Below are 55,812 nucleotides of genomic sequence, written 5' to 3'. Positions count from 1 at the left end.
GGATCTGACCGACAACGTCAACTCGATGGCGGGCAACCTGACTTCGCAGGTGCGCGGCATCGCCCGGATCGTGACGGCGGTGGCGGGGGGCGATCTTAAGCGCAAGCTCGTCCTGGAGGCCAAAGGCGAAATCGAGACGCTGGCAGAGACGATCAACGAGATGATCGACACGCTCGCCACCTTTGCCGATCAAGTCACCACTGTGGCGCGCGAGGTGGGCATCGAAGGAAAACTGGGCGGCCAGGCGCGCGTGCCCGGCGCCTCGGGCACCTGGCGCGATCTGACCGACAACGTCAACGAACTGGCGGCCAACCTCACCACCCAGGTGCGCGCCATCGCCGAGGTGGCCACGGCGGTGACCAAGGGCGATCTCACCCGCTCGATCGCCGTCGAAGCCCAGGGCGAGGTGGCGATCCTCAAGGACAACATCAACCAGATGATCGCCAATCTGCGCGAGACCACCCAGAAGAACACCGAGCAGGACTGGCTGAAGACCAACCTGGCCAAGTTTACCCGCGTGCTGCAGGGGCAACGCGACCTCGAAGCGGTCTCCCGGCTCATCCTCTCGGAGTTGGCGCCGCTGGTCAGCGCCCAGCACGGGGTGTTTTATCTGATGGACAGCGCCGAGAACCGGCCCTGCCTCAAGCTCTTGAGCACTTACGCCTACCGCGAGCGCAAGCGTCTGGCCAACTGGTTTTTCCTGGGCGAGGGGCTGGTGGGCCAGTGCGCCCTCGAAAAAGAGCGCATCTTGCTCACCGACGTGCCGGGCGATTACATCAAGATCAGCTCCGGCCTCGGCGAGGCGGCACCCTTCAACATCGTCGTGCTGCCGGTGCTCTTTGAAGGGCAGGTGACGGCGGTGATCGAACTGGCTTCGTTCCGCTCCTTTAGCGAAATTCACCTCACCTTTCTCGATCAGCTCACCGAGAGCATCGCGATCGTGCTCAACACGATCGCCGCCAGCATGCGCACCGAACAATTGCTCAAGCAGTCGCAGTCGCTCGCCGAAGAACTGCAAAGCCAGCAGACCGAACTCACCGACACCAACAAGCGCCTGGAGCAGCAGGCCAACTCGCTGCAGGCCTCCGAAGAGCGCCTCAAAAGCCAGCAAGAAGAACTGCAGCAGACCAACGAGCAGCTGCAGGAAAAGGCGCGCTTGCTGTCAATACAAAACAAAGAAGTCGAGCGCAAGAACCGCGAGATCGAACAGGCTCGCCAGTCGGTCGAAGAAAAAGCGCGGCAGTTGGCCCTCACCTCCAAGTACAAGTCCGAGTTTCTGGCCAACATGTCCCACGAGCTGCGCACGCCGCTCAACAGCCTGCTCATCCTGGCGCGGTTGCTCTCGGACAACGCCGAGGGCAACCTTTCGGAGAAGCAGGTGGAGTATGGCCGCACAATCCACTCGGCGGGTGCCGACTTATTGGGGCTGATCAACGACATCCTCGATCTGGCCAAGATCGAGTCGGGAACGATGTCGGTCGAAATCGAGCAGATGCACTTTGGGGACCTGCGCAGCCAGATGGAGCGCATCTTCCGGCAGGTGGCCAACGACCGGGGGCTCGAATTTGCCGTCGAGTGCGCCGCCAATCTGCCCAGGGCGATGCTCACCGATCCCAAGCGCCTGCAGCAGGTGCTCAAGAACCTCTTGTCCAACGCCTTCAAGTTCACGGCCCTCGGCTCGGTCACCCTGCGCGTCGAGATGGCTACGGGCGGCTGGGATCCTGCAAGCGAATCGCTCAATCGCGCGAGCGGCGTGGTGGCCTTCTCGGTGATCGACACCGGCATCGGCATTGCCCCGGACAAACAGCGGGTGATCTTCGAGGCTTTCCAGCAGGCCGACGGCAGCACCAGCCGCAAGTACGGCGGCACCGGGCTCGGGCTTTCGATCAGCCGCGAGATCGCTCGGCTGCTGGGGGGTGAAATCCAGCTGGAGAGCGAACCGGGTCGCGGCAGCACCTTTACGCTCTTTTTGCCCCTCGACGCCCCGCTACCCGGCTATTCCGCGGGCGACTGGGCGCTGTTTTCCCTTCCCGAACCGGTCGGCGCTACCCGCGAGCGGACACCCGCCGCGGCCATGGAGGGGGGATGGCGCTCGCGGGCCGAGTTGAACGACGATCGCGACAACCTTGAGCCGGAGGACCGGGTGCTGCTCATCATCGAGGACGACGCGAACTTTGCGCGCATCCTAGGCGATCTGGCCCGCACCCACGGTTTCAAGGCGGTGGTCGCCCTCGGCAGCGAGACGGGGCTGGCCGCCGTCCGCGACTTGCAGCCCCACGCTGTCTTGCTCGACATCCACCTGCCCGGGATGGACGGCTGGACGGTGCTCGACCGGCTCAAGCACGATCCTGAGACCCGCCACATCCCGGTGCATCTGTTGTCGGTGGACGATGCCGGACAGCGCGGCCTGCAATCCGGGGCGGTCGCCTGTTTGAAAAAACCGGTGGACAGCGAGCAGATGGCAGCCATCTTTGCCCGCATGCATGCCTTTGCCGACCGCAAGGTGAAGAATCTGCTGGTAATCGAGGACGACGAGGCGCAGCGCACGAGCATCGTCGAGCTGATCGGCGGCGGCGATGTGCGTTCGCAGGCGGTCGCCACCGCCCAGGAGGCGCTCGCCCTGTTGCAAAGCGAACCGTTCGACTGCGTGGTGCTCGATTTGGGGCTGCCCGACGCGGACGGCCAGGCGCTGCTCGGGCAAATCAAGGGCTCTGCCGACCCCTGGAACCTGCCCGTCATCGTCTACACCGGCAGAGATCTTACCCCCCAGCAGGAGCGCGACCTCAAGCGTCGGGTCGAAGCGGTGATCGTCAAGGGCGAACGCTCCGCCGAACGCTTGCTCGACGAGACGGCCCGCTTCATGCACCGGGTGCAGGCGGAGTTGCCCGCGCCCCAGCGGCAGATCATCGAGCAGCTGCGCCACTCGGGGTCGATTCTGGCGGCCAGGAAAGTGCTCATCGTCGACGACGACGTGCGCAATATTTTTGCCCTCACCAGCGCGCTCGAACGGGAGGGCATGCAGGTGCTCTACGCCGAGAACGGCAGCGACGGCATCGCGCTTCTGGAGCGCACTCCCGGCATCGACATGGTCCTGATGGACGTGATGATGCCCGGGATGGACGGCTACGAGGCGACGGCGGCCATCCGCCGTCAGGTGCGATTTAAAGAGCTGCCCATCGTGGCGCTCACCGCCAAGGCGATGCGCGGCGACCGCGAGAAATGCCTGGAGGCGGGCGCTTCGGACTACATCACCAAACCCGTCGACACCGAGCAGTTGTTGTCGCTGCTGCGGGTCTGGCTGTCGCGCCGGGAGAACTAGCCCATGCCCGCCCCCGGTACCGCTGAACCCGTCACCATCCTGCTGGTCGACGACCGCTTCGAGAACTTGCTCGCCCTCGAAGCGGTTCTCGGGGAGTTGGGCCAGAACCTGGTCAAAGCCCGCTCAGGCCCGGAGGCTCTGCGCCACCTGCTGCGTCAGGATTTCGCCGTGATCTTGCTCGATGTGCAGATGCCGGGGATGGATGGCTTCGAGACCGCCCAGCTCATCCGCCAACGCGAGCGCTCGCGCCACACACCGATCATCTTCCTGACCGCCTACAGCGCCAACGACAGTCTGATCTTCAAGGGTTACGCCCTGGGAGCGGTGGATTATCTACTCAAACCGATTAACCCGAGCATCTTGATCTCGAAGGTGGTCGTCTTTATCGACCTGTTTCGCAAAAGCGCCGAAATCGAGCGGCAGGCCGGGGCCCTCGTCGCCGTCAACCGGCAATTGCGCTCAAGCGAACAGCGGCTGCAGGACTTTTTGGACAACGCCAGCGATCTCATCGAGATCGTCTCTCCCGAAGGCCGCCTGCTCTACGTCAACCGCACCTGGCGCGAGACGCTCGCGTATCCGGCAGATGACCTGGAGAAGATGACCTGTTTCGACGTCGTCGCCCCTGCCGACCGGCCCCTGCTGGCCGAAGCCCTCGAGCGCGTGCAGCAATCCCAGCGCTCCGAGCGGCTGGAGGTCGCCTTTTTGGCCATGGGCGGCCGGGAGATCGCCGTCGAAGGTTCCCTCAACTGCCAATTCGACAAAGGTGTGCCCCAGGCTATCCGTTGCATCTTCCGCGACATCACCGAGCGTCGGCAGGCCGAGCAGGTCCGCGTCGAGATTCTGCGCGAGCAGGTAGCCCGCCAGCAGGCGGAGGAAGCCAGCCGTATGAAGGACGAGTTTCTGGCGATGGTCTCCCATGAGCTGCGCACCCCGCTCAATTCGATCTTGGGTTGGGCGCAACTGTTGCGCGCCCGCCGCATCGACGAGAAGGCCGCCACGGGCGCCCTCGAATCGATCGAGCGCAACGCCCGCATGCAGAACCGGTTGATCGAAGATTTGTTGGACATCTCGCGTGTCGTCACCGGCCAGATGCGCCTGGAGCTCCAGCCGCTCGAACTGTCCGGGGTGATCGCATCGGCCGTCGAGGCGGTGCAGCCCGCCGCCGCCGTCAAGCAAATCCAGCTGCGCTGCCGCATCGATGCCGCCGTCGGCCCGGTGTTGGGCGACGTCGACCGCCTGCACCAAATCGCCTGGAATTTGCTTGCCAACGCCGTCAAGTTTACCCCCCAAGGCGGCACCGTCGAAGTCGACCTCGCCCAGGGCGAAATCCACGCGCAACTGGTGGTCCGCGACAACGGGATCGGCATCTCGCCTGCGTTTTTGGACCAGATCTTCGAGCGCTTCCGACAGGCCGACAGCACCAGCACCCGGGTGCACGGCGGCCTCGGCCTCGGCTTGTCGATTGTCCGCCACCTGGTCGAGCTGCACGGCGGCACCGCTGCGGCCGAGAGCGCGGGCAAAGGGCAGGGGGCTACTTTTACGGTGCGCCTGCCGCTGTTGGCCGACGGCACCCCCATTCAGGACGAGGGGAAGCTCGTCCAGGCCAATGGCCGCACCGAGGCGCTGACCGAGTTGGTACAGTGGCTGGCGGGATTGCGGGTGCTGGTCGTCGACGACGAGGTGGACGCGCGCGAATTTGTCGCTACCGCCCTGGGCGAGTACGGCGTGCAGGTGGTGACGGTCGGTTCGGTCCGAGAAGCCCTAAGCGCCCTCGCGGCCCAAAAAACGGACGTGTTGGTCAGCGACATCGGCATGCCCGGCGAGGACGGTTACGCGCTTATCCGCGAGTTGCGCTCCCGCGGCAATACCCTCCCCGCCATCGCCTTCACCGCCTACGCCCGCGGCGAAGATCTCAAAGACGCCCTGCAGGCCGGTTTTCAGTGCCACGTGCCCAAACCCGTCGAGATCGCCCAATTGGTGAGCGCCATCGCCAGCCTCTCGCGCAACCGCAAAGCGACCTGATATCGGATCCAGACCGGCCCAACCGGCTCAAGACGAAGCAAGCTTCCGGCAGTTATACTGGTTGGCAACTGGTTGAACTTTCTTACCATGATCTTCACCGTCGGTGCTTTCGAAGCCAAAACCCATTTTGCCAACCTGCTTGAGCGTGTCGCTCGGGGTGAGCAAATCGTCATCACCCGCCATGGAACGCCAGTGGCTCGACTCGTGCCGATTTCCGGCAACGACCGCGAGCGGGCGAAGCAGACGATCACCCGGTTGAAAGAATTCAGCCGGGGGCAAACTCTTGAAGGGCTTTCCATCCGTGCCTTGCGGGAAGAGGGACGGCAGTGAGCACTTTTGTGCTCGATGTTTCTGTAGCGCTTGCCTGGTGTTTCCACGACGAAGCGACCAGTGCCTCCTGGGCAGTGCTGGATCGCCTGGAAACCGAGGAGGCTGCGGTGCCGTCGCTGTGGCACCTGGAGACTGGGAACATCCTGGCGCTTGCAGAGCGCAAACGCCGGATCACCGCCGCACGCCTTGCCGAATTCGTGGCTTTGATCGATACCCTCGCCATCACAGTCGATGAACAAACGCCTTACCGGGTGCTGTCGGACATTCTTGCTCTCGCCCGCAACGAGCGGCTAACCACCTACGATGCTGCTTACCTGGAACTGGCCATGCGCCTGGGGGTGCCGCTCGCAACCAAAGATGCCGAACTCCGGCAGACCGCCGCGAAGCTCGGCGTGGAGCTGCTGGGTGTATGAAAACGGCGACTCACAGACAGTCAGAGCGACAGCAAAATCCGTAGCCGATCCTCCACGGCCAAAAGCGTTTCGTTGCGGACAGCGCCCCATTTTTCCGTCAACCGCTGCGTGCTGATCGAGCGGACATCCTCACACTTGATAAAGCTGCGCACCGTCACTCCGCCTTCCGGAGGCTCAAGACCCACGTGAAACGGGATGCCTTTGTCGCGGCTGGTGATGGGCAGTACGACCACCAGCTGCGCCGGTCCCCGGTTAAGTGGATCGGCAGAAACCACCAGGCAGGGACGACGCCCTGCCTGCTCACGTCCCCGGGTGGGATCAAGATCGGCCAGCCACACTTCGCCGCGCCCCGGCTTCAATGCTCCTCCCCAAGATCGTCTGCCAGGGCATGGTCCCAAATTTCACGCTCTGCAAGCTCCGCCTGCCACGCCTCCGGGTCGTCGCGCAAAGCGGCAAATGCCCGGTTGGCCTCCTCCAAAAATTGCCCGCGCCGGTACTCCTCGACGGCACGGTCGAGAACCGTCTGCATCGATTCGCCCGAGCGGGCTGCCAGTTCCTTCAATGTCCGGTGCGCTGAGGCGCTGATTCTGACCGTCGGTCCCTGCATAATCCACTAAGCTGTGCACAGTTTAGTATACAGCCGTCCTGGCTGCGGGCTGCTACTCGTCTGCCTGCAAAGGCGAGAGCCTTTCGGACAACCGCGTGTAGCGCTGCATGGCCTTCACTTCGCGCACGGCGATGGCAATGGCCTTGCGGGTACCCACCAGCACCGCCAGTTTGCGTGCCCGGGTCAGACCGGTATAGAGCAGGTTGCGGCTGAGCATCGGAAAGTGCTGGGTGTGCACCGGGATAATCGCCACCGGATACTCGCTGCCCTGGCTGCGGTGGATGCTGATCGCGTAGGCAAGCGACAGTTCGTTCAAATCGGCGAAGTCGTAGCCCATGGTGCGCTCGAAAAATTGCACCTGAAGCTTTTGGTTCTCAAAGTCAATCCCCGCGATCGTGCCCAGATCGCCGTTGAAGACCCCCAGGTCGTAATTGTTGCGCAGCTGAATCACCCGGTCGCCCACTCGAAATAGTCGCCTGCCGCGATCGAGCTCGCCGCCGTCGGGAGGCAGGGGGTTGAGGGCTTCCTGCAGGACGGTGTTGAGGTGGTTGGAGCCCACCAGTCCCCGGTTCATCGGGCAGAGCACCTGGGCATCGGCCAGGGAGCGAAATCCCCGCCGGGGCAACTCTTGCACGACGAATTCGCGAACGCGCTCGACCACCTGCGCAGGCTCGTGGGCTTCGATAAACAGGCAGTCGGACCCTTCGCCCGCCAGATCCGGCATCTGGCCCGAGTTGATGCGGTGGGCGTTGGTGATGATGCGGCTCGCGGCGGCCTGGCGAAAGACCTGGGTGAGCCGGGCGGTGGGGATGGCCGGTGAGCGCACCAGATCGGCCAGCACGTTGCCGGGGCCGACGCTGGGCAACTGGTCCTGGTCGCCCACCAGCAGCACCTGCGCCCCCGCAGGGATGGCCTTGAGCAGGTTGTAGGCGAGCACCACGTCGATCATCGAAGCTTCGTCGATCACAAACGCTTGGGCGTCGAGGGGATTTTCGGCACAGCGCTTGAAGCCCATCGTGCTCGGATCGAATTCGAGCAACCGATGAATGGTTTTCGCTTCCTGGCCGCTCACCTCCGCCAGGCGCTGGGCGGCCCGGCCGGTGGGAGAAGCGAGCAGGACCTTTTTGCCCATCGCCTTCCACAGAGCGGCGACCGCCCGGGTGGTGAGCGTTTTGCCCGTTCCCGGCCCGCCGGTAAGGACGGTCACCGGTTCGCGGGCGGCCAGCATAACCGCCTGGCGCTGCTCGGCAGAAAGTTGCAGGCCGTGGTGGTGGGTGTATCTTTCGAGCCACGCCTCGACGCGGCCGGTGTCCACCGGGGCAGGGGGGCGCTCGCACAGCCGCCGCGCCAGGCCCACCTCGCACTGCCACAGCGACGGCTGGAAGCAGACCACGGGCGCCTCCGCCCCGCCTGACGGCCGCTCCGCTTTGATCTGCCCTTCGCGCACCAACGCGCGGGCCATCTCAACCAGGCGCGGCCGGACCGATTCGGCCACTTCCTCCAGGCGCAGCAGTGCCACGGCCTGATCGAGCATCTCCTCCAGCGGCAAGTAGCAGTGCCCCTCCTCGGTGGCGGTGATGAGCGCGTAGAGGATCCCGGCTTTGAGACGCTCGTCGCTGTCGGGGGCCACCCCAAGGTTCTGAGCGATCTGATCGGCGGTGCGAAAGCCGATGCCCCAGATGTCCTGGGCCAGCTGGTAGGGGTTGGTGCGCACCCGCTCGATCGCCTCGTCGCCGTAAGTCTTGAAAATTTTGACGGCGTGGGTGGTGTTCACCTGGTGCGACTGCAAAAAGAGCATCACTTCTTTGATCGCCTTTTGCTCCTGCCAGGCCGCCTGAATGAGCCGGATGCGGTGGGCACCCACCCCCGGCACCTCGGCGAGCCGGCTGCAGTCGCTTTCGATAATTTCGAGAGACGCCAGGCCGAAGTGAGCAACGATGCGCCGGGCGGTCACCGGCCCCACGCCCTTGATCAGGCCCGATCCGAGATATTTTTCGAGGCCGCCAATGGTGGCGGGGCGGGTCTCCTCGTGGCGATGGGCCAGAAACTGGGGACCGTACTGGGGATGATCTTTCCAGCAACCCCAAAATTGCATCGTCTGGCCCGGCTGCAGCTGAGCAAAATTGCCCACCACCGTCGCCAGATCCGCCAGTCCGCGCACCGCTACCCGGGCGATCGTGTAGCCGTTCTGGGGGTTGTGAAAGGTGACGCGCTCGACGACACCCTGGAGCATCTCGTCGCGCTCCCCGCCTGCCAGCCCTTCGATCGATCGCTGCATCGCCAGTCCCATGCCCCCAATTTTAACCGCTTGAGGACATCCGGCCTTAATTTCCGGCGATGTGCACCACGACCTCGCGCAGTTGGCGGTGGCGGCGGTGCTCCCAGATATAGATGCCCTGCCAGGTGCCCAGTACCAGTCGGCCGTCGCTCACCGGAATGTTCTCGCTGGTGTGGGTGAGGGCGGTGCGAATATGGGCGGGCATATCGTCCGGCCCCTCGGCGTTGTGGCGGTAGGACCGGGCGTCCTCCGGCACGAGCTTGGCCAAAAAGCTCTCCAGATCGGCCAGTACATCGGGATCGGCGTTCTCCTGGATAAGCAGGCTGGCGGAAGTGTGGCGCAAAAACAAGGTGCATAAGCCCATCTGTACACCGGATTGATTCACCACTTCGCCCACTGCCCCGGTGATAGGGTAGAGAGACTGGCCTCGGGTCTGCAGCTTGAGTATCTGCTGGTGGTGCATCATGGCGCGGCGCTATGCTCGGAATATCTGTTGAAGTGTGATGTCTCGGACCTGCAATAGCGCAGATAATTGACATAGCACATTGTAATTCGCGTCATCTTCTGGAGGCTTAGGGTACTGCTGATGTGGGAATTCCTCTACGACCACCTGGGCTTTGATCTCGGAGTTGAGCCTTGGGATTTTGCCATTATCTTTGCCCTGGTTTTCGTGGAAGGTGCTCTCAGTGCGGACAACGCCGCGGTGCTCGCCGCCCTCACCCGCACCCTGCCCACCGACGAAGAACGCCGTCGCTCGCTGCGCTACGGGATCATCGGCGCCTTTGTCTTTCGTTTTTTTGCAGTACTGTTCGCAGCCTGGCTGATCGACAACTGGCCGCTCAAGTTGGCTGGTGCCCTGTATTTGATTTATCTGGCGGTCAGCCACTTTCTCAAAGGCAAAGACGAAGACGAGGACGTGGTGGCCGAGGAGAAAAAGCTTCTGAGCAATCCGCTCTTTCGAGCGACGCTCGGGCGTCTGTCGCCCTTCTGGCGGGTGATCGTGCTGGTGGAACTGACCGACATCGCCTTTTCGGTCGATTCGATCACCGCAGCGGTGGCCTTCAGCGACAAAGCCTGGGTGGTAATCGTCGGCGGCATTCTGGGTATTGTCACGATGCGCTTTGTGGCGGAATTGTTCATCAAGCTCATCGACCGCTACGTGCGTCTGGAGACGGCGGCCTTTCTGGCGGTGGGCTTTATCGGCTTCAAGATGATGACCGAGGTAGTGGCAAACCAGCTGCTTCCCAAGCTCCACTTCGAGACGCCGGAGTGGGTAGTGCTCGGCGTCGTGGCGGCCATCTTCGCCTGGGGTTTTACAAAAAAAAATGTTGAAAGCGACGTCGAAGAAGAAGCGTCGCTGCGCTCGTAGGACGCATCAGCAGCCCGGGATGAACCGCAGGCGAGTGATGCTGTAATCGGTCACCAGGCGGTTACGGCGAATGCCAACCAAGACGGCAACGCCCTCTTCGCCGCGCAGCAGACCCTGGAGCGCACCGTCCGCAGCTTTGCCCGCGGGTTTGCCGTCCACAGAGACGATCACATCCCCACTGCGCAAAGCGGCCTCGGAGGCTGGGGAGTTGGGAAATACCGTCTGGATCATCGGTTCGCCCTTTTTGGAGGCACCCAGGGTGACGCCGATGCCCACTACTGAGCGCGGCGGCACCGTAATCTCTTCGCGCGTCAGCACCGCGTCGAAGTCGCTCTCGCCGCGGCGGACCGTCAGGTTGACCGAACTGCCCATTTCACCACGGATGCGAGCAGCCGCTTCGCCTTTGAGTTTGGCGACCGGCACACCGTCGACGGCGACGACGCGGTCCCCGGCCTGCAGACCGGAGCGGGCGGCAGGGCTATTTTCTATGGCACGCAGTACCGACATCGAGCCTGCCGGATCGAAGCCCATCTCCAGACCGACACCCGAAAAGCGCTGGGGCTCCCGCTGGGGGCAGGTGGGGGTCTGTGCCCCACCGGAAGTGGCACTGCTCAGGCCGAGCGCCACGGTGACAACCCACAAACCGATGCTGGAAAAGCGCACAGACACCCCCTGGAAGCGAGACGGCCGCAAAGCGAAAAAACTGGAAGCCACCCAAATTGTAAAGGGTAATTTCCTGCGGATTGCATGAATCTTTCGGAGCGGCATGCCCAACGGTCGCTGGGTTGGGCTGTCGCCCCTGCAAACCGTCCGGCGCCGACTTGCTTACGCGAACCCTGCCTGCACGAGTTCGAGAGCATGGCGAAGTAGACCCGGCGGCCGCCGACATACATGCCGTCCGCAAGGTGCAGGGCGTAGTCCTGTGTAGGGTCTACGGCCAAAAATTCGCTAAGCGCGAACACTTTGAAGGCACTACCGCAAAAGGTGCTAAGTCGTCTGGAGCGGAAGGTGCGGCCTTTGCCGCCGCCCAGGGGACGGCAAAGGCCGCGGCGGTGGCGGCTCCTGCAAACAGGCCGCGGCGGGTGCAGGTCATCGCATTTTCCTGCGGGTGGGGCAGGGTAGCCGTGGAAATGAACCATACCGTATAGACTATCCAAATGTCTTTGTTCTACACACCAATCCCTCTACACAAGGCCAAGTTCAATCCCCTAATGCTGTCGGTCGGCCCGGTGCTGCTCAATAGCGTACTGGCTTGGCTGACCAGCAAGTTACGATCGGCTGGCCGTCTCTAGCATTCAGGACTTTGCTGTGACTTCACCGTTTACCTACCCGCCATCGCGCCGCGACGATCAAGTGGACGACTACCACGGCACGCCGGTGGCCGATCCGTACCGCTGGCTGGAGGATGCCGAATCTCCCGGGACCAAAGCCTGGGTGGAAGCGCAAAACCAGGTGACGTTCGGCTTTCTGGAGACGATCCCTGAGCGCGAAGCGATCCGGGAACGGCTCACCCACATCTGGAATTACGAGCGCTACGGCACCCCTTTTCGGGAGGGAGGACGCTACTTTCTGTTCAAAAACACCGGTCTGCAAAACCAGAGCGTACTCTACACCGTGCCGGATCTTGAAGGCGAGTTGCGGTTGCTGCTCGATCCGAATGCGCTATCTGCAGACGGCACGGTGGCGCTTTCCGGTCTAGCGGTAAGCGACGACGGCAAGTATCTGGCCTATGGCACCTCCGCCTCCGGCTCCGACTGGCAGCAGTGGCGGGTGCTGGATATCGAGACGGGCGAGGATCTGCCGGATATGGTGCAGTGGGTCAAGTTTTCCGGTGCTTCCTGGCTTAAGGACGGCAAGGGCTTTTTCTACAGCCGCTACGACGAGCCGAACGCCGCCGGCCAGTTTCAGGATGTCAATTACTTTCAAAAGCTTTACTTCCACCGCCTGGGCACTCCGCAGGATCAAGACGTACTGGTCTACGAACGCAAAGATCAAAAAGAGTGGGGCTTCGGCGGCGAGGTGAGCGAGGACGGACGCTACCTCGTCATCAGCGTCAGCCAGGGCACCGACCCCAAAAACAGGGTGTTCTACAAAGATCTGGCCGACCCGGCTTCGGCGGTGGTCGAACTGTTGCCCGAGGCCGACGCCGCCTACGAATTTATCGACAACGACGGCCCGTTATTTTGGTTCACCACCGACAAGGACGCGCCGCGCGGACGGGTGGTGGCCATCGACATCACCCAACCTCTACACCTAAACGAGTTGATCCCCGAAAGCGAAGACACGCTGCAAGGGGTCAGCATTCTCGACAACAAATTTTTCGCCAATTATCTCAAAGACGCCCATACCCAGGTGCGCATCTACGACCTGCAAGGGCAGTACGTGGGAGAAGTCGAATTGCTGGGCATCGGCAGCGCCGGGGGCTTCGGCGGCAAGCGCACGGACACCGAGACGTTTTATGCCTTTACCAGCTTCACCACCCCCACCACCATCTACCGCTACGACATCCCCACTGCCAAAAGCACCGTGCTCTTCCAGCCTAAAGTCGACTTCGACCCCACCGCCTACACCACCGAGCAGGTCTTCTTCAACAGCAAGGACGGCACCCGCATCCCGATGTTCATCACCTATAAAAAAGGCACCCCCCGCAACGCCCTCAACCCTACCTACCTCTATGGCTACGGCGGTTTCAACGTTTCTATTACCCCCACTTTTTCACCCAGCAACCTGCTGTGGTTGGAAATGGGCGGCCTCTACGCCGTCCCCAACCTGCGCGGCGGCGGCGAGTACGGCGAGGATTGGCATCAGGCGGGCACCAGGCTCAACAAGCAAAACGTCTTCGATGACTTTCTCGCCGCGGCCGAATACCTGATCGCCAATAAATACACCTCGCCGGAGAAATTGGCGATCGGCGGCGGCAGCAACGGTGGTTTGCTGGTGGGAGCTGCCATGACCCAGCGCCCGGAGTTGTTTGCTGCTGCGCTGCCCGCGGTCGGGGTGATGGACATGCTGCGCTTTGAGCAGTTCACGATTGGCTGGGCGTGGGTGTCCGATTACGGCTCTTCGCAAGACCCCGAGCAGTTCCAGGCGTTGTATGCCTACTCGCCTTTGCACAACTTGAAGGCAGGGACACGCTACCCGGCGACGCTGGTGACGACGGCGGACACCGACGACCGGGTGGTGCCGGGACACAGTTACAAGTTCACAGCGGCGCTACAGGCGGCGCAGGCGGGCGAAGGACCGGTGTTGATCCGCATCGAGACGAAGGCGGGCCACGGAGCGGGCAAGCCGACCACCAAGCTGATCGAAGAAGCGGCGGACCGCTGGGCGTTTCTGGTGGCCAACCTCCGCATGCAACTGAAGTTTTGACGGCGGGCGCCGCGATGCTGCGATCGCCCTTTTACCCGTTGTTGCCGCGCTGCTCCAAAATATTGAGGATGCGGCGATTTTCCAGTTGCAGCCCGCGCACGTCCGTCCGCAGATCGTGGATCTCCACCTGCATCGCGTCGAAGCGTTGAAACGTAGCGAAGGCGATACGGGAAACCTGGTTCACAGACTCCGACACTGTGTTTACACGCTCGGTGAGAATATTCAGCCGCTCGCTGCCGGCGGCCTGGTTAGCTTCAAGTCGGTCTATGGCAGCGGCATTGGCGGCAATTGACGTTTGTATTGCACCCATAACCGAGTCGTGCCTGGCAACCGACTCCTCCAGGCGCTCCAGGACCGAGTCGTGCCTGGCAACCGACTCCTCCAGGCGGGAAAGAGCGATGGCATTGGCGGCAATCTGTTCGCTGGTGGCCGCGACGATAGCCTCGATGCGATCCAACCTACTGGAGTATTCGGGTGGTTGGCCGTTGTTGGTGGTCATGTCGATGGCAGGGCGGTTTCCTACATGCATATCACTTGGACAGACTGAACACCACGCGCGGGATGCTCTTTGTTTTTTGCGCAGGTGTGCGGCGGTTGGTCCCCAGCAAACCCTGTCCATAAATAACGGTGTTCTCGCTTGAGTGCAGAGGTTGGGATTCGAATCTACGCGGGCTCTCGCCTCTTCGATTTTCAAGACCGGCAAGAATGTCTATCAGGAGAAATTTACCCATTTCCCCCGCGCTGCTGCAGGATATCGAGGATGCGGCGATTCTCCAGCTGTAGGCCGCGAACGTCCGACTGGATCGACTGGATAATTGGCACCAACACGCGGATCGACTCCGCCAGGGTATCGACCCGTTCGGCGATGATGTTGACCCGTTCGCTCATCGCCGCCTGATTGGCTTCGAGGCGGGCGATCGCTGTCGAGTTAGCGGTGATCTGCTCACTGTTGGCCGCGACGAGCACCTCGATGCGATCGAGCCTGGCAGAGACGTCCGGGGGTAGTCCGTTGTTGGTGGTCATGTCGATGGCAGGACGGTTTCCTACATGCATATCACTTGGACAGACTGAACACCACGCGGAAGATCCTCTCTGTTGGTCCGCAGTCCGCCGGTCGTTCCCCAGAAAACCCTGCCGACAAATGACGGAGGCTGTCAATTGAGCGGAGAGGGTGGGATTCGAACCCACGGAGGCTTGCGCCTCTTCGGTTTTCAAGACCGACGCAATAGACCGCTCTACCACCTCTCCAGCAACCCCAGTCTACCATCCGGCCCGCTTACTCCCTCCAGAGCCGGTGTCCGGCACCCTACAGATCCCACAAACGACATCTCCCACTTGTGGGAATTATGCCGTTTTGATATGCTGCCTCCAGCACAGCGTTGGAGGAGCGCCGATGAGCATCTCACATTTGCAGGTTCTTGCCGACCTGCGTCACCGCAGCGACCCGGACGCTGCAGAACGGTTGAGTCTGGGTAAGGCTCTGCTGGCGATTAAGGCGCAGCGGATTTACCAGCGACTCGGATTTGCGCGCTTCGAAAGTTTTCTCGATTCGCGGGAATGTCCATTCGGGCACACCGTTTGCCGCCACGCCATGCGCCTGGCGGAACGGACGGATTTGCACGGCGCACTCGAGCTGGGGGTCGGGCGGCTTACCGAGCTGATGCGGCTGCAGCCGGAGGCGACAACCTGCCTGCTCACCCAGGGCATCCCCGCAGGACGCCTCGAAGCCGTCTCGGTGCGGGTGTTGCGCCGCTATATCTTGCAGATGCAGGGGCGTTCGGCGGCGCGGATCTCCGTGCCGGTGGGCGATGAATCCACGGTGTGTCCGCAGCAGGTGATCGAGCGCTGCGACGGCCAGGCCCGCGAGGTGTTGTTGAATTTATTGCTCGAGCAGCAGTTCGGCCAGGATCTTGCCCGGGTGCAAGTGCTGCTGCAAGGCAGAGCCACTCCCGTCCAGAGCGGTGCGCCTTTGGAAGCTTTCTGGCCCGATACCCGGCGGGGGGTACCCCAGCGGTGGGTAGCGCTCACTGCCCACCTTGAAGGGCTGGAGCGCGCCCTTGGGGGCAACCCGGCGAAGGCGGCGGCACTGCTGCAGCGGCTGCGCCAGCCCATCGAGGCATGGGAACGGGCCGTGTTCTACCTGGATTTGTGCCGGCGCGACGCCGGCCGCCGCGACTATTACGTCCAGATCCACTCCGCCTGCGCCGCGGTGGAGAAGATCCTGGCCGGGCGCGACTGGCACTTCAACACCGATCAAGGCTACCTGAACGCCCAGTTGGCCCGGGGCCGCCAGTCGCGTCCTGTCCGCCTCAAGCCCTTCTGGCGCCGGCTATTTAACGAAGTTGCTCCGCCCCAGGAATTTCAGGACTTTTTGGGCCAACTGGCCTGCGAGGTCCAAGCAGGCGAGTGGTGTATCCGGTGCGACGACTCGTACCAGGCAGACTTCACCCTTGGATGCCTGCGCCAGCGCACAGCCAAACTCTTCTGGCAGATTGCCGCCGCTCACCTTGATGTGGAGCGCCTGCGGGTTCTCTGGCAGGAGGGCGGTCGTCCCCGCGAGCAGGTGGTGCATCTGCAGCTGAGCGCGGCCTGAAACCATGGACACCCTGAATGTTCAAATCCCGGAACACCTGGCCCAGCGCTTGCTTGCCGCCAGCCGACAGAGCGAGTGCACCCCGCAGGAGTACGTCCTGGCGGCCCTCGATTGGTGCCTTACCCAACAGCTCGATCCCATCGATCCCGAAGCGGTGGAGCCTGGGGCATTGCCGGAGGAAGCCCGGCCTGTCCGGCTTGGCGATGTGCGCGATTTGCTGCTTGCTGAACAAATGAACCAGGGCGCTTACCTGGCCGCCCGCCTCGATGGGCTGGAACTTGCGATCAGAAGCCTGCTCAATCTGGAATTACAAACCGACAAGCGTGGCTCGGAGACGCTCTTTCAGGCCATCCACCAGGCTCTGAGCGAGGAGTTGGCCCAGCGGGGCTACAGCTTCTAAAGCCTTTTAGCCACCATCTATCCTTCGACACGGAGTATCGGCTATGGACCTATCCCGCGATCTCGCTTTGCGCGCCGTCGCCCTGGGCAACGCACCACCGGAGCGGGCCGAGCGCGCCCAGACGGGCTGGGACGAGCTGAGGGATGCAGAGGAGACACAAGGAACCTTTGTCCGCAACCGCGAGGCGGTGCGCTCTCTGCAGCGCCAGCTGGTTTTTTTGGGCTACACCACTGGCGCGGGGCCGTCCTCGGGAGCGACCATCGACGGGCGTTTCGGCCCCGGCACCGAGCGGGCGGTACACACCTTCCAGCGCGAGCACGGCCTGGCGGTCGGAAATTTCGACCGCAAGACCGCTCAATCGCTGGTACAGGCAGTCGCAGAGCGCGCGACTCAGCTGCCTGCCACCACCCTTGCTCAGCACACCGCTATTCTTGACGGCAATCTCGATCGGCGCACCCATTTGGGAATCGACCACCGGTCCCACCTGGAGGCGGCGGCCCAGGGCGACGGCAAAGAGCCTGTGATCCCCGCGAAATTTCTCTACGCACTGGTGCAGCAGGAAAGCACCGGCGGCACCTTCAGCCGCCCGCGGTGGGAGGGGAGTTTTGCCGGGTCGCTTGGGGCGATGCAGCGCGAGTTGCAAGGGCACAGACCCACCCTCGACAACCTCGACCCCGAGCGCAACCAGGTACAAATCGACGAGCTGTTCGAACGCGCCGGGGCCAGTTCCCGTCGCCTGCCGGGGGTGCTTGCCCGGATGGCCGGAGATAAGCCCGACAGCCGCGCCAAACTCGAAGCGATGCGCACCTTCGCGGCTTTCGAATCTGGCCAATTGCGCGAGTTGTCCACCACCTTCGGCTATGGCCAGATTGCCGGCTTTCAGACCCTCGATCGCCACTGGCAGCAGCAAGCGGGCCGGAGCGGCCCACAGCTGCTGCAGGCGTTGCAATCGCCGGACCCGAAGGTGCAACTCGATACCCTCGCAAGTTTCGTCCGCCACGGCGAGGATGCCCGGGGCCGCCACGGCGGGCTGCTGACCGCCATGCAATCGGGCAACTGCGAGCAGATGGCTGCTTCCCACAACGGTGCTGCCTGGCGAACCTACAATCCCGGGTACGCCCTCAACCTGAACCGCTTCGCCCGCGAGTACGAGCAATCGGAGCAAGATCGCTTACCGGGCGCCGCCGTTGGTCTGTCCACACAAGACCCGTTTGCCGAAGCGCGCAAGTCTGCCTACGCGCGCTCCCGCTTGCAGCTTTTCGACACACCCGCACCCCGCATACCTCTATCGGTCGAACCCCCTACTCCATCGCTGTGAGGCCGTGCCATGTCCTTCAATTTTCCGCCGCCCGCTTTTTTTCGCCTGCAACCCTACATGAGCACACTGGTTCCCGGCCTGCTGGACCTGGTCACCGCCGGCCGCTATGGCCCGGCCCGACAGACGGCCTATACCCACCAGCGCGATCGCCTGTTCGGCACCCTCGGCGCCGAGACCTGTCTGAAACTGCTCACCAGTGCCGCCCGCCTAGCCCAAACCCTATAGGATACATCCCATGCGCAAATATCTTTCCCTGCCTGCCTGGCTGCTGCGCGCCGTCCTCGCCGCTCTGCTGCCGGTGGCCGACGGGCTCATTCATCCCCGGCCCGCCCACGCCGTTTTCTTCGAGAACGCCCGCGTCTGGCTCAACGAGCTATTTTTGAGCACCGGCAACTTGACGGCCGCCTTCGGAGTGGACATGACCGTCAACGTCCTGCGCGCCGTGCTGCTGGTCTGGATCGCCCTGGGCATTGTGCGAACCGTACAGGCTGCTCGAAACGATGAAGACTGGCAGACCACCGCCCGCGTGCCCATCCTCGCCACGATCAGCATCGTGGTGGGCGATGTAATCACGAGCCTCATCATCCCCAGCGCCTGAGGAGACACCGATGCGCAAGCTCAACCGCAGGCTCGGTCAGAAGGCCGACTTTTTGAACCTGGTGCCCGGAGATCTGGTCTTTCCCTGGCTGCTCACGGTGATTGGCGGTTACTTCGTGCTGAGCGGCATCCTCGGCCTCAACTGGATCTGGACGGGCACCTTCGTCGTCTGGGCCTGCGCGCTGTGGCTGTTGCTGGCCGGCCGCCGCCCCCACCGTTTCTTCGGACAGATGCTCGACCCGCCCGCCCTCGCCCGCACCCGACAGTTGCGATGAAGAAAAAAGACGGTTTCACCCCGGTCGAACACCTGGTCGATATCGTCGCCATCGGCCAGGTGGACCACCCGCAACTGAGTTGCGGCTTCTATATCCTCCAGCGCAAGCAGGCGTTTCGCTGTGTGTTTGCCCTGCGCACCCCGGGCATCCACGCCTGCCAGTCGCCGGAGGCGATGGCGGACGCCTGCGCCGGTCTGGTCGCCCTCTGCCGGGATCTGCCGACCGGGGGGCGTCTCTCGGTGCGGCTTTCGAGCTTTGCTGAAAGCGAGAGTCGCCTGGCACAACTCGAGCAATTGCGCGGCAGGGAGGTAGGCGAACCGGTCGACTGGCTCATCGCCGGGGAGCAGCAGCGCGTGCAGGGGCTCGCCGCCGACGGGCGGCGCAAGGTGAGCGAATTGCTCCTGTTTGCCTGCTGGGGAGAATGGTCTGCCCAGGCTGCTTCGCGCGACTGGATCGACCGGGTGGCATTGGGAGTGCAGGAGTGGTGGTTGAGCTATCTGGGGGAGGGGGCCGCCGAATCGCAAGCCCGGCTGCACCGGCTGGTCAGCCACGCCTATGCCCACTGCCGCCAGTGGTTGCACCTGCTCAACCTCACCGCCCGGCTCGCGGTAGTGCCCCTTGGGGCCGAGGAGTTGATGGCCTGGGCCTGGAAGCAGTTCAATACCGGATCGCCGCCGCCGCCCCCGCGGCTGTTGCGCCTGAGCGGGGGCGGACTGTGCGAGCAGTCGCATGGCGATCTCGATTTTCGCAGTGCCCTGTTCGAGTCCCCCCCGCGCCTGAGTGCGGAGAAAGTGAGCATCGGCACCCCGGAAGCGGGGATGCGCCACTGCGCGGTACTAGTTTGGGACGAAAAACCCTCGGGCTTCGCGGACCCGGCCGCCCAACTGCGCTATCTCTGGAACCTGATGGCCCGCCAGGAGGTGGTCGACACCGAGATCGTCGTCGAAATTTCGACCGTCAACGAACGCACCAGCCGCGACAACGCCGTGCGTCTCCAGCGGCAGGCTTCGGCGGGCTTGAAGACAAGCCAGCGCCAGGGCAAGCTCGTCGATGTACCCCAACAACTCAAACTCGAAGAAGCAGCCGAACTCGAAAAATCGTTTATCGAGGGCGCCCGGCCGGTGTACCTGGCGGTCTGCGTGCTGGTCTGGCGGTCTGACCCGTTGCTGTTGGCCGAGGGCTGCCGGTTTATCTCGGGCTTTTTCAACCGCCCGGCCCGGGTGGTGCGCGAGGTCTCCTACGCCTGGAAAGTCTTTTTTCAGAGTTTGCCTTTTGTCTGGGAGGGGTTGCTGGTCGCCCCCTTCGACCGCCGCCTCGAACTATTAGATGAAGAAGCACCCGGATTTTTGCCGCTGGTGCGCCTTGCGAGCATCGATCGAGAGGGCGTCGAGCTATTGAGCGAAGAGGGCCAAACCCCGCTGTGGCTCGATCTTTACCGGCGCCACCGCAACCTGGCGCTATTTGGGACGACCCGCTCAGGAAAGTCCGTGCTTTTGGAAGTGCTGATGCGCCACGCCCTCGCCCGCCGGGTGCCGGTGGTGGCGATGGATTTTCCCAAGCCCGACGGTAGTTCGACTTTTTCTGACCTGACGGCCTTTGTCGAAGGGGCGTATTTTGATGTCGGCCGCCACGCCCTCAACCTGTTCGAATTGCCGGATCTGGCCGGTCTGGAGGAACGGGTGCGCGCCGAGCGGCTCGAAGAGTTTCAAGAATTTTTGGTCTCGGCGCTGCTGGTCATGGTGCTGGGCAGAGACGTGCAAGATCCGTTGCTGTCCCAGACGGTGCGTTCGCTGTTGCAACTGGCGGCAGGAGCATTTTTCAAAGACCCCGCCATCCGGCGGCGCTACGAAGCGGCCACCCGCGCCGGCCCCTTCACCACCCCCTGGCGCGATTACCCCTCGCTGCCGGATTTGCTGCCGTTTCTTGAAGCGGGCCGCCTGGGCATCGATACCGACCAGAGCAGCCTGCGGCCCGCCTTCGAGCACATCCGCCTGCGGCTGACCTACTGGATGGGTTCGCGGGTGGGCGCCCGTCTGAGTTCGCCTTCCACGATCCGCGCCGACGCGGCCCTGTTGGTCTTCGCCCTGCGCAATGTGAGCAACGCCGAGGACATGACCGTGCTTGCCCTCGCCAACTACGCCGCCGCCCTGCGCCGGGCGCTTGCCACCCCGGCGTCGCTGTTTATCCTCGATGAGGCACCGATTCTTTTTGAATGCGCCGAGATCGCCAATCTGGTGGGCAGGCTGTGCGCCAACGGCGCCAAGGCCGGTGTGCGGGTGATCATCAGCGCCCAAGATCCCGACACGATCGAAAAAGCCCCCAATAGTTCCAAGATCTTCCAGAACCTCCGCACCCGGCTGATTGGCCGCATCGAAGCGAGTGCGATTCCTTCCTTTGCCCGTGTGTTCGGGTACACCCCGGCCAGTTTGGCGCGCAACGCGAGCGCCCAGTTCTTTCCCAACGCCCGCGAAGTTTTTTCGCGCTGGCTGCTGGACGACGGCGGCTTGCTCACGCCGGTGCGCTATTACCCGAGTTTTCGTTCCCTTGCGGTAGTGGCCAACAACCCCGACGAGCAGCGCGAGCGCGAAGCGTTTCTGGCCGAAGTCGGCAGACGCTATCCTGACCGCTTAAGTGCTCTGTCCGCCTTCACCGAGCATTATCTTCGGATGCTCAGAGATGAGCCCGGTTAATCAGCGCCGAGAACAGTCACACCTCTTCGGCAAGTTCAAGCACAGCGGCACGGGTGGACGGAGCAAGCCGGAACCCAAGCGCTTCGAGACGGTCGACGGCTGGTTTGACTGCATTGATGTGTTTCTCTTGCTTAGCCTTAAGCAGGACTCCTAGCGTTCCGGCCAACTGAAGATTGAGCAGACGAGCATACCGTCTTGCCAGGCCATCGTCGAGCAATACCAACGAGCCCGGCATCTCCACCGCCAAAGCCAGCACTTCCCTTTCACCCGCACCCAGATCGCTTGTCATTTGAAGCAATTTAGTGGGCAAAACTCGCCGAACACTCATCCACAGGATCGAAGCGGGATCAGGAAGCGTGACCCTCCGGGTCCGGCCTGCTGCCAGTTCGTCAGCTACCGCTTGGGGAAGAACGATATACCCGTACAGGAGCCTGAGCAGATCCAATATCTCAGCTTGGTAAAGGTATTGAAGCGGTGAGGTGTCAGCAATCACCTCAGGCACTACGCATATCCTCGCTCAATTCCTCTTTGCCGAGGCGAAAGGAACTGACACCATAGTCGGCCAGTTTGCTCAGAAATACAGTACGCGGTACTCCGGCGAGGTTCGCAGCGGCACCGGAAGAAAGCCGTTCCAGTTCATAAAGTTTGACAGCCGCCGCAAAGCGCATTTCATCGCCAAGTTGATTCGGGGTGAGTTTGAGCGCCAGTAAAATTTCATCCGGGAGCGACAGGGTAACGTCGGGCATTGGAGCTTCCGCCAGAAGTGTTGCTAGCTACTTTAGCCAAGATGCTCATCAAGCTGACAGCTCCCACCCCCGACGAGCGGCCACTCGAGCCACAGTGCGCGATTGGCGGAAGACTGAATGCGCCAGTACCGGTATCGCCCTGGCCATCACCCGCTACCGTACAGCTAAATGCCAATGTCGGTGGGTCGCAAGGTAGACAGATGAGCCCCTACACTAGACAAATGATTAGCCTCAGCGATGCCTTCGAGGACGTGGCCCGGGTGCTGCCGGGCTACGAGGTGCGCCAGCCCCAGCTGGATATGGCCCGCGCCGTCGAGCGGGGCTTCGCCGAACGCATCGCGGTGGTGGCGGAGGCGGGCACCGGCACCGGCAAGAGTTTTAGCGCCCTTGTCCCGGCCATCCTCAGCGGCAAGCGGGTGGTGATTTCGACGGCCACCATCGCCCTGCAGGAGCAGTATCTCTACAAAGACATTCCTTTGCTGCAAAAGGCGCTCCCGGTGCGCTTCGAGGCGCGGCTGGTCAAAGGCCGCAGCCACTATGTCTCGAAGCGGCGCTGGTCAGAATCGCTGCTCGCTCCGGGGATCACCTGGTTGCGCGAGTGGTACGAGCAGACCGAAAGCGGCGATCTGGCCGACCTGCCCACCAGTCCGCCTTCCGAAATCTGGGACGACATCCGCTCCGACAAAGACGATTGCCTGCGCGAGAAGTGTCCTCACTTTGATAGCTGCTTTTATTTCGAGTCGCGCCGCTCGCTCGGGCAGGCACAGATTTTGATCACCAACCACGCGCTATTGCTGATTGATCGGGCAAGCCACGGGCAGATCCTCCCCGACTTCGACTTGCTGGTCATCGACGAGGCCCATCAATTTGCCGAGTACGCCACCCGTGCCCTGACGCTCACCCTCAGCAACTTCGGCATGGGCCGCACCCTGAGCCGAATCAAAAAGCAGTTTCCCAACCTGGGCATCGCCCTGGCGCGGGCGGAGGCGGAGGCGAACGCCTTCTTCGAAGTGCTGCTTACCGAAGCGCACCAGACGCGCCGCTACAATCTCGACCCGGCGATGGCCGACGATCTGTCGGCGGCCGTCGTGCGGCTGTTGCAATCGCTCAAGGAACTGAACCTGGGAAGCGAGGACAACCTCGAAACGAACGTGGCGCGCATGCGCCGCGACCGGCTGGTGGAGACGCTCACCGGCTACGAGGGCAATTTGCGTGTCCTTGCTGAGCCAGGAGAAAACTGGGTCAACTGGGTCGAATATCAGACGACGCGCGGCGGCGGGACCAATGTCGCACTCAACTGCACGCCCCTGGATGTGGCACCGCCGTTGGGTCAGTGGTTCAGTCACCCGGACGGACCGACCGCCGTCTGGATGTCGGCCACCCTCAGCACCGCCGGGGCGGACCCGTTCGATTTTTTTCGCCGCCAGGTGGGGCTACCGGCTGGAACCGCCGAGGAGCGCATCTTTGCCAGCCCCTTCGATTACCCGAGCCAGGGTTTGCTATACCTGCCCACCCATCTGCCTGACCCGAATGACGCCAGTTACGCAAACGCCATCGCCGCCGAAATTGAGAAGCTGGTCAATTTCTCGGAGGGCCGCGCCTTTGTGCTCTTTACCAGCCTCCAGCAGATGAAGCAGGTATATGCCCTGCTCGAAGCGAAGTTGCTCTGGCCCGCGCAGCACCAGGAGCAAATGCCCAAGCGCCGCCTGGTCGAATGGTTCCGCACGGTCAAAAACCCGGTGCTCTTTGCCACGGCAAGTTTCTGGGAAGGGGTGAGCGTCGAAGGACCGCAATTGAGCCTGGTGGTTATCGACCGCATTCCGTTTCAGTCGCCCGGCGACATCGTCTACGACGCGCGCTGCGAGCTGCTCTCGCGCACCAGCGGCGATCGGTGGGCCTGGTTCGACCGGCTCGCCCTGCCCTATGCCCAGTTGCGGCTCAAACAGGGAGCGGGCCGCCTCGTCCGTACCCGCACCGACAAAGGCATCGTCGCCATTCTCGACCCGCGCATGCATCGCAAAGCCTACGGCAAGACCATTCTCAAGTCGCTGCCGCCGATGCAGGTGAGCCGTCGCTTCGACCCGCGGCTGTTTCGTGCGTTCATCGACCCAGCCGGCACCGGCGTCAGCGTCGAGGACGACGAGCTATGGGTGCAGGATTTTGGTTTGGGCATCTAAACTGTGATGATGACATACCGCGGGTAAAGCGATGGTGCAAGTCGTTGCGGCAGGAGATCTGGAATTCATCGATCTTGAAACAAAATTTGGCCTGGCTCGCACTTTCGATAACAGCGTATTTCCCGAATGGCAGGGCGGTCTTCCAGCAATTACCGAGGTAGAACAAAAGGCGCTCGATCGCGTCAGGAATCAGTTTCTCTATATTGTCAAGTTCGGTGCGCTCGAAGAGATTGTAAAGATGGTTGTTCTCTCGCCGCTGCTGGATCTAGCAGGCTTCTACGAGCCGCCTTTTCGCCTTCGTACGGAGCAGTCCGTGGAACTGCTGACCGAGGATGATGGACGGTTGGTGCGCGGACGGATCGATGTGTTGGTTTTCAACGAGCTTTTGTGGGCACTGGTGATCGAATCGAAGCGCAGTGATTACGGAGTTTCCGCCGCATTGCCCCAGGGACTTTTTTACATGTTCTGCAGTCCCAAAAGCCAGCAACCCGCCTACGGTTTGGTCACCACTGGGATGGACTTCGTGTTCGTCAAACTGCTTCGAGACGATCAGCCCCGCTATGCACTTTCCAGAATGTACACGCTCATCAATCCTGGAAACGACCTGTACGACGTCCTGCGGGTTCTCAAGCGTCTGGGGCACGAAATTGTTCAATCGCCTATCGACGGCTGAGGTGACGGCTGATCTGCTCGCGGTGCGCGTCGCCAAGCTTGCTGTAGAGATCGGCAGCGCTTAGAAAGTCGTCGGCTGCGCTGCGGCCACCCAGTTGGCGTTTGAGTTGCCCGCGGTTGTGGCAGCGGGCACTGGCGCGGGCCATGGACGCTTCCGCAAGCGCAGAAGGTGCCCGAGGTAGGGTGCTTCTCACGGCTGGGCGAGGTTATCTAGCCAACAAAAAACAGACGTTTTTAGCCACCCAGACTCCGGCGCAAGTCCTCCGGGAGATCTTCGAACTTTGGAGTGGCACCGATGCCGCGCAGGCGCGATTCGGCAGCCCCCTCCTCGGCCAGTTCCATCAGCCGCTCGAAGGGGGTGTTCTCGACGGAAGCGCGGGCCTGCAGCATGCTTTCGTAGTGGGGACACTTTTCGGGGGTGCCGTTGGCGGCCTCGATGCAGCCGCTCTGGCAGACCTCGGCGCAGTTTCTCTGCGTCATGGAAACCTCTCTCTTACGCTCAATGATCAATGGTACTACCGGCTACAGATCCCGCGCAGGGGCAGTTGGAACCGGGACAGCCGGGGTGGTGGTTGCCCCCGCCCGCACTTTTTTATCGGGAAGCGTCCGGCTCGCGGCGGGCTTTGAGATACTCAATAATCGGCGGCAGAATCGACAGCAAAACTACCACCGCTACGACGATGTGGACGTTTTTTTCGAGATCTGGGATGAGCTGGCCCAAAAAGTAACTGCCAATCAGCAGCGAACCGATCCAGGTGACCCCGCCCACGACGTTGAAGAGCAAAAACGTCGGATAGTGCATCCTCGCCGCCCCGGCCACCACCGGCGCAAACGTGCGCACGATAGGCACCCAGCGCGCCAGCAAAATGGTCTTGGCGCCGTACTTGGTATAGAAGCGCTCAGCTTTGATCAGGTGGTCCTTGGCAAAAAGCAGGGATTTCTCCCGCGAGAACAACCGCGGCCCCGCCTTTGCCCCAATCCAGTAGCCGACGGTGTCGCCGACGATGGCCGCTGTGCACAAAAGGGCCGCCAGCACCCAGATGTTGAGCAGACCGGTGGCGGCGATCAATACACCCGCAGCGACGAGCAACGAGTCGCCCGGCAGAAAAAACCCAATGAGCAGCCCCGTCTCCACGAAGATGATGGCCGTCAGCGCCACGTACCCCCCGGCGCGGATCAGTTCCTCAAAGTTGCCCAGGTAACGAAAAAAATCCAGGACTGGCTCCACGGAATGTCTCTCCAGCAAACCTCATCCTTACTCTACCAGTACGGTCTTTACTGCATTTGCACCTATTGCAACACTGGTAACTTCCGTGCAGAACTCTGATTATGGCTCGTGCTACACTGTGCCCTTGGAAGGGGGGTATTCCCGCTATGGTCCAAGGGAACAGGGCGGATCATATCGGGGATCCCGAAGCCAGGGACCGTTGCCTGTCCGCTCGGTCCTTTTTCCTTGCCTATGGGCAAGTAGGCCCCCGGATGTAGACCATTCGAAGCTTTTAAAATCAGGTTTTCCCAATGCCTACGTTTTTGACTCGCGGTGCTCCATCCAGGTGCGCAACCGGATCTTGCCTGCAATGTAGGGCGGAAACTGATAGTGCTCCGCCAGCAGCCAGCCCACCAGCCCCAGATGCGCAACCAGTGTCAGAACCGTCCAGATAAGCGGAAACAGCAGCGGCGGCTCCGGTAGCGAACGATAGGAAAACCAGACCAGTGTCGGCGGAAAAATCACCAGGGCCAGACCGACAATCCAGATGACCAGAGTCAGATCGAAGTCTTCGCGGTGGATCGATTGCCAGTGGCGGCCGTTCCACCGCCAACTGAGCGGCTGGGAGCTGTCCTCGACGCGCAGGGTGTTTTCTTCGAGGTCGGCAGTAAAAATGTGACGGCAAAAGTTGCAGGCAAAGGCCTCAGTGAGCACCAAGCAGCTGATCTCTCCATGGCGGCAGATTGGGCAGGGATAGACATCCTGGTACGAAAGGCGGTGCTTGGATGAAAGGGACTTGCCACCGGTGTCCACGGGCTCACTTCTTTGGGCGACACTTTTTCACTTCCAGAGTTCCAGAAAATTATTCGATGCGCCTGGATTTTTAGGAATTGTTCATATTCGCAAGTGCGCAGGATCGCCGTCAATTTACCTCGGCCGCCTTGCGGTTGGCCCCTTTGCCTGGAGGCCGTCACAGGCCCTCGGTCATCCTGTAAAGAAGTGTGTGTAACGGGGTGGACTTCGGAGCATCGGTGCTAGGCAAAGGGGCATCCCAATCGGAACGAATATATGGCTTTGGCCACGGATCGACGGTTGGGCCGCGCCGTCTTTTTCGTCAATGATCCGTGTGCTTGTAATTCGAGCAGTTGGAGGGCGGCAGTGTTGTCGCTGGGGAATCTGATGCTTGATGCCTGAAAAAGCTTTGTTTGAACCGGCAGGTTTGCTATTCTCAATTCAGATTGGTTGTTTACTCAGGAGAGATATGATCCAGCCTCGCCACTGCCCACTGTGTACCCGCCTGTTGCGCTCCGTGGCGGTGATTGAGGATGGCCTGCTCCATTGCGAGTGGGATGGTACTTTCCATTGGGACGGTCAGGCCCGCCGCCTCAGAAACCTCAAAAGCCAGCAGATCTGGCATCTCGATGTGGCAGGCCGCGTTATCAATCCCACCCGTGTGCAAGCCGTCCCCGAACCCCGATTGCACCGTCGGCCCATTTATCTGCCGAAGTTGCCGTGAGCGCCGTTGTCGATAATATCCTCGGCCTCGCCGAAAGGCGCGGGGTCAGTGCCGAGGTTTTCTATCTGCGAGTCGACGAGACCCCGGTCGAATTTGAGACCAACCGTCTCAAGAGTCTCCAGACCAAGGCGACCGCAGGGTTGGCCGTGCGGGTGATTGCCGATGGAAGGCTCGGTTTTGCCAGTTCTACCGACTTAAGCCGCATCGAAGGTTTACTGGAGGCGGCCGTCGAGACGGCCGCGAGTGGCAACGAGGCCGAATTCGATTTTGCCGGTTCTGGAGAGTTGCCCACGGCGCGTTCCGCTTTCGAGGTGCCCCCCACCGCTCGCTTCGTCGAGCGCGGTGAAGCACTGGTGGAGCGCGTGCGCGCCTACAACCCCGACATTCTGGTGAGTGCTACGTTTGCTTTGCGCCGCTCGCGCGTCGAAATCGCCACCACCGGCGGCGCCCACGGCGAGCGCGAGCGCGTCACGGTAACGGCCTCCCTCTCAGGCAATCTGGTGCGCGGCGAAGACTTGCTCGAAGCCTACGGCTACGGGGTGGGCCGCGACGCAGAGCCCGACTACGACCGGTTGGTCGAAGAAGTGCTTACCAAGTTCCGCCGCGCCGAGCGCAACGCCCAAGTCGCAGGCGGCAGCCTGCCGGTGGTCTTTTCTCCCAGGGCGGCGGCTTTTGCGCTCGGGGGACTCTTCCAGACAGCCCTTTCCGGGCAGACGGTGGTGCAAAAAACCTCGCCTCTGGCGGACAAAATCGGCCAAACACTCTTTAGCGAACAGCTGACTCTCTGCGAAGATCCGTCTGCGGGAACAGCGGCGGTGCCGTTTGACGATGAGGGTACCCCGACGCGGCCCAAGTGCTTCATCGAGCAGGGCACCGTGCGCGAGTTTTATTGGGATCGCACCTGGGCGTCGCGCTCCGGGCAACCGCTGGGCGGCAACGGTTTTCGCGGCGGCCTCGGGCGGCCCTCGCCGGGACTGGTGAATCTGTGCATGGCTGGCGGGCGGGTGTCGGCGGCGGAACTGATTCGCTCGATCGACGAAGGCATTTTGGTCGAGCAGGTGCTGGGAGCAGGTCAATCCAACCAGTTCGCGGGCGAGTTCTCGGTCAATCTGGATCTGGGCTACAAAATCGAGCACGGCGAAATTGTCGGCCGTCTTAAAAACACGATGGTGGCGGGCAACATCTTTGAAGCGTTCAACGCGCAACTGGCCGGGCTTTCGACGGAGACCGAATGGGTGTTCGGCTCGGCGTGCCTCCCCACGATCGCCTTTGCCGGGCTCGGGGTCTCAAGCCGCGGCTAGAGCGGGTGTCAGGACTGAAATCGTTCCTTTCCAGCCTGCCTGCCGTTGCCTGTGCAACCGCCAACCTCTCCAGCCAGTCCGTCAGCGCTCTATTCTCTGCAGATGCGTATCGCACCCAACACCCGCTCTAGAGCATCGGTCCAGAACCAGCAGTTGACGGTAGAAGCCGCATCCTCTTTTCTGGAGACGACCTCTACCTCCTTCGCCTATGCAGCCTTCTGTCTGGCAGCCGCCAGTGGAACCCTCACCCGCTGAGCAGGCTATCCTCAAGCGTATCCGTCGCGCCAAGCTGTTCGTTTTCCTGCGCCGCATCCGCCATCAACTCTTCGACGCCGCCTTCCAGAGCGAACTGGCCGGCATCTACAAAGACAGCCCTTGCGGTCAGCCGCCCATCCCACCGGCTCAACTGGCCCTGGCCACTGTCTTGCAGGCCTACACCGGTATCTCCGACGACGAGACCATTGAAGTGCTCACCATGGACCGCCGGTGGCAGATGGTGCTCGACTGCCTCGATTGCGAGGAAGCCCCCTTCGGCAAAGCCACCCTGATACGCTTCCGCCAAGCGCTCATCGCCCACGGCCTCGACCGTCGCCTGATTGAGCGGACCATCGAGTTGGCCACCAGCGACGGCGGGTTCGGCTCACGGGCGTTGCGGGCGGCCCTCGATTCGAGCCCTTTGTGGGGAGCCGGGAGAGTCGAGGATTCTTTTAATTTGTTGGGCCATGCAATGCGCAAGGCATTGAGGATCATGGTGTGCCAGACGGGGGTGGGACTGGCGCAATGGGCTGAGCAGACAGGCACCACACTCGTCGCGGGCAGCAGTTTGAAGGCTGCCCTGGACATCGATTGGAGTCAACCGGACGAATGTGCCGAAGCTCTGGGAAGGCTGCTCGGGGCGCTCGAATCGCTGGAAAGTTACTTGGACGGGCAAACTCAACCCCCTCAGGCTGGGGTCGCACGGTGTCTGCAAGCGGCCGAGCAAGTCCACCAGCAGGACGTACAACTCAACTCGCGCGGACAGTTTGTCCTTCGGCGTGGAGTCAGCCGCGAGCGGCGCATCAGCATCGAAGACCCCGCGATGCGCCACGGCCGCAAAAGCCGGGCGGTGCGCATCGATGGCTACAAGCGCCACGTGCTCAAAGACATCGACAGCGGCCTGGTGCGCGCAGTGGGCATTACTGCGGCCAACCGACCGGAAGCGGCGGTGACAAGGGACATCGAGGCGGACCTGGAGCCTCAGCGGGTGAAGTTGATTGAACTGCACATCGACCGGGCGTATCTGAGCAGCGAGTGGGTCAGACTTCGTCCAGAAGACTTGCGTATTTACTGCAAAGCCTGGCCGGTTAGAAATGGGCCGTACTTCCAGAAGACGGCCTTCGTGCTCGACTGGGAGGCGATGCGGATTCGTTGTCCACAGGGCGTCACCCAGCCTTTTGAGGTGGGTGGGAAAGTGCGGTTTCCGGCCGCGCGCTGTCGGCGCTGTCCCCTACAGGAACGCTGCACGACCAGCCCCAAAGGTCGCAGTGTCTCGATCCATCCGGACGAACTTCTGCTGGTCGAGTTGCGCGAACGCCAGCAGACAAAGGAGGGTCGAGCGAAGTTGCGTGAGCGCGTGAGTGTCGAGCACAGTTTGGCGCACATCGGTCAGTGGCAGGGACGCCGAGCCCGTTACCTGGGCGTGCGCAAGAATCTATTCGATTTGCGTCGGGTGGCGGTGGTGCACAATCTGCATGTGCTAGCCCGACAGGAAGCCGCTGGGCGTTCACAGGCGGCTTAGGTTCTGGACCGATGCTCTAGGTGTCTTTCGTTGACGGTCTGTAGCGGAGGTGGTTATGCTTGTCACCATTTTCGATACCGGTACCCATGTCCGCTAGCAACCTTTCAAGCGGCCTGACAAATTCCGCTCTGGCTATATCGTTTGTTTGATACCCAAGGAGCACTCGCTTTTGGACTACCTGCCCCCTGGCGTCGATCGTGGACGCGAGGTCACCGGCCGCAAAGTCTCTTCCGTCGATCGCTACCTCATCCTCTCGGACTACCCACCAAAAAACGCCGGGCACTACTACACCCCGCCATTTTGGAAGCCGAAGCAGTCTTGTGGCGAAGCCGATCTTCGGAAAATATAGCTGTCGCCTAAAAGGTCTACCATAGAGTGTTATGGAGTTTCTTACAGAACTTTTGTAAGGTCTTCTACGCAATCTGACCAGGCATATCCACCAAGTCCTATTTTTGTCTGTATCTCGGCTGCACTCCATCCTGCGGGTTACAACATCGGGGAACTACACGCTGAAAAAATTGGCCGCGCCTAGAGGGTACGCTGCTCGGATCCACCTGCATACCATATATGGAGGAGTGCGAATTTCCGGAGACAATATGATGCAGAAAATCTAGTCGGGGACTACCTTATTACCGGCTCACATCCCTATTCAGTCGTAAGCTTTTGCTTCAACAATTTAGATAAATAGTCTGAGATGCGCCAAAGTTGATAATTTTGGTTAGAACTAAGGAGCTCAATACACTCTTCGAGATCAGTTATGGCACTCTCTCGGTTACCTAAGTAGTAGTGGGCCGCTGCTCGATTAGCAAATCCAAAAGGGTTAGTAGAGTTGACAAATATAGCTGCGTTTGAAGCCTTGATTGCACCCAAGTCGTCACCCACAATATGCCGAATTGCAGCAGAGTTTGCCTGCGCAACACTGTCATCAGGATACTTTTCGGCAACATCTATGAAAATAGCTTGAGCCGTCTGAAAATCACAGATACGCAGTTTATCTATTCCTGTTGCGATACGAGGGTGTTTTTCCGTATTCAAAACATGTACTAAAGTTTGAAGTTGCTGTTGATCAGTTCTGTTTATAGTACGTTCGAATAGCAAATGATTTGCATCACCATAAAATTTGATTGAAAAACTTCTTTCGTTAAACAGAACGGGTTTCTGACTCGCAACCATGAGGCCTCGTCCAAACTCTACTGGCGCTTTCAAAGGAAATAGTTCTGACTCAGTCTCCTCTGCTTGTACAGAGGAAAGCAAGATATGTTGCGCAATGTGTAAAAAGACAAGCAGTAGCAAGCCTTTGAGAGTAGTGCGGCGATCAAACATTGAAAACACTTCAAACACTTCTACACATCGATTTTAGTCGAGAATTAAGTGCTGACAAGAACTTCAAATTTACTGACTTCTATGGAACACACTAACCCTGATCTGTCAAACACGGGCGAAACGTTGAATCTTCGTGAGCTGAAAGGCCGTGCTTTCGTTGAAAAATCCCTATGTGACAGATCAGGGCTAAGTAGGTAGCCCTAAAAAACCTGAACTCTCAGAGCTGCAGGATCGGTACAGCGAGCCAATTTTAGCATTTTGGCCCTTATGCTTACCGCTGCTCACCTACTTTAGAACTAATGCAGTAAATACAAATGTTGCATCTTATCAAATCTTTAGAATAATTTAGAATAGTATGCAAAGAAACTGAGAATAGTCCTGTATATTCGTGAGTGCATAGCAAACTTGCTGATCGACACAAAACTGGACAAATTCCAGAAGGGAGTAGAGTATGCTCAACAATAAAGCTTTACTGTCCTTAGCACTACCATTCGCGTTTGCACTTGTTCAAACGCCTCTGTGATGCTGCTCCACCTCCGAATGCTGTCGTCTATGATGACCCGTTTCAAGCAAGTGGAATTGTTCCGGCAAATGGCCAGCTATCAGGGCTGAAATCTTCAGTTACAATAGTATACATAAGCATAGTTGGAACTGTACTTAATTCCGTATACAACGCCACAGGGACTGTCAGTGGCCCGAAGGGTGCCTGTGGAACCACATCGACTACGCCTCCTATAGTTTTTTATCCAGTTGGCAAGGGCGTACCTAATAGTGCAGTGCTTGGTGCCTTTAACTGCGTTCAGGGTGCTGGCGACTACACTGTACGCTTCACAGGTACAATTACCACTACCTTTGGAGGTGGTACACCAAATCCAATAACGGTAAATCAAGATAGCACTATAAAGTACACCGTCAATTCCAGTGGAGCTATTACAAATATAGTAGCAGGCGGTGGCTCAGAAAATTGTGGCACACCAATTTTGATCGATACGATTGGAAATGGATTTTCTTTGACTGACTTAGCTAACGGAGTTGAATTTGACTACAGCGGCCAAGGGAATAACATGCAGACTTCTTGGACTAGCATCAATTCTGACGATGCTTTTCTTGCTCTAGATCGTAACTACAACGGTGTTATAGATAACGCAACAGAATTATTTGGCAATTATACACAACAGCCACTATCTCGGCGTCCAAATGGCTTTATCGCTTTAGCTGAATTTGATAGTTCAGAGAATGGTGGTAATGAGGACAGAGTCATTTCTGCACAAGATGCGATTTTCTCTTCGCTACTGCTTTGGAAAGACTTAAACCATAATGGAATATCGGAATCAGTCGAAATCTTTACGCTATCATCTTTGGGGGTTGCAGCTATAGGATTGGACTATAAAACATCTCTTCAAACTGATCAGCACGGAAACCAATTTCGATACCGTGCGCGAGTCGAGGATTTTTCAGGAGAACAGATTGGAAGATGGGCTTGGGATATCATTTTCATTACTAGCGCCTCAACATCTTCGTTGAAAAACTTCTCTTCAAATTCTTCTGAACAGCCGATCTCCGATGCCAAATGTCCAATACGCTAACCTAACTGGCAAGTTTCTGTACTCAGAAAAATCTTAGAGCGGTTTGCAGATGGAAGTGTGACGGATCTTTGTCCAGAACTCGTACACAGAGGAATCTGCCAGTCGGGACGTATCACGTCCGAGCGAGAACCGCTCTAGTATCTCAAAAGGACTAAAAAGAGGAAAGGGCAGGAGAATTCCGCATGGGGGATATTGCTTTTGGGCCGTCCGCGTATCCGCGATTCGCACAGTACCGCCCGCGGCACTGGGGGATCCGTCGTCAGCAGATTCTCAATCGCTGCGTCGACGGTACGGCGCAAGCAACTGGGCGAGGGGGTACGGCCACTCAGCGCTTCATGCCCCGGTCCCGCTCGTTTTTCTTTTGTCGCTCGGCCACCTGCTTTTCCCAATTCCGGATGGTCTGCCCGAAGCGATCCACGTCCGCGTCGCTCAGCTCGAATGTCTGCACCCGCCAGTTCTCGACGCGGCAGAGCACCTCGTTCTTGGCGCTCACCGTGGAGTCTTCGCCTTCTTCGAGGTGGTAGCGGCGGGCTCCTTCATAAACCAGTTTGCCGCCTTGCTCCTCATTTGGAGCGCTCTCTTGCCCAAGTGTCGAACAAATCGAGCAATTGCGGCTCCGGTAAAATAGCGGCCTGCTGCAGCAACTGTGTCGCTTCGATCTCAGACAGTACGGGAAAGCTCAGGCTCTGCGGTTGCTGGAGATAGCGGCCCTCCGGTTGGAGGTGCCAGATGTCCAAAGTGCTGCCGTCGTAGCGCCAGATTTCGGCAACCCCCAGCGCGGCATAGATCGAGAATCGCCGCAGCGAGGGACTGGTGATGTCAACCTCGATGACCAGTTCCGGTGGCGGGTCGGTGGCCAGATCGATGGTCTTTTTGCCGCGGATTCGGGCAGCATTCTCAAAGTAAAACGAAGAGGCCGGTTCTACGCCGCTGGTGCCCTCGCGCGCAAAGGTGGTAGAGCCGGCGCTGACGAAATCGGGCTTGAACCGTCTGGCCAGTGCGACCACGAGATAGTTCAAAACGCGGTTGAGGTTCTCATGGGCAAAAGAAGGGCTCATGAGCTCAAGGATGCCCCGGTCGTAGCTCAGCCGCACCGAGCGATGATCACCCAGATCCCGGAGCAAGTTGCGGTAGGTGTCCCAGCTGACGTTTTGCAGGAGCAGCCGCTGGGTGGCTTCAGAATCAAGAACGGTCGAGCTGGGAGTCATAGAACGATCAGGGTTTATACGACAAGTCTAGGTTCAACAAAACGGCGACGCGGCTTGTGTGGCGGCATCACAGTTCACGCAGCATAAGCCAACCTTAAGTTTAAAAGGCAGGACGCCTTCCACGACTAGCATGGAGGTGTCGGGTGGAAGCGTGGCATCCCCGGCAGCTCAGCATCGGAGGAAGATGCGATGATTCGATTTTTGGTCAGTATTCTCGTTTTTGTGATCGACGTTCTTTATAAGAACCGCCCTTACCCGCGCTTCTATGTGCTGGAGACCGTGGCGAGGGTGCCGTATTTTTCGTACCTGTCGGTGTTGCACCTCTACGAAACCCTGGGCCTGTGGCGCAAGTCCGACTGGCTGAAGGTCCACTTCGCCGAAACCTGGAACGAACTGCACCACCTGCTCATCATGGAGTCCCTTGGCGGCAACGACCGGTGGTACGACCGTCTGCTCGCCAAAAGCTCGGCCCTTGTCTACTACTGGGTGATCGTGGTTCTATACATGATCTCGCCCCGCTCGGCCTACGAATTTATGCGCCAGGTCGAAGAGCACGCCTTCCACACCTACGACGAGTTTCTCAAATCCGACGGCGAGCGGCTCAAACTCCAGCCTGCCCCGGTGGTGGCGGTGAGCTATTACCTGACTGGCGATCTGTACATGTTCGACGAGTTTCAGACCAGCCGCCGCCCCGAGGAACGCCGCCCGGCCTGTGACACCCTCTACGACGTATTTGTCAACATCCGCGACGACGAAGCCGAGCACGTCAAAACGATGGCCGCCTGCAAGGCCGAGAACGCCCAGCTCACCTTCAAAAGTCCCCACAGCGCTCTTCCTGAAGCCAAATCCGAGCCCCCCATCGCCGCACCCCAACCGCGGGCAACCGGCCGGGGTGCCCTGGAGTAACGACGGGTCGCGCCTCAATCAAGCGGGTGGCATTGCGCCACCCGCTTTGCTTATAAAGGGCGCCGGGGACGCGGGGCACGCTCAAGACGCGGTGGACCGCTGCTGGGGGCGTCCTGGGTTCTGGGGCGAAACGGCTTTTTGAGCAGTCCACCGCCCTGCTCGTCCGCTCCCGCTTTTTTGAAGATCTTCGGTTTTGGCTTGGGCAGCACGCCCTCGGGCAACCCCAGCAACTCGGCTTTGAGCGCTTCCGGTTCCATCTGCTGCCAGGTGCGCCACAGATCGTTGAGGTGCTCGAAGTTATGGCAAATCAAGCGCCTGGGCCGCTCGGGCGACTGCGGCAACCCCCAGACAGCGATCAGGTGGTGCTCCTGCAGCAGATAGCCCCGCAGCTTCAGCTCGCCGATGGTTCGCTCGCACAGCAGTAAATCTTTCATCTTTCAGCCCTTGCTGTCGATGCTTGCCCGGATCCTAGCAGAACACAAACGGGCGCGCTCAAGCGGACAAAGACCAACCACACTCCCAAGGGCTTGCATTCTATCTCCCGAACCGATTGATTATCTGCGGCTATACCTGGATCACACTGTACCGTACAAGCGGCTTTTGTCCTAGAGCCGCAATCGATGGACAATCCGCCCCCAGGGCGGGTTGTGGTGCAGTGGCCGACCCCGCGTTGCTGGTCATTCTCGCCCCCTGGGTGGCAAGATGAGTGTGTTTGGGGCTACGGAACCCACAGATGTGACCTATTGCCTGGGACTGCTGATGGAAGCGGGGTTGGTGCTGGCCGCCGACTCGCGCACCAACGCGGGCGTCGATTATGTCTCCAGCTATCGCAAAGTGTTTGATTTTTCGATGCCCGGAGAACGGGTGGTGTTTATTTTGACCTCCGGCAATTTGTCCATCACCCAATCGGTCATCAACCTGCTGCGCCAGGACCTGCACAAAGAAGGCGAGAGCCTGCACACGATGCCCACGATGTTCAGCGTCTGCCGCTATATCGGCCACAAAGTCCGCCAGGTCGAACAGCAAGATCGGCCTGTCCTCGAAAAGGATCGCATCGATTTTCACGTCAGTTTGATCGTGGCGGGGCAAATCAAGGGCGAAGAGCCGGCTCTCTATCTGGTCTATACCCAGGGCAACTTCATCCAGGCGACCGAGGAGACGCCCTTTGTCCAAATCGGCGAGACCAAGTACGGCAAACCAATTCTCGATCGGGCCTTCAACTACCGCAGCAGCCTCAAGATCGCGGCCCTCTGTTCGCTGTTGTCGATGGATTCGACAATGATCTCCAACCTTTCGGTGGGTTCACCGGTGGACCTGCTGGTCTACGAACGCGACACTTTTCAGATCGCCCAGTGTTGCCGCCTGCAGGAAAACGATCCTTTCTGGGTCGAGATGCGCCGCGCCTGGCAGCAGTCGCTGCAAAACGCCTTTCACAACCTGCCCAACATCCCCTTCACCTACACGCCGGATCCGCCGCTGCTTTGACGGCAGCCAATAACGTTTGCCAGTTCGAGTTAGGGGCTTGCTCTGCCATTGGCAGGCAGTGCGGGCGGCGAAGCGTCAGGCTCGACAGGTGGTCGCCCTCGCCAGTGGGCGGCCAGGGCGATGCTCAGTTGCTCGAAGGGACCGCCTACGAGCAGCACCAACAGCGTCAGCAGCAACCCGCACAGCAACACCGGCCACAAACCGGCGCCGCAGGCGATCCCAAGGCTTGCCGCCACCCAGATCGTGGCGGCCGTCGTCAGGCCTGAGACTTTTTTGCGGGTCTGGGGGTGGAGGATGACGCCGCCCCCCAAAAAGCCGATGCCGGTAATCACCCCCTGAACAACCCGCAGCGCCCCACTGCCGTCCGCCCCAGCGATTTCAAGGGCGACCAGGGTGACCAGCGCCGCTCCCAAACAGACCAGGGCATTGGTCCGCAATCCGGCGGACTTGCCGCTCAGATTGCGGTTGAGGCCCAGCACGCCTCCGGCCAGCACGGCCGCACCAAGGCGCAAAAGCACTTCCTGCAGGGCAATGTTCAAAGCAACAAGCCCGGTTATTCAATCTACTTCCATTTTAGGTGGCAGAAGCGCTCAGGAATCGAGTTCGGCTAGGTGCATCCACCGCTCGGTCGCTTCGTCGAGATGCCGGGTCAATTCACCCATGCGCTCGTAGACGGCGTTGGCCTGGGTAAAATTGCCAGGATCGGTGCTGCCCAGGCTCTGTTCCAGTTGGGTGCGCTCATCTTCCATCTGGGCGATTTTGGCTTCCAGGGTCTGCAGCTCGCGCTTTTCTTTGGATGAAAGCTTGCGCGGCCGGTCGAGGGACGGCATTTCGGTCGATTTGGGTTTGGCCGCTGGAGAGGGTTTGGCGAATTTTGCCATTGCCGCCTGGGCGTCTTCTTCGGCTTTTTTGTGCTCCAAATAGACGCTGTAATTGCCGGGGTACTGGCGGATCTGTCCGTTCTCCTCAAAGGCAAAAATCGTGTCCACCACCCGATCTAGAAAGTAGCGGTCGTGGGAGACGGCGATCACACAGCCGCTGAAATCTTCGAGGTACTCTTCGAGCACCGCCAGGGTGGGCACGTCCAGATCGTTGGTCGGCTCGTCGAGGATCAGCACGTTGGGGGCAGCCATCAACTCGCGCAGCAGAAACAACCGGCGCTTCTCACCGCCTGAGAGTTGCTCCAGCGGAACGTACTGCTGGTTGGGCGCAAAAAGAAAGCGCTCCAGCATCTGCGAGGCGGTGATCACCGCGCCGCCCTCCAGCTTGACCAGTTCGCCCGCCGCCTTGATGTAGTCGATCACCCGCTGGTTGTTGTCCATGGCGGCGAGCAACGCTTCCGAGTGCTGGTCGAAGTAGCCGATGTGGACGGTGGAACCGATCTCGACGGTGCCCGCGTCCGCACTCTGGCGGCCGGTGATGATGTCCGTCAGGGTCGATTTGCCGGCGCCGTTGCCGCCGATGATGCCGAGGCGATCCTCCGGGGTGAATTTGTAGCTGAAGCGGTCGATGAGCGTCCGGCCGTTGTGGGCTTTGCTGACGTTTTCCAGTTCGATCACTTTGCTGCCGATGCGGCGGCCGGGGGTGGCGATTTCGACTTTGCCCTTGGCCTGGCGAAATTGCTGATCCTGCAGGGCGCGCGCGCGCTCGATGCGGGCTTTTTGCTTGGTGGAGCGGGCCTTGGGTCCGCGCTTGAGCCATTCGAGTTCGCGGCGCAATACCCCGCGGTGTTTGCGCTGGCTGCTCGCTTCGGCCTCCTCGGCAAGCGCCTTTTTCTCCAGATAGTAGGCGTAGTTGCCGCTGTAGGCGGTTAGTTCACCCCGATCCAATTCCAGAATGCGGCCGGTGACTTTGTCGAGAAAGTAGCGGTCGTGGGTGACCAGCACCACTGCACCACGGAAGCGGCCCAGGTAGCTTTGCAGCCACTCCACCGAGAGCGCGTCGAGGTGGTTGGTGGGTTCATCGAGCAACAGCACGTCCGGCTCGGCAAGTAGCGCGGTGGCGAGGGCTATACGCCGACGGTAGCCCCCCGAGAGGGTGCCGACTTTGGCCTCAAAATCGACGATGCCGAGTTTGGTGAGGACGATCTTCGCCTGGGTCTCCAACTCCCAGGCTCCACCGGTCTCCATCCGCTGCATGAGGCTGGCCAGGCGGGTGTTCAGTACCGGGTCATCCGCGTGGTGGGCGAGTTTGGCCACCAACTGCTCGTACTCGCGCACCAGGTCCATCCGCTCGCCGCTGTCGGCGAATACCTGCTCGATTACTGTGCGCTCGGGGTCTAGTTCCGGCTGCTGGGGCAAATAGACCACCCGCGCCCCGTGGCCCATTTGGATCTGGCCCGCGTCGACCGCTTCGAGACCGGCCAAAATCTTCAGCAGCGTCGATTTGCCCGAGCCGTTGGTGCCGATCAGCCCCACCTTGTCCCCGGCCTCCAGGCTGAAGGTGGCACCCTGCAGGAGTACCTTCAGGCCGAGGCTCTTGTGTACCGATTGCAGCGAAATCAGGCTCATATGGGTCAACAGCGGGTGTCCGCCCCATGCTAGCTACTCCTGTAAGCACAGTCGGTGCGCGCAGGAGTGCTTAGGCTGGAAGTCGGACCCGATTTTGGAGGGCGGTTTGGATACCGATGCGAGCGTCCACAATAATCCGCTGTTGCAACTGGACTACGAGCCGGCCTTCGCCTCGCTCGGAGACGACTATTACGACCTGGTGGCCGCCGCCCCTTTTCCCGAGCACCGGCTGCGCTTTCGGGGCGACGGGGTTTTGCGCCTATTGGGCCTCGACCCGGCCACCGTCGGCGAGGAGCACTTTATCGAAGCGTTCGGCCGCTTCGCCGGGCGCGGGCCGTTTCTGGCGATGCGCTACCACGGCTACCAGTTCGGCGAGTACAACCCCTACCTGGGCGATGGGCGCGGCTTTTTGTACGGCCAGGTGCGCGGTCTGGACGGTGAGCTGTACGACTTTGGCACCAAGGGTTCGGGCACCACGCCTTATTCGCGCGGCGGCGACGGGCGGCTCACCCTCAAAGGCGGCGTGCGCGAGGTACTGGCCTCCGAGGCGCTGCACCATCTGGGGGTGCGCACCTCCCGCAGCTTGAGTCTGATCGAAACGGGCGAGGCGCTCTGGCGCGGCGACGAACCTTCGCCCACGCGCTCCGCGGTGCTGGTGCGCACGAGCCGCTCCCACGTCCGCTTCGGCACCTTCGAGCGGCTCCATCACTTCAAGCGCAAGGATTTGATCCAGAAGTTGCTCGATTATGTGATCGCGGTCTATTACCCGCACTACGGGGCGGAGCCCGAGCGCTACGCGCTGTTCTACCGCGAACTGGTGGGACGGACGGCGGAGTTGGCCGCCCAGTGGATGGCGGTGGGCTTTACCCACGCCGTGCTCAACACCGACAACATGTCGATCACCGCCGAGAGCTTCGACTACGGCCCCTACGCATTTATAGACAGGTTCGATCCGGGCTTTACCGCCGCCTACTTCGACCACTACGGCCGCTACAGCTACGGCAACCAGCCGCTCGTCTGCCGGATCAACCTGGAGGCACTGCAGCTACCGCTGTCGATGGTGATCCCGATCGCGGACCTGGAGGCGGGTCTGGCGATTTTTGATACCCACTACGCCGCCCACTACACCGCCCGGATGCTCGCCAAACTGGGTTTTGGGGCGCTCGGTCCGGTGCTGGGTCCCGAACTTGTCAAGGCGACGCTGAACTACCTGGAAGCGGCTCAGGCCGGTTATCACGGTTTTTTCCAGGCGCTCGCCGCTTCGTTCGACCGCAGCTGGCAAAGCGATCAAGGGGCGATCCCCGCCCCCGTGGTCGGGGCGCCAGAAGCTTTTGAGCTGTGGCGGGAGAGTTACTTTCGGGCTCTAGCGAGCCTGTCGGACTCGGAATTGCTGCGCGTGGGTGAGAGGCTCAACCGTCACAATCCGACGACGGTGCTGCTGCGCCCGGCCATCGAAGCGGTCTGGGCCGCCATCGACCAGAACGACGACTGGCAACCCTTTTACGATCTGATTGGGCGGCTGCGAAAGCCCTATGCCATTGCGTGATATCGAATCCGGGTGAAGCGGCAGGGTTTATATGAGACACCGTCCTTCCGGCTGCTCTTTGCCTGGGTCTGGGTGGATTGGGTTGGCACGAGGGTCTGTGGAGCGAGAGGCGGAACCCCCTTCGGGTTCCCCTCTCGCGCTCTCCAGCCTCCCCGCGTCGAGGGGGTGCCACCCCCCCGACACCCCCCGGACCAGGGATGGGTGAGGCGGGAAACCGGCTCGGTGTGGGCCTGGCGCAGGTTGGAAAGGTAGGCGACTGCGGCGAGGAATTCGATATGAGTCCCCTGTAGCGGGGAAGATAACCCTTTTGTGAAGGGAGTTTTAGGCAGTCGGGTGGGCATTCTTTTACGATGCGACCAGAGATTTCAAGGAGTGCAGCATGCGCATATCCCTCGCCTGGCCCCTTCTACAAGGATTGGGGGCGGTTGGTCTGTGGCTCGGTGTTCAGGTTTACGGGCCGACAGTGGCTCTTGCCGTTCCCAACGCCCTCGATTCGGCACCATTCGCAGGCGATCCGGCCCTGGAGCCATTGCACAGACAGATCGCCCGGCTGGCCGAGCGGCTGGGTGGGCGGGTCGGTGCTGCCATCGTGCATGTTGAATCGGGGCGGGCGATAGCCCTCAAGGGAGCCGAGCGCTTTTCGATGGCGAGCGTCTATAAGCTCCCGATCGCCATCGCCATTCTCGATATGGTCGATCGCGGCGAACTGGATCTGACCCGCAAATTGACCGTCAAGGCGAGCGACCTGCGCCCGGGCAGTCCCCTCGCCGAGCGCCGGGATGCGGTCGGTTCGGTGCTGAGCGTGCGCGAATTGATCGAACTGGTGATGATCTACAGCGACAACTCCGCAAGCGATCTGCTGTTTGACCTGGCCGGGGGCGGGGAAGCGATCACAAAGCGTCTGCAAACCCTGAAGATCGCTGGTCTGCGCGTCGATCGCCCGGAACTGGAATTGCTGGCCGACGGGGGCGGAGTGCGGCAATTGCCGGCGGCCTCGGACCTGACGCTGGAGCGCTTCGAGCGGCTGCTCGCAGCGGTCCCGCCTGCCGCCCGCGAAGAAGCCGAGCGGCAGTACCGGCTTGATCCGCGCGACACGTCCACACCGGAGGCGATTGGTCGCCTGCTGGTGCGCCTGCAGCGCGGTGACATCCTCAAGCCCGAAAGCAACCGGCTGCTTCTAGGCATCATGGAGCGCTGTGCCACGGGAGTGCAGCGGATTCCAGGCAATCTGCCCGCCGGAACCATCGTTGCCCACAAGACAGGCACCAACGCGGGCGGCAACAATGACGCCGGGATCATCACCCTTCCCGGCAAAGCGGGCCACCTGGCCGTCGCGGTCTTCGTGCAGACCCCGGGGCAACCGTCCGCCGAGCGCGAACGGCTCATTGCCGAGATCGCCCGCGCCGGATTCGATTTTTTTGTTGGTCAGGGCGCAGCTGTGCGCTAGGGCACGATCCGCCGGGGCAGGAGTGGTAGCGGCTGTGTGGCATCTTTGTAGTACAGCGGCGGCGGCACAACATTTGCAGCCCGCGCCTTCGGACTTATCCTGTGTAGCGATACCCGACTAACCCTGCTATGGGGATGACCCGATGGAAGAACGTCTCGACCGCTCTGAGCAACGACTTGACCAGCATGGGGAACTGATAGCGGAGCTGCGCGCGGCGACCCTTGCCAACAGCCGGCGCATCGGCGAACTGCAGGAGGCCACCGTCGTCAACAGTCAAAACCTCGATCGCCTTGCGAACATCGGTGAGCGCTTTATCACTGTTGTGGTCGATGCTGTCACCGAGTTGCGCAGCACCACCGCCCGACTCGATCAGAACGTTACCGAACTGAAGATAGCAGTCGATGAGCTGCGAGGCTTCAACCGCCGCCAGCAAGCCATCAACGACTACCTTATCCGCAAAGATCGGGAGCGGGGCAACGGTAACCCCGGTTGAAGCGCTGTAGTATCTTTGTGCAGGCAGATTCTGGAGTTCGCGTCACCGGACTTTTGATCACAAGTCAAGCGTAGTGCCGCAGGCAAGGCCTGACAAAAAGAATATCCTTTTGCAAAAGAAGACCTCCGGTTTCGGAGCGCCAGCCACCCACATCGTCGCCGTAGACAAATCCGAGGCTGTCGATAATTTGAAGCATTTCAATAAATGACGGCATCGTGTTGGGTGGGGGGTCCAGTGTCAATTCGACGATGAACGCATCTATTTGAGACAGCAGATTCTTGGCACCCTCCAGTACCTGATGTTCCCCAAACTGCACGTCAATTTTCATCAAGCCACGACCCTGTAACTGCTTTTTTTTTGCCAATACGTCCACGGTCGTGACCTTTACCTTCCTTCGGGAATGTTCGTTTTTGCCCTCGACATACTTTAGAGAGCTGCCATACAAATTTGAAGAAATCAAAAGTGTTTGTTCATCCACACGGTTGGAAATGGCGGCATGGACCCATTCGAATTCGGGGTGAAGATCGGCGTAACGGCGATCCAGCTTCAGGTGGTCCTGGGCTAGCGGATCGACCAGGATAAAGCGGGATGCAGGAAATAAGTGGTGAACCACATCGGACCAGATTCCTGTTGAGGCACCGATGTCAAGAACAAAATCGGGCTGCCAGTTGCGGGCCAATCGACGCAGAGCCTTATAAACCAGATGGTACTCGCGCCAGATACTTCTTGGTACCGGCGGCTCTATGTAGGGAGCAACTTTCCAGAGCTGCCTTGCCGCAAACACTTTGAACTGTAAGCCATCCAGAATCAACTCCAAACGAGCGAGGAATCTGTCCGCGGCGTTACGAGACTTTTTATTCAGCTTCTCGGTCAGGTTGGCCAGTGAGTCGGGCAAGGGTGTTTTTTCCTGTTAGGTCAAGAACAGCAAAGGTGGTCGCACTCAAATAGTGCCGGCCAGAATTGCAGCTTATTCCATACGTACATAGCCCGATTGCGCAACGGCCCCGCTCACCGCTTACGAAGTCGAGTGACAGACAGAGTTGCAGCGTTGGATGGATGTATTATCGGGCGCTGTTTATGCAACGGCAATCCCAGGATCGGACGAAAAATCGATGCGCGAACCGTCCGTGCCGAAGTGCTTTCGCCGAGGGTCCACCCGCCTCACGGCCCGACCACCAAAAACACAGTGGGACTGACGGCCTGTCCCTCCGGCGTCTCCACGGTGATGCGGCCGGTCTTGGCCCCCGCCGGCACCACCGCCCGGATCTCGGTGTCGGAGAGGACGGTGAACTCGGCCGGGATCCGCCGCTGCGGAAAGCCGAGGCGGAAGGTGACGGCGGTGGTGCCGGTGAAGCCCGTGCCGGTGATGATCACCTCGGTGCCGACGGGGCCGCCACCGGGCGAGAGGGCGGCAATGGTCAAGGAGGAAGCGTCCTGCGTGATGTTTTGCAGCACCGACACGTTGTTGGAGCCTGAGTTGGCGGTGGCAATGTCCAGGTCGCCGTCGCCGTCGAGGTCCCCCAACGCCGCCGACTGGGGAGAGCGCCCGACCGCAAACGATTGGGCAGGGTCGAAAGTGCCGGTGCCGCTGTTCAGCAACACAGACAAGTTATTGGAGTCTGAGTTGGCGGTGGCAACGTCCAGGTCGCCGTCGCCGTCCAGGTCCCCCAGGGCCACCGATTCGGGACCATCCCCGGCCGCAAACGATTGGGCGGGGGCGAAGCTGCCGTCGCCGCTGTTCAGCAAGACAGACACGTCGTTGTCCAAAACATTGGCGGTAACAACATCCAGGTCGCCGTCGCCGTCGAGGTCCCCCAACGCCAACGAAGTGGGACCATCCCCGGCCGCAAACGTTTGGGCGAGGCCGAAGCTGCCGTCGCCGCTGTTCAGCAAGACAGACACGGTGTCCAAAAAGGTGCCACCGACGGCGATATCGAGGTCGCCGTCGCCGTCGAGGTCCCCCAACGCCACCGAGTAGGGAATGTCCCCGGCCGTAAAGGTTTGGGCGGGGGCGAAGCTGCCGTCGCCGTTGTTCAGCAGCACCGGCACGTCGGCGTTGTTCAACCCATAAAAACCGGGAGCCGTGGTAACGATATCCAGGTCGCCGTCGCCATCCAGGTCCCCCAGGGCCACAGAGGAGAGAGGGTAACCGGCCGCAAACGATTGAGCGGGGGCGAGGCTGCCGTCGCCATTGTTCAGCAGCACCAACACGTAGAAGAAGCTGTCGGTGGCAACGTCCAGGTCGCCGTCGCCGTCGAGGTCCCCCAACGCCACCGAGTAGGGAATGTCCCCGGCCGCGAAGGACCAGGCGGGGCCGAAGCTGCCGTCGCCGCGGTTGAGCAGCACCGACACGCCCTCGGAGTTGGGGTTGGCGGTGACGAGGTCCAGGTCACCGTCACCGTCCATGTCCCCCGACGCCACAGACTCGGGCTCGTCGCCAATGGGTACACTCTGAGCGGGCAGGAACTCCACCTGCGCCCCCACGGGCGACGCCCACACCCCCAGTGCCGCCGCCAGCCCCAGACCCCACCAGCGCACCCCGCGGCTCCACCGACACCCCACACGTACACATCCCATAGCCCACCTTGCCTTCGTAGGAAAGAACGGCTCTCACGATACCCGGTGGCACCGAACAATCGTTGTGCCCTTCGCGACCACCACCGGCAAGGCCGCGCGCTGAAATCCAGGATGGTGCAGTGTCAAGGGTCGGGTGACTGGATTTTGCCGGTGCTGCGCACTTAGCGGGAGTTTGTACCGACGGTTCCGGAATTGACGAACTGCTCCATCACGGCCTTGCGCAACAAAGCGGGCGGGAGCAATCCCTGCGCCAGGATGAAGTCGTGGAATTTCTGGGCGTCGAAGCGGCTGCCCATCTGCTGCTCGGCGTCTTTGCGCAGTTCGTTGAGCCGCGTGTAACCGTAGAAGTACGAAGTCGCCTGGCCGGGAGCGCGGAAGGTGTAGCGCTCGACTTCCTGGTTGGCAAAAGGTGCCGAAAGCACCACGTCCTGGGTGAGCACCCGCATCGCCTCCTCGCGCGTCACGGTGCCGGCCTGCAAGCCTGGATCGAGAAAGGCGCGGGCGGCTCGCTGCAACCGGGCCTGCAGCGAGATGAGTTGGCCTTCAGGGGGCATGAATGGCAGCGTGATGGCCTCGGAGTAGAGCGCCCAGCCCTCAGCATTGGTGCTGTTGAAGGCGTAAATGGCCCGAGCCGTGGAGACGCCTTTTTCGACCAAAGAGGCAAACTGCAGTTCGTGACCGGGGCGGGCCTCGTGGGCGGTGAGCGTCCAGGAGGCGGCGGCGTGGGTAAAATCATCGACCCGCTCGGTCTTGCCGGCGGGTGCACCCGGCGGGGCCGGGATGTTCAGGGGCAGCACGAATTCGCCCTGCTCGCCCTTGTTGCCCAACAGCCTGGGCGGGCGCATGTTGGGAGCCGGGGTGGCGGCACTCTCGGCGGCGGAGGCCAGACGGATGCGGGCGGGGCGATCGGGCAAGGTGACGAGCTTTTCGCGGCGGATAATCTGCTCGATCTGACCGAGGCGCTCCTGGTAATGGGGCAGGATCGCTTCGCCCACCAGCTGTTCTTTTTTCAGCTCGCGGATGACGTCGCGGTAGTCGGTAGAACGATAGCCCTTGGCCTTGGCCACCTGGGGAGCCAGTACCTGCATTTGCTTTTGAATGTCGCCAAAGGCAGCGCGCGCCAGAGCCGACAGTTCGGCCGGCGGCAGATCGACGCCGTACTGCTTGAGGGCGAAGGCGTACAGCTCCGGCGGCCGGCGAAAATCGTCGCGCGCCTTGGGGAGCACTTCTTTGCGCAAAAAGCCGTCGTAGGCGGCCAGTTCGGTTTTGAGCCGGGCGAGCGGTTCCTGGTAGCCGGCAATTTTGTACTTCTCAAATAGCTGGCCCATCCCTGCGACAAAAGAAGCGTTGTTGGCCAGATCTTTTTCGACCTGCGCCCGGAAGGGATAGAGGATCCCCGGTTGGTTCAGCCGCTCGCGGGTGCGCTCCTCGGCCAACTGGGTAATTGGTTTGTAACCCGGCTCCAGCCCGGCGTAGCGCTTGAGGCGCACCAGGGCGGCGGGGCGGCGGGCGGGGGCCACCTGATCGTCGAGCAGGCTGCTCAGACTGAAAAACAACAGCCGCGACATGTCCAAATACGGAAGCATGTACTTGCGGTTCAGCTCGAGTTCGCGGGCGTTGTCCCGGGCGGCCTCGATCAAAATCTCGAGATCCTGGCGCACGAGCGGGTCTTTCTCGGCGGTGAGCCGCCGCCCCAGCTCGGTCGCCGCCTCGGTGTACGCCTTTTGTTGGCGCTCGTCGTACCCGGCGCTCAGATCGCTGATTCGCTCGTCCAATCCCTCCAGGCCGAAAGATGCCGCCTGCTCCGGAGCAAAGCGCGCCGTCACCTCCAACAGCACCCGGGCGTCGGCATCGCTGCGCTCGATCCAGGCGGGCCGGGCCGCCGCCACCCGGGCGGCCTCTGTTTGGGCCGCGGTGGTTGTCGGGGCCAGCGGCCCGAAACCTGCCAGCAAAACCAGCGTCAAAGCAGATGTGCGCAACAAAGCCAGGGGCATAGAACCTCGGTGGATACAGTCGCCCATTGTAGACAGGTAGGCCGATGGACCGGTTCCATCTTCGGCTGCAAAGCAACTTAATATGGACAAAAGACCATGAATCGGCTATAATTCCACTGCCAGCCGGAATTCCGGGGTGTATTGAGCCTGTAGCACACTTGTAGTATAATCAGAATGCGTCCGGGCCGGGTGGACCGGGCGTACAGAGAAAAGAGGAGGGTGAGTTATGAACCGCCAGTCTATTCAGGGCCGTTGCCCCCAGTGTGGCAGTACCAGCATTCGAATCTCGCGTCGCCGGGGCATCGAGCGGCTGGCCCCCTTCTTTGGTCTGTCGAGCCACCGCTGCTGCTGCTGTGCCGCGATTTTCTTTGTCGACACCGCCGAGGTCGACGAGGCGGGCCTTGAACCCCAGGCGCCCCGCGCCACCGTCGGTGTGACCTAGAGAAGCCGATCCTTGCCGCCGTCGGGCTTCGGGGAGACGATCAGAATCATGAACGTCTCCGCCCCGAAGCTCGCCGTGATCGGCGATGTCCACGGCAGTGCCGGGCAGTTGTCTGCACTGCTGGCGCGGTTGCCCGCCGGTTACGAACCGATTTTTGTGGGGGATTTTGTCGATCGGGGACCCGATCCGGTGGCGGTGCTCGATACCCTGATCGCCAACCGCTTTCGGGCTGTGAAGGGCAATCACGACGACAAGCTCTTTCGGGCCCTCAAGGGCAATCCGGTGCAGGTGGGCGGAGGTCTGGCCGCCACGCTGGAGCGCATCCGCTCCCAGAGCGCCCCCTGGCGCGAGCGGCTGATGGTCTGGCTTGCCGAGTTGCCGACGGTGCTGCTCTTTCCGGGGATTGCCGTCGTACACGCCTACTGGAGCCCCACCTGCCCGCCCGACGAGCACCTGTGGGGGCCGCGCTTCCACGACAAGCAGGGCAAAATCTACCGCATCCGCTGGTGGAGCGTCCCCGAGTACTGGACCCCCGGCATCCAGGTGGTCTTCGGGCACTACCACATGCCCGTCGTCACCCCCCAGGCGGTCTGCGTCGACTTTGGGGCGCCCGAGGGGCCGCTCGCGGCCTACCTCACCGACACCCAGGCATTTCTTATCGAGCTTCCCCGCCAGGTCGCCCTGCCGGAACCGGGTAGCGCTCTTTAAGAAGGGCCAGCACCCGGGGAAGCAACTCGGCCTGTTTGCTCGAGGCCTGGGCCTTGAGGCAGACGAATCGCTCAAAGGGGTTCATCGCCCGCCAAAGGGGCGCTTCCATCGCGAGGCGGGGTACCTCGGCCTGCCAGGGAGCCGGGTCGGGATCGATGGGCACCAGGGGAAAGTCGTGCTGACGGGCCAACGCGCCCAGCCGTTCGCGATAACGGTCGACTTGCTCCCCATTTTCGCAGGCCAGGGCGATCAGTTCTTCGCGCTCGGCGGTTGCGAGGAGCTGCCAGTGGCGCAGGCTCACTTTGGTGGCGCACAGATCGAGCTTGTAGCGCACTCCCATCGGAATGCAGTCCAGTTCGGGCCAGAAGTCCTGTTCAAAAAACAGCAGCGCATCCGGGTGCATCGGGATTCTCCTGCCAACCCGACCAGCCTAACGCTCCGGCGGGAGGCCATTGATTTTCGGGGCGCATCGCCAATTGCAAACCCATAGAAAAAGTGGGATTGACTCGCTTTCGGGGATGGCCTGCGATGCAGCAGTCTTCAGTCTAGGGGTATGACCGAGATAAGATACGAACTTGAATGGACCCCCAGCCTTTGGACAATCGCAGTCGGGCACGGCGATTCGAGGAGCATGACCGAGGTACGCCGGAAAGTGGGAAATCGTCGAGATGCAAACGCCGCCGACAGCGACGCCCGGGTCGATCACCGCTCACTTAAAGACCAGGGTGTCGACGACCGTCCGGACATCACTTCCGGCGAGCAGCACCAGGCGGTGAACCTGCTCACCGTCAACCGCTTCTACACAGGCGTCGGCTCGACCGATCCGCCACCCGACGTTGCTGCGTTGGTGATGACGGTAGCGCAGCACCTGGCAGGCGAAGGCATGGTTGTGCGCACTGGGCACGATAAGGGGACGGACGCCGCCTTTGCCGCCGGCGCAGCGCCAGGGACGCGCGAAGTCTATGTGCCCCATTCCGGGGCCGGCGGCTATCGCGATGGGCTGGTGGTCTGCGACCCTGAGACAATCGTCCGGGCGGCACGGCTGGCGGCATCGGTTCACCCCCACTGGAAAACCTACAACAATTTTCAGAGGCGGGCGCACACCCGGCGGGTGTTTCAGCTGCTCGGGGAAGATCTCAACAGCCCGAGTGCCTATGTGATCTGCTTCGTACCCGAAGACGGCGACGGCAAGGTTCAGGGCTCGGCGAGAACCGTCCTCGCTCTGGCACAGGTGAAGCGCATCGAGTGCTACAACCTCGCCGAGCTGCAGACAAGAACCAGGTTCAGGCAAAGATTGGAGGAAATTGCCTTCCAGGGAGAGGGCCGACAGGGGTAGGGGTGAGGCTTTTACCCCTGGGAATGGGTTTAAAGCCCCGCCCTTCGAGGGCGGCTTTCATGAGCTTAGAATAGCTTTATTGCTTTCTAAGAAATGCTGTAATCCCACGATGCTGATGAACTTCAAGTATCGATTGGAGCCGACCACTGAGCAGGCCAGCACACTGCAATGCTGGTTTGAGACTTCTCGGCGCGTCTGGAACTTTGTGCTGGCCGAGCGCAAAGACTGGATTAACTCTCGCAAGGCTCCGCTCAATGCTTGTTCGATACGTTCGGAATTCATCATTGCTGCCGATGCACCCTGGCCCACCTATGCCCGCCAGTGCAAAGCTCTCACCCTAGCCAGAAAGCACAACCCTCACCTTCAGGCTGTCCACTCCCAGGTGTTGCAACAGGTACTCCAGCAGTTGGAGAAGGCGTTCATCTCAATGCGCGAAGGTGGTTTGGGCTTTCCCAGATTCAAGAAGCCCGGCCGATTGCGTTCTATCTGTTTTCCGCAGTTTGCGAGCGCTCCGGTACGCGGCGAGCGCTTGAAGGTGCCCACCATCGGCTATGTGAGGATGCGCCTGTCTCGAAGCATCCCCGAGGGTTTTCGGGTCAAGCAGGTGAGAGTGCTCAGACGCGCTTCCGGCTGGTACGCGGTGATGGCGATTCAGTCGGATGCCGCATTGAGCGAGGCCCAACCCCACGGCGAGGCGATCGGTATCGATCTGGGGTTGCACCATTTCGCGGCCTTCTCGGACGGCGAACTTGTCCACCGGCCCAAGTTTTTTGTCGATGCCCAAAGCAAGCTGAAATTGCTGCAACGCCGGGTATCGCGCAAAAAGCGCGGGTCCAATAATTGGAGGAAAGTACAACAAAAAGTAGCTCGACTACACGAGCGCATCGGTAATCTGCGCAAAGAGTTTCACCGTCAGCCGGCCCATCGTCTGTGCGACAGAGCAGGGACGATCTTCGCGGAAGATTTGGGTTGCCAGGCCCTGGCGGCATCGATGCTGGCCAAACACGTCCTTGATGCCGGATAGGGGATGTTTCTCTCGACGCTGGAATGGACCTGCCGCAAGCGCGGTGTCTTCTTTGCCAGGGTGGACCCCAAAGGTACGAGCCAGACCTGCCCGCAGTGCGGCGTGCATACGGGCAAGAAAGACTTGAGTGTTCGGGTACACGAGTGCCTGGCGTGTGGATACACGACAGACCGCGACGTGGCAGCCGCCCAAGTGCTCTTGCAGCGTGGTCTGGGGGTCGTTGGGGCAACTCGGGCCGTTGGGAGAACGGCCCCGACCCTGGTTGCGGCGGCGGGATACGCCGTCAAGAAGCCTGTGGAGGCCACCGGAATACCGGGCCAGTGAAGCAGGAAGGAATTCCCGTGCCTTGAGGCCGGGGAGGATGTCAAACTGATAGAACGTGCGGACGTGGTGGAATGGTAGACACGCCGGTCTTAGGAACCTGTGGGGCAACCCGTGGGAGTTCGAATCTCCCCGTCCGCATCTAGTTTATGACCGAGCTCAAAGTCTCTTCGGCGGTTGGCGGCGGCGGGAGCAGGGGGACACCCTGTCTGTTGCCAGACCTGTCCGAGGGGCAAGCCGGGGTCCTCGCCCGCGGCGACGGTGGCAGTGACCACGCTTATGAACGAGCCCGACTTCGGCACGCTCCTGTCGGATATTCCGGTCGTTAACGGCCGATGTCTCTCAAGCCAATCACACGCTGGATGCGCAAGGTCCTTCCCGATGGATGATAGGGAGGTCTGGCGAGTGCTTTGCATCAACGGATACACTGTGCATAGTCCAGCGCAGGTCTTTGCTCGGCGGGTGCCGCATTGCGGTTTCCATCCCCTCCCGACAAGTCTGTCCGTTCGCCGTCGCCTACCTACAGAGCCCGAGCCATGACGCCCGAGCAGTGGCAACAGCTGAGCGAAATTCTCGGGGATGCCCTGGACTACCAGGGAGCCGAACGGCTTGCCTTTCTCGATGGCTGTAAGCTCGAAGCGGAACAGCGCCGATTTATCGACCAGTTGCTCACTATCCACGAGCAGCAGCCCGATTTTTTGAGCGCGCCAATGTTGAGTTTGCTCGCCGGGCTCGCAGATGAGGCAGTACCGGTGGGTGCTCCGCTGCGCGCCGGTCAACGCCTGGGGGCCTATCGGGTGGTGCGCGAGTTGGGGCGAGGCGGCATGGGGGTGGTATTTCTGGCCGAGCGCGCCGACGGTCAGTTCCAAAAACAAGTCTGTATCAAGGTGTTGCAGACCGGTTGGGCAGCAGCGCTGCAGGTGGGCCGCTTTTTGAGCGAAAGGCAGATCCTGGCCAATCTGGAACATCCCTATATCGCCAGGCTGATCGACGGCGGCAGCACCGAGGCGGGGGTGCCCTATCTGGTGATGGAATTTGTCGACGGCATGCCCATCGATCGCTATTGCGAAGCTCAGCAGCTCGGCTTGAGACCGCGCCTGGAACTATTTTCCAAAGTCTGCCAGGCGGTGCAGTACGCCCACACCTGCCGGGTCATTCACCGCGACCTCAAACCGAGCAACATCCTGGTCAACTGCGAAGGCGAGCCGCGCTTGCTCGATTTTGGGATCGCCAAGCTGCTCGACCCCCAGGGGCGATCCTCCGAGCCGACCCGCACCGATCTGCGGGTGCTCACGCCGCGCTACGCCTCGCCCGAGCAGATTGCCGGGGCCGAATTGACCCCGGCAAGCGATGTGTACGCCCTCGGGGTGGTGCTGTACGAACTGATCACCGGTCAGCGGCCGGCGGGAGCCCAGGCGGCGGCCAGTTACGAATTGGCCTGGACTCTGAGCGATCAGACAGCACTACTGCCGAGCCGGGCGGTGGGCGAGCAGCCCACCCGGGCGTTTGCCCCGGCAGCCGCCGAGGGCGGCGCACAGGGCCTGAGCCGCCAATTGGAAGGTGCCCTCGACCGCATCGTGCTCCGGTCACTTAGCAAACCACTCGACCGGCGCTACGCGACGGTGGGTGAGCTGCTCACGGAGGTGCGCCGCTACCTGGATGGAGCCGAGCGGACGGGGATGCGCCCCTGGCCCGCAGGCGCGCTCGCACGGGCGGTGGCGGTGGTGGCGCTCAATGGCGCCGCCTTTTGGGTGGCCAACGAACTGACCGCCCGCAGTCTGCTTGCCGGACCCGGGTGGTTCGCCGCCGCCGGACTCGCTCTTTTGGCTGGAATGATGATCTACGGGCTTGCCGAGGCGCCGCGCGCCTCCGGGCGGCGGCGGAGACTGGCGGTAGGGACGGTGCTGTTGGAACTGGGGTTGCTTGCCGGACTATTTTGGGCGGCCAATCCCTTCGTGCGCCTGCTGTCGAATCCTCCGAACCACGCAATTGCGGTGTTGCCCTTCGTCAATCTGGGCGGCGACAAACAAAGCGCCTACTTTAGCGCCGGGATGGCCGTGGATATTACCAATCAACTGGGCAAGATTGCCGACTTGAAGGTGATCGCCAGCTCCGCCGCCGCCCAGTACGCCGAGAGCCCCAAAAGCCTCGGTGAAATCGCCCGGGAGCTGGGAGTCAGCAGCGTGCTGACCGGCAGTGTGCGCCGCGAGGGCAACAAAGTGCGCATCGTCAGTCAACTCGTCGACCCCGCCACCGGCGAGCAGCTGTGGTCCGGAGATTACGACCGACAACTGAGCGATGTATTTAAGATTCAAGAGGACGTGGCGCAGCAGATTGCCGGCCGATTGCAGGCAAAACTGTCGCCGGCCGAAAAAGAGCGTGTCACCCAGACACCCACCGGCAATATCACCGCCTACGACTACTACCTCAAGGGGCGCGAGTACTTCGAGCGCGGCCGCAACGCCGAAAACGACCTGGCCATCGAACTGTTCAAGCGGGCACTGGCGCTCGAACCGAATTACGCCCTCGCCCACGCCGCCTTGGGTAACGCCTACTTTCGCAAGGCGGTCGATTACAGCCAGGGCGATGTCTGGCTGGAGGCGTCCCTGGGGGCCAGCCGCAAGGCCCTCGCCATCGACCCGCAGCTTGGAGAGGCGCACCGCGCCCTGGGTAACGGTCTGCGCGGCAAGGGTTTTTTTCGCAAGGCCCAAGATGCCTACCGCCGGGCCATCGCCCTGGCCCCCAACAACGCCGCCGCCCTGGGAAGCTACGGTTCGGTCAATTTCATCCGCTGCGAATTGGAGGAGGGTGTGAACTGGACCCTCAGGGCGGTCGCCCTCGATCCGCTCAGCACGCCCCTGCAGACTAACTTGGGCGATTTTTTTACGATTTTGGGCGACGACGCCCGGGCGCGTCAGGCCCTCGAAGCGGCGGTTACGCTTCGACCCGACGACGCCTACGCCCTCTGGAAGTGGAGCCAGTTTTATTTGCTGAACGGCAACTTTGAGGCGGCCAGACAAACCGCCCGACGACTGATCGAAGCCGAACCGCGGCAGTTGTCGGGTCTATACGCCGCCGGGGATGTCGAACGCTTCGCGGGGAACCGGTCCCAGGCCCGTGCTTATTATCGGCGCATTCTTCAGGGATCCGGCGATTTGCTGGCCGGCACGGGCTATCTGCTGCCGACGACGGTGCTGGGTGAGCTCGCCTGGCGCGATAGCCGGCGCACCGAGGCAAAGGCTCTGCTTGAGCGCAGTTTGAAGCTCGACAAGGCGGCGATCGCCCGGGGCAACGAAGATTCGTTTTATCGCTTCGACCTCGCGGCGGTCTACGCGGTGCAGGGTAAGCGCGACGAAGCCCTGCGCTGGCTGCGCGCGGCCGTGGACGAGGGCTACTGTCATTACCGCTTTTTGCGGCGGGAGCCGGTTTTCGCTTCGCTGCACAGCGACAGCGAATTTTTGCAGCTTCTCAAGGCTCTCGAACAGCGGGTGGAAGCGATGCGGGTGCGGGTGGCCAACCTGTGATCTCCCAGTTCCCATCGGCCTCAAACCAGACCGGCAACCAGGTTGATGCTGAAGACCAGGATCACCGTGCCGAAGATAAATGCAAGAACCGACTGGACCAGCACCAGGCGCCGCCATCTTCCGGAGGTGACCTGCACGTCACAGACCTGGAGGGTCACGCCGATCACTAACGAAAAAAGACAGCGCCCCGGCTTCCCACCCACTCCTATCGCCTGGGGCGCCTGAGTTTAACCTGCCGTGGATAGGATGGTTCTCGTCGATCAGTGCAATTATTGGCCGGGACGGCAGAAAGATTATGGCCAGCGATATCGAGCCGGACGCCCCTCGTCGCTATCGAGCGAGAAGCGAAAAATGGGTCCGCAGCGCCTGGATTTGGTTGTGGCGCGCCTTGGGTGCCCTGGCTGTC

At 61.1% G+C, this 55,812-nt stretch carries 56 protein-coding genes, 2 tRNA genes and 1 pseudogene (2 of these 59 cut by a window edge); 34 read left to right on the top strand and 25 right to left on the bottom strand.

All coding sequences use genetic code 11. The annotated features are described in order from the left end of the window. The 4 genes and pseudogenes from GLL_RS03310 to GLL_RS03295 form a co-directional block, all read left to right on the top strand. Positions 1-3,319 (top strand): annotated as a pseudogene (locus GLL_RS03310) (response regulator); its annotated part reaches 767 nt to the left of the window's first position; the annotation flags it as partial. 3 nt (positions 3,320-3,322) lie between these two features. Continuing rightward, positions 3,323-5,341, top strand: coding sequence for a hybrid sensor histidine kinase/response regulator (locus GLL_RS03305; protein WP_011140636.1), 2,019 nt, complete (start codon positions 3,323-3,325; stop codon positions 5,339-5,341). An 87-nt stretch (positions 5,342-5,428) separates the two neighbouring features. Beyond that, positions 5,429-5,671 (top strand): type II toxin-antitoxin system Phd/YefM family antitoxin, encoded by a 243-nt coding sequence (locus GLL_RS03300; RefSeq protein ID WP_011140635.1) that lies wholly within the window; start codon positions 5,429-5,431, stop codon positions 5,669-5,671. Continuing rightward, positions 5,668-6,084 carry a type II toxin-antitoxin system VapC family toxin gene (locus GLL_RS03295; protein ID WP_011140634.1) on the top strand — a complete coding sequence of 139 codons (417 nt, stop codon included), beginning with the start codon at positions 5,668-5,670 and terminating at the stop codon, positions 6,082-6,084. Before GLL_RS03300 ends, GLL_RS03295 begins: the two co-directional genes overlap by 4 nt. 20 nt (positions 6,085-6,104) lie before the next feature. Here GLL_RS03295 and GLL_RS03290 read toward each other — a convergent pair whose 3' ends face one another. From GLL_RS03290 to GLL_RS03275, 4 genes are read right to left on the bottom strand one after another with little or no spacing between them, the layout of a single operon-like run. After that, positions 6,105-6,443 carry a type II toxin-antitoxin system PemK/MazF family toxin gene (locus GLL_RS03290; RefSeq protein ID WP_164928563.1) on the bottom strand — a complete coding sequence of 113 codons (339 nt, stop codon included), beginning with the start codon at positions 6,441-6,443 and terminating at the stop codon, positions 6,105-6,107. Then, positions 6,440-6,691 (bottom strand): hypothetical protein, encoded by a 252-nt coding sequence (locus tag GLL_RS03285; RefSeq protein WP_011140632.1) that lies wholly within the window; start codon positions 6,689-6,691, stop codon positions 6,440-6,442. Before GLL_RS03285 ends, GLL_RS03290 begins: the two co-directional genes overlap by 4 nt. 52 nt (positions 6,692-6,743) lie before the next feature. Beyond that, positions 6,744-8,981, bottom strand: coding sequence for an SF1B family DNA helicase RecD2 (locus GLL_RS03280; protein WP_011140631.1), 2,238 nt, complete (start codon positions 8,979-8,981; stop codon positions 6,744-6,746). Positions 8,982-9,015: 34 nt separating this feature from the next. Then, complete coding sequence (locus GLL_RS03275) at positions 9,016-9,435, bottom strand: secondary thiamine-phosphate synthase enzyme YjbQ (protein ID WP_011140630.1); 420 nt, start codon at positions 9,433-9,435, stop codon at positions 9,016-9,018. Between the two features lie 120 nt (positions 9,436-9,555). On the opposite strand from GLL_RS03275, the gene GLL_RS03270 reads away from it, so the two are divergent. Beyond that, entirely contained in the window at positions 9,556-10,338 is a 783-nt protein-coding gene (locus GLL_RS03270; protein ID WP_011140629.1) for a TerC family protein, read from the top strand. Between the two features lie 6 nt (positions 10,339-10,344). Here GLL_RS03270 and GLL_RS03265 read toward each other — a convergent pair whose 3' ends face one another. Further along, positions 10,345-11,001 (bottom strand): PDZ domain-containing protein, encoded by a 657-nt coding sequence (locus GLL_RS03265; RefSeq protein ID WP_164928562.1) that lies wholly within the window; start codon positions 10,999-11,001, stop codon positions 10,345-10,347. 645 nt (positions 11,002-11,646) lie between these two features. Between GLL_RS03265 and GLL_RS03260 the strand changes: the two genes are divergently transcribed. Beyond that, entirely contained in the window at positions 11,647-13,707 is a 2,061-nt protein-coding gene (locus GLL_RS03260; RefSeq protein WP_011140627.1) for a prolyl oligopeptidase family serine peptidase, read from the top strand. A 31-nt stretch (positions 13,708-13,738) separates the two neighbouring features. Here GLL_RS03260 and GLL_RS03255 read toward each other — a convergent pair whose 3' ends face one another. The 3 genes from GLL_RS03255 to GLL_RS03245 all read right to left on the bottom strand — a co-directional run bounded on the left by GLL_RS03255 (position 13,739) and on the right by GLL_RS03245 (position 14,955). Then, complete coding sequence (locus tag GLL_RS03255; protein WP_231848360.1) at positions 13,739-14,206, bottom strand: hypothetical protein; 468 nt, start codon at positions 14,204-14,206, stop codon at positions 13,739-13,741. 224 nt (positions 14,207-14,430) lie between these two features. Further along, positions 14,431-14,730, bottom strand: coding sequence for a hypothetical protein (locus tag GLL_RS03250; RefSeq protein WP_164928561.1), 300 nt, complete (start codon positions 14,728-14,730; stop codon positions 14,431-14,433). A gap of 140 nt (positions 14,731-14,870) precedes the next feature. After that, positions 14,871-14,955, bottom strand: a tRNA-Ser gene (locus GLL_RS03245). A gap of 145 nt (positions 14,956-15,100) precedes the next feature. On the opposite strand from GLL_RS03245, the gene GLL_RS03240 reads away from it, so the two are divergent. The 7 genes from GLL_RS03240 to GLL_RS03210 are packed head-to-tail and all read left to right on the top strand — an operon-like array spanning position 15,101 to position 21,580. Then, complete coding sequence (locus GLL_RS03240) at positions 15,101-16,300, top strand: hypothetical protein (protein ID WP_164928560.1); 1,200 nt, start codon at positions 15,101-15,103, stop codon at positions 16,298-16,300. A 4-nt stretch (positions 16,301-16,304) separates the two neighbouring features. Next, positions 16,305-16,700: a hypothetical protein gene (locus tag GLL_RS03235; RefSeq protein ID WP_011140623.1), complete on the top strand. Its 396-nt coding sequence runs from the start codon at positions 16,305-16,307 to the stop codon at positions 16,698-16,700. Positions 16,701-16,743: 43 nt separating this feature from the next. Next, on the top strand, positions 16,744-18,018 hold the full coding sequence (locus tag GLL_RS03230) for a peptidoglycan-binding domain-containing protein (RefSeq protein ID WP_011140622.1): 1,275 nt from the start codon (positions 16,744-16,746) through the stop codon (positions 18,016-18,018). Positions 18,019-18,027: 9 nt separating this feature from the next. Continuing rightward, on the top strand, positions 18,028-18,243 hold the full coding sequence (locus tag GLL_RS03225) for a hypothetical protein (RefSeq protein WP_164928559.1): 216 nt from the start codon (positions 18,028-18,030) through the stop codon (positions 18,241-18,243). Positions 18,244-18,253: 10 nt separating this feature from the next. Beyond that, complete coding sequence (locus GLL_RS03220) at positions 18,254-18,616, top strand: hypothetical protein (RefSeq protein ID WP_011140621.1); 363 nt, start codon at positions 18,254-18,256, stop codon at positions 18,614-18,616. Positions 18,617-18,626: 10 nt separating this feature from the next. Then, positions 18,627-18,890: a hypothetical protein gene (locus tag GLL_RS03215; protein WP_011140620.1), complete on the top strand. Its 264-nt coding sequence runs from the start codon at positions 18,627-18,629 to the stop codon at positions 18,888-18,890. Beyond that, entirely contained in the window at positions 18,887-21,580 is a 2,694-nt protein-coding gene (locus GLL_RS03210) for a hypothetical protein (protein ID WP_011140619.1), read from the top strand. The genes GLL_RS03215 and GLL_RS03210 overlap by 4 nt, the downstream gene beginning before the upstream one ends. A gap of 16 nt (positions 21,581-21,596) precedes the next feature. On the opposite strand, the gene GLL_RS03205 is transcribed toward GLL_RS03210, so the two are convergent. Further along, entirely contained in the window at positions 21,597-22,082 is a 486-nt protein-coding gene (locus tag GLL_RS03205) for a DUF3368 domain-containing protein (RefSeq protein WP_011140618.1), read from the bottom strand. Beyond that, complete coding sequence (locus GLL_RS03200) at positions 22,075-22,326, bottom strand: UPF0175 family protein (protein ID WP_011140617.1); 252 nt, start codon at positions 22,324-22,326, stop codon at positions 22,075-22,077. Before GLL_RS03200 ends, GLL_RS03205 begins: the two co-directional genes overlap by 8 nt. Before the next feature lie 221 nt (positions 22,327-22,547). Here GLL_RS03200 and GLL_RS03195 point away from each other — a divergent pair, with 221 nt between their 5' ends. After that, complete coding sequence (locus tag GLL_RS03195; protein ID WP_164928558.1) at positions 22,548-24,503, top strand: ATP-dependent DNA helicase; 1,956 nt, start codon at positions 22,548-22,550, stop codon at positions 24,501-24,503. Positions 24,504-24,534: 31 nt separating this feature from the next. Continuing rightward, positions 24,535-25,176, top strand: coding sequence for a hypothetical protein (locus GLL_RS03190; protein WP_011140615.1), 642 nt, complete (start codon positions 24,535-24,537; stop codon positions 25,174-25,176). On the opposite strand, the gene GLL_RS03185 is transcribed toward GLL_RS03190, so the two are convergent. The 4 genes from GLL_RS03185 to GLL_RS03170 all read right to left on the bottom strand — a co-directional run bounded on the left by GLL_RS03185 (position 25,163) and on the right by GLL_RS03170 (position 27,096). Continuing rightward, on the bottom strand, positions 25,163-25,321 hold the full coding sequence (locus tag GLL_RS03185; protein ID WP_164928557.1) for a hypothetical protein: 159 nt from the start codon (positions 25,319-25,321) through the stop codon (positions 25,163-25,165). The genes GLL_RS03190 and GLL_RS03185 overlap by 14 nt on opposite strands. Before the next feature lie 88 nt (positions 25,322-25,409). Beyond that, positions 25,410-25,655: a hypothetical protein gene (locus GLL_RS03180; protein WP_164928556.1), complete on the bottom strand. Its 246-nt coding sequence runs from the start codon at positions 25,653-25,655 to the stop codon at positions 25,410-25,412. Between the two features lie 112 nt (positions 25,656-25,767). Continuing rightward, positions 25,768-26,403, bottom strand: a complete 636-nt coding sequence (locus GLL_RS03175; protein WP_011140612.1) for a DedA family protein — start codon at positions 26,401-26,403, stop codon at positions 25,768-25,770. Positions 26,404-26,697: 294 nt separating this feature from the next. Further along, complete coding sequence (locus tag GLL_RS03170; RefSeq protein ID WP_407920010.1) at positions 26,698-27,096, bottom strand: hypothetical protein; 399 nt, start codon at positions 27,094-27,096, stop codon at positions 26,698-26,700. A 547-nt stretch (positions 27,097-27,643) separates the two neighbouring features. Here GLL_RS03170 and GLL_RS03165 point away from each other — a divergent pair. The 5 genes from GLL_RS03165 to GLL_RS03145 all read left to right on the top strand — a co-directional run bounded on the left by GLL_RS03165 (position 27,644) and on the right by GLL_RS03145 (position 31,325). Continuing rightward, positions 27,644-27,898 carry a hypothetical protein gene (locus GLL_RS03165; RefSeq protein ID WP_164928554.1) on the top strand — a complete coding sequence of 85 codons (255 nt, stop codon included), beginning with the start codon at positions 27,644-27,646 and terminating at the stop codon, positions 27,896-27,898. Continuing rightward, positions 27,895-29,199: a TldD/PmbA family protein gene (locus GLL_RS03160; RefSeq protein ID WP_011140609.1), complete on the top strand. Its 1,305-nt coding sequence runs from the start codon at positions 27,895-27,897 to the stop codon at positions 29,197-29,199. Before GLL_RS03165 ends, GLL_RS03160 begins: the two co-directional genes overlap by 4 nt. A 102-nt stretch (positions 29,200-29,301) precedes the next feature. After that, positions 29,302-29,454 carry a hypothetical protein gene (locus GLL_RS03155; protein WP_164928405.1) on the top strand — a complete coding sequence of 51 codons (153 nt, stop codon included), beginning with the start codon at positions 29,302-29,304 and terminating at the stop codon, positions 29,452-29,454. Further along, the gene (locus GLL_RS03150; protein WP_011140155.1) at positions 29,408-30,976 is read left to right on the top strand and encodes an IS1182-like element ISGvi6 family transposase; all 1,569 of its coding nucleotides are present in this window, start codon (positions 29,408-29,410) and stop codon (positions 30,974-30,976) included. Before GLL_RS03155 ends, GLL_RS03150 begins: the two co-directional genes overlap by 47 nt. 169 nt (positions 30,977-31,145) lie before the next feature. Then, positions 31,146-31,325, top strand: coding sequence for a hypothetical protein (locus tag GLL_RS03145; RefSeq protein ID WP_164928553.1), 180 nt, complete (start codon positions 31,146-31,148; stop codon positions 31,323-31,325). Between the two features lie 296 nt (positions 31,326-31,621). Here GLL_RS03145 and GLL_RS03140 read toward each other — a convergent pair whose 3' ends face one another. Further along, a complete protein-coding gene (locus tag GLL_RS03140) occupies positions 31,622-32,317 on the bottom strand; it encodes a hypothetical protein (protein ID WP_164928552.1) in 696 nt (231 codons plus the stop codon). Between the two features lie 485 nt (positions 32,318-32,802). On the opposite strand from GLL_RS03140, the gene GLL_RS03135 reads away from it, so the two are divergent. After that, positions 32,803-33,885, top strand: a complete 1,083-nt coding sequence (locus tag GLL_RS03135) for a hypothetical protein (protein ID WP_164928551.1) — start codon at positions 32,803-32,805, stop codon at positions 33,883-33,885. A gap of 325 nt (positions 33,886-34,210) precedes the next feature. On the opposite strand, the gene GLL_RS03130 is transcribed toward GLL_RS03135, so the two are convergent. Next, the gene (locus tag GLL_RS03130) at positions 34,211-34,378 is read right to left on the bottom strand and encodes a hypothetical protein (RefSeq protein ID WP_011140606.1); all 168 of its coding nucleotides are present in this window, start codon (positions 34,376-34,378) and stop codon (positions 34,211-34,213) included. A gap of 70 nt (positions 34,379-34,448) precedes the next feature. Then, positions 34,449-35,093, bottom strand: coding sequence for a Uma2 family endonuclease (locus tag GLL_RS03125; RefSeq protein ID WP_011140605.1), 645 nt, complete (start codon positions 35,091-35,093; stop codon positions 34,449-34,451). Positions 35,094-35,282: 189 nt separating this feature from the next. Between GLL_RS03125 and GLL_RS03120 the strand changes: the two genes are divergently transcribed. Next, positions 35,283-35,999, top strand: coding sequence for an alternative oxidase (locus GLL_RS03120; protein ID WP_011140604.1), 717 nt, complete (start codon positions 35,283-35,285; stop codon positions 35,997-35,999). Between the two features lie 50 nt (positions 36,000-36,049). Here the strand turns inward: GLL_RS03120 and GLL_RS03115 are convergent, their stop codons facing one another. After that, complete coding sequence (locus GLL_RS03115) at positions 36,050-36,433, bottom strand: hypothetical protein (RefSeq protein ID WP_011140603.1); 384 nt, start codon at positions 36,431-36,433, stop codon at positions 36,050-36,052. Positions 36,434-36,734: 301 nt separating this feature from the next. Between GLL_RS03115 and GLL_RS03110 the strand changes: the two genes are divergently transcribed. Beyond that, a complete protein-coding gene (locus GLL_RS03110) occupies positions 36,735-37,484 on the top strand; it encodes a proteasome-type protease (protein ID WP_011140602.1) in 750 nt (249 codons plus the stop codon). Positions 37,485-37,513: 29 nt separating this feature from the next. Here GLL_RS03110 and GLL_RS03105 read toward each other — a convergent pair whose 3' ends face one another. Together GLL_RS03105 and GLL_RS03100 are read right to left on the bottom strand one after the other, a co-directional pair. Further along, complete coding sequence (locus tag GLL_RS03105; protein ID WP_197530108.1) at positions 37,514-38,023, bottom strand: MgtC/SapB family protein; 510 nt, start codon at positions 38,021-38,023, stop codon at positions 37,514-37,516. 51 nt (positions 38,024-38,074) lie between these two features. Further along, entirely contained in the window at positions 38,075-39,994 is a 1,920-nt protein-coding gene (locus GLL_RS03100; RefSeq protein WP_011140600.1) for an ABC-F family ATP-binding cassette domain-containing protein, read from the bottom strand. Positions 39,995-40,100: 106 nt separating this feature from the next. Between GLL_RS03100 and GLL_RS03095 the strand changes: the two genes are divergently transcribed. From GLL_RS03095 to GLL_RS03085, 3 genes are all read left to right on the top strand, one after another. Next, a complete protein-coding gene (locus tag GLL_RS03095; protein ID WP_193345479.1) occupies positions 40,101-41,540 on the top strand; it encodes a protein adenylyltransferase SelO in 1,440 nt (479 codons plus the stop codon). Positions 41,541-41,919: 379 nt separating this feature from the next. After that, positions 41,920-42,987: a class A beta-lactamase gene (bla, locus tag GLL_RS03090; RefSeq protein WP_011140598.1), complete on the top strand. Its 1,068-nt coding sequence runs from the start codon at positions 41,920-41,922 to the stop codon at positions 42,985-42,987. Positions 42,988-43,129: 142 nt separating this feature from the next. Continuing rightward, positions 43,130-43,480 carry a hypothetical protein gene (locus tag GLL_RS03085; protein ID WP_011140597.1) on the top strand — a complete coding sequence of 117 codons (351 nt, stop codon included), beginning with the start codon at positions 43,130-43,132 and terminating at the stop codon, positions 43,478-43,480. A 64-nt stretch (positions 43,481-43,544) separates the two neighbouring features. On the opposite strand, the gene GLL_RS03080 is transcribed toward GLL_RS03085, so the two are convergent. The 3 genes from GLL_RS03080 to GLL_RS03070 all read right to left on the bottom strand — a co-directional run bounded on the left by GLL_RS03080 (position 43,545) and on the right by GLL_RS03070 (position 48,051). Then, positions 43,545-44,375, bottom strand: a complete 831-nt coding sequence (locus GLL_RS03080) for an FkbM family methyltransferase (protein ID WP_164928549.1) — start codon at positions 44,373-44,375, stop codon at positions 43,545-43,547. Between the two features lie 266 nt (positions 44,376-44,641). Further along, positions 44,642-46,018: an FG-GAP-like repeat-containing protein gene (locus GLL_RS03075; RefSeq protein WP_164928548.1), complete on the bottom strand. Its 1,377-nt coding sequence runs from the start codon at positions 46,016-46,018 to the stop codon at positions 44,642-44,644. A gap of 200 nt (positions 46,019-46,218) precedes the next feature. After that, the gene (locus GLL_RS03070; protein ID WP_164928547.1) at positions 46,219-48,051 is read right to left on the bottom strand and encodes a DUF885 domain-containing protein; all 1,833 of its coding nucleotides are present in this window, start codon (positions 48,049-48,051) and stop codon (positions 46,219-46,221) included. A 226-nt stretch (positions 48,052-48,277) separates the two neighbouring features. On the opposite strand from GLL_RS03070, the gene GLL_RS03065 reads away from it, so the two are divergent. Further along, entirely contained in the window at positions 48,278-48,493 is a 216-nt protein-coding gene (locus tag GLL_RS03065; protein WP_011140593.1) for a hypothetical protein, read from the top strand. Between the two features lie 48 nt (positions 48,494-48,541). Then, positions 48,542-49,201: a metallophosphoesterase gene (locus tag GLL_RS03060; RefSeq protein WP_011140592.1), complete on the top strand. Its 660-nt coding sequence runs from the start codon at positions 48,542-48,544 to the stop codon at positions 49,199-49,201. Here the strand turns inward: GLL_RS03060 and GLL_RS03055 are convergent. Further along, the gene (locus GLL_RS03055) at positions 49,149-49,604 is read right to left on the bottom strand and encodes a nitrate reductase associated protein (RefSeq protein WP_011140591.1); all 456 of its coding nucleotides are present in this window, start codon (positions 49,602-49,604) and stop codon (positions 49,149-49,151) included. The two genes, GLL_RS03060 and GLL_RS03055, sit on opposite strands and share 53 nt — an antisense overlap. 228 nt (positions 49,605-49,832) lie before the next feature. Here GLL_RS03055 and GLL_RS03050 point away from each other — a divergent pair, with 228 nt between their 5' ends. From GLL_RS03050 to GLL_RS03035, 5 genes are all read left to right on the top strand, one after another. After that, positions 49,833-50,537 (top strand): hypothetical protein, encoded by a 705-nt coding sequence (locus tag GLL_RS03050; RefSeq protein ID WP_164928546.1) that lies wholly within the window; start codon positions 49,833-49,835, stop codon positions 50,535-50,537. 109 nt (positions 50,538-50,646) lie between these two features. After that, positions 50,647-51,561 (top strand): RNA-guided endonuclease InsQ/TnpB family protein, encoded by a 915-nt coding sequence (locus GLL_RS03045; RefSeq protein ID WP_011140589.1) that lies wholly within the window; start codon positions 50,647-50,649, stop codon positions 51,559-51,561. Between the two features lie 3 nt (positions 51,562-51,564). Further along, positions 51,565-51,885, top strand: a complete 321-nt coding sequence (locus tag GLL_RS23605) for a zinc ribbon domain-containing protein (RefSeq protein ID WP_197530107.1) — start codon at positions 51,565-51,567, stop codon at positions 51,883-51,885. A gap of 57 nt (positions 51,886-51,942) precedes the next feature. Further along, a tRNA-Leu gene (locus tag GLL_RS03040) sits at positions 51,943-52,023 on the top strand. A gap of 395 nt (positions 52,024-52,418) precedes the next feature. Continuing rightward, positions 52,419-55,406 (top strand): serine/threonine-protein kinase, encoded by a 2,988-nt coding sequence (locus GLL_RS03035; RefSeq protein ID WP_011140588.1) that lies wholly within the window; start codon positions 52,419-52,421, stop codon positions 55,404-55,406. Between the two features lie 20 nt (positions 55,407-55,426). Here the strand turns inward: GLL_RS03035 and GLL_RS03030 are convergent, their stop codons facing one another. Further along, on the bottom strand, positions 55,427-55,573 hold the full coding sequence (locus GLL_RS03030; protein ID WP_269446199.1) for a DUF1345 domain-containing protein: 147 nt from the start codon (positions 55,571-55,573) through the stop codon (positions 55,427-55,429). Between the two features lie 128 nt (positions 55,574-55,701). Between GLL_RS03030 and GLL_RS03025 the strand changes: the two genes are divergently transcribed. Further along, a protein-coding gene (locus GLL_RS03025) for a hypothetical protein (protein WP_011140586.1) crosses the window boundary here: on the top strand, positions 55,702-55,812 show its 5' portion. It continues 2,397 nt past the right edge of the window; only the first 111 of its 2,508 coding nucleotides appear in the window; it begins with the start codon at positions 55,702-55,704; the stop codon falls past the right edge of the window.

The organism is Gloeobacter violaceus PCC 7421, from assembly GCF_000011385.1.
Lineage (GTDB): Bacteria > Cyanobacteriota > Cyanobacteriia > Gloeobacterales > Gloeobacteraceae > Gloeobacter > Gloeobacter violaceus.
This window is presented reverse-complemented; position numbering and strand designations above follow the sequence as displayed.

Bases quoted from the DNA above. Each gene is read 5' to 3' on its own strand.
- GLL_RS03305 (WP_011140636.1), top strand. From the start codon at position 3,323: ATGCCCGCCCCCGGTACCGCTGAACCCGTCACCATCCTGCTGGTCGAC.
- GLL_RS03300 (WP_011140635.1), top strand. From the start codon at position 5,429: ATGATCTTCACCGTCGGTGCTTTCGAAGCCAAAACCCATTTTGCCAAC.
- GLL_RS03285 (WP_011140632.1), bottom strand. From the start codon at position 6,691: ATGCAGGGACCGACGGTCAGAATCAGCGCCTCAGCGCACCGGACATTG.
- GLL_RS03280 (WP_011140631.1), bottom strand. From the start codon at position 8,981: ATGGGACTGGCGATGCAGCGATCGATCGAAGGGCTGGCAGGCGGGGAG.
- GLL_RS03275 (WP_011140630.1), bottom strand. From the start codon at position 9,435: ATGATGCACCACCAGCAGATACTCAAGCTGCAGACCCGAGGCCAGTCT.
- GLL_RS03270 (WP_011140629.1), top strand. From the start codon at position 9,556: ATGTGGGAATTCCTCTACGACCACCTGGGCTTTGATCTCGGAGTTGAG.
- GLL_RS03255 (WP_231848360.1), bottom strand. From the start codon at position 14,206: ATGACCACCAACAACGGCCAACCACCCGAATACTCCAGTAGGTTGGAT.
- GLL_RS03250 (WP_164928561.1), bottom strand. From the start codon at position 14,730: ATGACCACCAACAACGGACTACCCCCGGACGTCTCTGCCAGGCTCGAT.
- GLL_RS03240 (WP_164928560.1), top strand. From the start codon at position 15,101: ATGAGCATCTCACATTTGCAGGTTCTTGCCGACCTGCGTCACCGCAGC.
- GLL_RS03235 (WP_011140623.1), top strand. From the start codon at position 16,305: ATGGACACCCTGAATGTTCAAATCCCGGAACACCTGGCCCAGCGCTTG.
- GLL_RS03230 (WP_011140622.1), top strand. From the start codon at position 16,744: ATGGACCTATCCCGCGATCTCGCTTTGCGCGCCGTCGCCCTGGGCAAC.
- GLL_RS03225 (WP_164928559.1), top strand. From the start codon at position 18,028: ATGTCCTTCAATTTTCCGCCGCCCGCTTTTTTTCGCCTGCAACCCTAC.
- GLL_RS03220 (WP_011140621.1), top strand. From the start codon at position 18,254: ATGCGCAAATATCTTTCCCTGCCTGCCTGGCTGCTGCGCGCCGTCCTC.
- GLL_RS03215 (WP_011140620.1), top strand. From the start codon at position 18,627: ATGCGCAAGCTCAACCGCAGGCTCGGTCAGAAGGCCGACTTTTTGAAC.
- GLL_RS03210 (WP_011140619.1), top strand. From the start codon at position 18,887: ATGAAGAAAAAAGACGGTTTCACCCCGGTCGAACACCTGGTCGATATC.
- GLL_RS03200 (WP_011140617.1), bottom strand. From the start codon at position 22,326: ATGCCCGACGTTACCCTGTCGCTCCCGGATGAAATTTTACTGGCGCTC.
- GLL_RS03195 (WP_164928558.1), top strand. From the start codon at position 22,548: ATGATTAGCCTCAGCGATGCCTTCGAGGACGTGGCCCGGGTGCTGCCG.
- GLL_RS03190 (WP_011140615.1), top strand. From the start codon at position 24,535: ATGGTGCAAGTCGTTGCGGCAGGAGATCTGGAATTCATCGATCTTGAA.
- GLL_RS03185 (WP_164928557.1), bottom strand. From the start codon at position 25,321: ATGGCCCGCGCCAGTGCCCGCTGCCACAACCGCGGGCAACTCAAACGC.
- GLL_RS03180 (WP_164928556.1), bottom strand. From the start codon at position 25,655: ATGACGCAGAGAAACTGCGCCGAGGTCTGCCAGAGCGGCTGCATCGAG.
- GLL_RS03165 (WP_164928554.1), top strand. From the start codon at position 27,644: ATGATCCAGCCTCGCCACTGCCCACTGTGTACCCGCCTGTTGCGCTCC.
- GLL_RS03155 (WP_164928405.1), top strand. From the start codon at position 29,302: ATGCGTATCGCACCCAACACCCGCTCTAGAGCATCGGTCCAGAACCAG.
- GLL_RS03150 (WP_011140155.1), top strand. From the start codon at position 29,408: ATGCAGCCTTCTGTCTGGCAGCCGCCAGTGGAACCCTCACCCGCTGAG.
- GLL_RS03125 (WP_011140605.1), bottom strand. From the start codon at position 35,093: ATGACTCCCAGCTCGACCGTTCTTGATTCTGAAGCCACCCAGCGGCTG.
- GLL_RS03120 (WP_011140604.1), top strand. From the start codon at position 35,283: ATGATTCGATTTTTGGTCAGTATTCTCGTTTTTGTGATCGACGTTCTT.
- GLL_RS03115 (WP_011140603.1), bottom strand. From the start codon at position 36,433: ATGAAAGATTTACTGCTGTGCGAGCGAACCATCGGCGAGCTGAAGCTG.
- GLL_RS03100 (WP_011140600.1), bottom strand. From the start codon at position 39,994: ATGAGCCTGATTTCGCTGCAATCGGTACACAAGAGCCTCGGCCTGAAG.
- bla (WP_011140598.1), top strand. From the start codon at position 41,920: ATGCGCATATCCCTCGCCTGGCCCCTTCTACAAGGATTGGGGGCGGTT.
- GLL_RS03085 (WP_011140597.1), top strand. From the start codon at position 43,130: ATGGAAGAACGTCTCGACCGCTCTGAGCAACGACTTGACCAGCATGGG.
- GLL_RS03070 (WP_164928547.1), bottom strand. From the start codon at position 48,051: ATGCCCCTGGCTTTGTTGCGCACATCTGCTTTGACGCTGGTTTTGCTG.
- GLL_RS03065 (WP_011140593.1), top strand. From the start codon at position 48,278: ATGAACCGCCAGTCTATTCAGGGCCGTTGCCCCCAGTGTGGCAGTACC.
- GLL_RS03060 (WP_011140592.1), top strand. From the start codon at position 48,542: ATGAACGTCTCCGCCCCGAAGCTCGCCGTGATCGGCGATGTCCACGGC.
- GLL_RS03055 (WP_011140591.1), bottom strand. From the start codon at position 49,604: ATGCACCCGGATGCGCTGCTGTTTTTTGAACAGGACTTCTGGCCCGAA.
- GLL_RS03050 (WP_164928546.1), top strand. From the start codon at position 49,833: ATGACCGAGGTACGCCGGAAAGTGGGAAATCGTCGAGATGCAAACGCC.
- GLL_RS03045 (WP_011140589.1), top strand. From the start codon at position 50,647: ATGCTGATGAACTTCAAGTATCGATTGGAGCCGACCACTGAGCAGGCC.
- GLL_RS23605 (WP_197530107.1), top strand. From the start codon at position 51,565: ATGTTTCTCTCGACGCTGGAATGGACCTGCCGCAAGCGCGGTGTCTTC.
- GLL_RS03035 (WP_011140588.1), top strand. From the start codon at position 52,419: ATGACGCCCGAGCAGTGGCAACAGCTGAGCGAAATTCTCGGGGATGCC.